We start from the raw sequence: 57,671 nt of genomic DNA, 5'->3' as shown, positions 1-57,671 counted from the left end.
TCGCCGCGGCACTCCTCGAACACGCGGTTGTGGTTCGGCGAGGCGCCGATGTTCCGCGGCAGCCGCAGGTAGCGGATGCGGGAGTCCTGCGCGGCGTAGCGGCGGCAGATGTCCTCGGTCGCGTCGGTCGAGGCGTTGTCGGAGATGACCAGCTCGAAGTCCTCGTAGGTCTGGCCGAGCAGGGCGTCGAGCGACTCGGCGAGGTACTCCTCGCCGTTGTAGACGGGCAGCCCGATGCTCAACCGGGGAACCGCGGTCATGGCGTCCTCACTTCGGGGATGTCGTTCTCTGGTTCGGAAACAAGGGCGCGGTGGTGTTCGCGCAGGGCGGCCCGCAACTGCTGCCACCACACGGCCGAGCCGCAGGCGGTGGCGGTGGCGACGCCCCAGGCGGAGCCGGCCGTGCCGGCCAGGGCGGCGCCGCCGAGGCCGCCGCCGAGGTAGCAGGCGGAGGCGAACAGCTGGCAGCGCAGGCTGCGCCGGGCCGCGGCGAGCGCCCGCAGCCCGGCCGCCGCGCCGGTGCCCAGGCCCGCGCCGGCGACGCCGAGGGTGGCCGGCACGATCAGCTGGGAGGAGGAGTGCCAGACGTCGCCGAGCACCAGCTCGCCGAGCCGGTCCGGCATCAGCAGCAGCGCGCCGCCCCACAGCAGCGCGGCGGCGGCCTGCCCGCCGCCCAGCCGCAGGCAGAACCCGCCGAGCCGGTGGGAGGCCTGCCGCAGCACCCGGGCGGCCTCCGCCACGGTGACCAGGGACAGGCCCATCAGCAGGGCCAGGAAGGGTCCGAGCAGCAGCTCGGCGCCCCGCACCGTCCCCACCGCGCCGACCCCGGCGATCGCGCCGAGCCCGTACGCCCGCAGCTGGCCGGCGGCGCTGAGGCTGACGTTCTCGACCAGGTACCGGCTGCCGAGGTCGCGCTGCTCGCGCAGCCACCCGCGGGCCCCGGTCACCCGGGGCCGGATGCCGGACTGCAGGAAGCCGTACCCGGCGGCCACCGCGGCGGCGGCGCCCCAGGCCAGCAGGAAGGCGGCGACGGTGCCCACCCGGGCCGCCACGACCATCGCCGGGACGAGCGCGACGCCCTGCACCAGGTCATTGGTGAAGGCCTTGCGCCCGGCGCCGGCGGCGAAGAACGCGAACCGCCGGGAGTCCTGCAGCAGCAGCGCCGGCAGGGCGAGGCCGAGCGAGACGAACGCGGGCCCGATCCGGCCGCCGAGGCCGAGCCCGACCAGCAGGCACCCGGCGCCGAGGGAGGAGCCGATGACCAGCGCGGTCCCCGAGGACCGGGCCGCCGCCGAGCGCCAGAGCGCCTCCGGCACGCCGCTGAACCGCACCATCAGCGGATCGGTGGCCAGCCCGCGGGCGACGTTCAGCACCAGGCCGTAGGTCAGCCAGGCCAGGCTGAACACGCCGAACGCGGTCACCCCCAGCGAGCGGGCCACGAAGACGCCCACCGCGAAGTTGGTCATGCTGGAGACCGCCTGGTCGGCCAGGCCCCAGGACAGCCGCCCGGCGACGCCCCGCCCGCCGCCCCGTCCGCCCCGTCCGGTCGGCCCGGTCCCCGCAGGCGGGTCCGCCGGTGTCGTGCTGCTCTCCTCCTCGGTGGTCATCGGCGTCAGGCCTTGATCAGTCCGGCGCCGTGCAGGGCGCCGGCCGCGACGGCGACCGCGTCGAACGGCAGCCCGGACCGCTCGGCGACGTCCAGCAGACTGTGCTCGCCGTCGGAGAGGCTGAGCACCCAGAGCATGGCCAGCTGGGCCTGCTTGGCATCGCTGCGCCCGCCGAGCGAGTCGTACAGCCCGCGCCGGCCCAACTGCGGTTCGCCGTACGGGCTGAGGTTGACGTACCGCCGGTTGCGGTCGAGCACGGCGAACGCCTCCCGGCAGACGGCGAGCGTGTCCGCCATCGCCTCCGGGGAGACGAAGTCCGGGTTGTCCGCCGAGGTGTGGTACTCGGGGTACCCGGCGTACGGGGTCCGGCAGAGCGAGCCCACGCCGAGGTCGAACCCGGGCGAGCAGTACTGCCGCTCGTCGTAGCCGTACGGCGTGAACGCGTTGACGCGGTGCGGGCGTTCGGAGGTGCGCAGGACGTACTGCAGCACCCGGTCGATCTCCGCGTCGCCCCGCCGGCTCTGCTTGTACGTCAGCTCGCCCCGGTCTCCGGCGCAGGCCAGCACCAGCCCGTGCCGGACCCGTTCGATCCGCTCCGCGTTGCGGGCCAGCCAGGTGATCGCCCCGATGGTGCCGGGCGCGAAGACGAACCGGTAGGTGTAGTACGGCGTGCGCTCCGCCAACTCCCGGGCCAGGAAGACCGCCACCGCGATGCCGGCCAGGTTGTCGTTGGCCAGCGAGGGGTGGCAGACGTGGCAGGAGACGATCACCTCGTCGGCGACCTGCCCGGGGACGACGTGCTCGGCGTAGGTCAGGTGGCCGTCGGCGAGCGTGGAGTCGATGCGGACCTCGTACTCGCCGTCCGGCATCGCGTCCAGGGTCTCCTGGGCCAGGCAGAACCCCCACTGCGGCTGGTAGTAGCTGGTGCGGTACGGCACCCAGGACGGCTGGTCGGGCAGCGTGTGCAGGTGTTCGCGCAGCTCGGCCAGCGGCATGACCGCCGACACCGGCACGCTGTAGCCGAGCACGTGCAGGCTGGAGGCCGCGAAGTCGACGACCCGGTTGCCCGCGCCGTCGGCGATGTACGCGTCCCGGATGTTCCACTCCTGCGGCACCGTCCAGTCGAGCACCTGGGTCCCGGTCGGCACCTCGTGCACCCGCAGCGGGAGGTACTCGCCGACGATGTCCAGGGTGGCGCGCACGCCGTCGCCGGTGATGCTCCGGCAGATCGGGTACAGCCGCTCCACCAGCGCGTGCATCGCCGGGCCGGCCGCGGTCACCGGCGCCACCGCAGGGTGTCGTCGACGGTGCCGGCCTCCGACGCCGCGCGCAGGACCGCCAGCCGGGTGAAGCGCTGCTCGAAGCCCTCCCGGGTGAGGCCGAACTCGCGGTAGGCGTCGGCGAGTTCGATCGCCCCCCGCTTCACCGTCCACTCGCAGTCGAAGCCGGGCAGCGCGGCCCGGAACCGGGAGAAGTCCACCCGGTAGGACCGCGGGTCGCTGCCGTTCTCCCCGGTGATCCGCACCTTCGCGCCGGACACCGCCTCGGCGACCTGCTCGGCGATCTCGGCGACGGTGACGTTGTTGGCCTCGCTGCCGATGTTGAACGCCCGGTCGTGCACCGCCTCCCGGGGCGCGGTCAGCGCGGCCGTGAACGCCCGGGCGATGTCGGCGGCGTGCACCAGCGGGCGCCAGGGCGTGCCGTCGGAGAGCACCAGCACCTCACCGGACAGCAGCGCGTGGCCCACGAGGTTGTTCAGCACGATGTCGGCCCGCAGCCGGGGCGAGTGGCCGAAGGCGGTGGCGTTGCGCATGTACACCGGGCTGAAGTCGCCGTCGGCCAGCTCGTGCAGGTCGTCCTCCACCCGCACCTTGGACTCCGCGTACGGCGTCACCGGGCGCAGCGGGGCGTCCTCGGCCACCAGGTCGTCGCCGCCGGCGGCGCCGTAGACGGAACAGGTCGAGGCGTACAGGAAGCGCCGCACCCCGGCCTCGCGGGCCAGCCGGGCCAGCCGCACGGAGGCGTGGTGGTTGATGTCGTAGGTGAGGTCCGGCGCCAGCGAGCCGAGCGGGTCGTTGGACAGCGCGGCCAGGTGGATCACCGCGTCCACCCCGGCCACGTGCTCGGCCGTGACGTCGCGCAGGTCCACCCGGTGCCCCGGCGGGTCGGCCGGCGCCGGGCCGAGCAGACAGTCCGCGAACAGGCCGGCGTCCAGCCCGACGACCTCGTGCCCGGCGGCCGCCAGGACCGGGGCCATCACGGTGCCCAGATAGCCCTGGTGTCCGGTCAGCAGTACGCGCAAGGTTCAACCCTCCAGATCGAGAACGAGTTTGGCGACGTCGAACGCCTCGGCGTAGCGCGCGTGGCATTCGATGCCGCGGATCCGGGCCAGCCCGAGGAAGGCCTCCCGGTCGTACCAGGGCCGGTGCCGCTGCGAGGGGTAGTGCTCCTGCAGCAGCCGCACCTTCTGCTCGGCGACCTCCGGGGACAGCGGCTGGTACGCCGTCGGCCGGCCGAGGTCGCCGTCCCACTTGACGATCTCGTAGCCGAGCACCAGGTGGTCGCGGAACGCCGTGGTCACCAGCCGGGCCAGGCCGCGGTGGTCCTGGTGGGCGTCCGCGGTGCGCGGGGCGAGGACCAGCTGCGGCTCGGTGCGCCCGCGCAGCTCCTCGACCGCGGCCTTGGCCTCCTCCCAGTGCGCGGGCAGCCGGCCGTCCGGCAGCTTCAGCACGGTCAGGTGCAGCTCGGCGCCCGGGCAGAAGGCGGCGAGCGCGGCCCGCTCCTCCTGCTCCCGCTCGCCCCCGCCGCCGGAGAGCACCAGCGCGTCGACCCGCAGACCCGGGCGCGCCAGGCACAGCGCCAGCAGGGTGCCGCCCGCGCCGATGGCGATGTCGTCGCAGTGCGCCCCGAGCGCGACGATGCGCTCCGGGCGCCCGGCCCCGAGCCGGATCACCCGGTCACCGCCCCGGCGCCGGCCGGACCCGTTCCCGCGCCGTCCCGCTCCCACACCGCCCACGGGCGGTCGCCCCGGGCGTAGGCGGCGTCCAGCGCGGCCCGTTCCTTCACGGTGTCGGTCGGCTTCCAGAAGCCGCGGTGCTGGTGCGCCACCAGCCGGCCGCGCTTGGCCAGCTGGGTGCAGCCGTCGGCCACCAGGTCCCCGTTCTCCGGGATGTGGTCGAAGACCTCCTGACGGAGCACGAAGTAGCCGCCGTTCTCCCACAGCGGCAGTTCGCTCACCGCGGTGATGCCCCCCACCAGGCCGTCCTCGCCCAGCTCCACGCAGTGGAACGAGGACTGCGGCGGCACCACCATCATCGACGCGCCGGCGTCGCGCCGGGCGAAGGCGTCGATCATCTCCGGCAGCGGGGCGTCGGTGAGCACGTCGGCGTAGTTGGCGAGGAACATCTCGTCGCCGTCCAGGTGGTGGCGCACCCGGCGCAGCCGCTCGCCGATCGGCGACTCGATGCCGGTCTGGGCGAAGGTGATCGTCCAGGAGGAGATGTCGGTGGACAGCAGCTCGGTGCGCCCGCCGCGCAGCACGAAGTCGTTGGACGTCGTCTCCTCGTAGTTGAGGAAGAAGTCCTTGATGTGGTGGGCCCCGTAGCCGAGGCACAGGATGAAGTCGGTGTGCCCGAAGTACGCGTAGTAGCGCATCACGTGCCAGATCAGCGGCCGCGGGCCGACCATCGCCATCGGCTTGGGGACGTCGTCGGAGGCTCCGCTGCGCATCCGCAGTCCGTAGCCGCCGCAGAACAGGACGACCTTCACGGCTTCACCTCCACGACGGTCAGTTCCGGGACGGGGAAGACCAGCCGGCCGCCCCAGGCGTGCACGTAGGACAGCTGCTCGGTCAGCTCCTCCCGCAGGTTCCACGGGAGGACGAGGACGTAGTCCGGGCGGTCGGTGGCGATCTGCTCGGGCGGCAGGATCGGGATGCGGGTGCCGGGGGTGAACCGGCCGTGCTTGTAGGGGTTGCGGTCGACCGTGTACGGCAGCAGGTCGGGCCGGATGCCGCAGTGGTTGAGCAGGGTGTTGCCCTTGCCCGGCGCGCCGTAGCCGACGACCGTCTCGCCGCGCTCGGCGGCCTCGACGAGGAAGCGCAGCAGGTCCCGGCGGACCTTGGCCACGCGGGCCGAGAACTCGGTGTACCCGGACAGCTCCCGCAGCCCGGCGGCCTTCTCCCGCTCCAGGACGTCGGTCACCCGCTCGGACGGCCCGCCCGCCGCCTCGGCCGGGCGGGCCCACAGCCGGATCGAACCGCCGTGCGTGGGCAGCAGCTCCACGTCCACCAGCGTGAGCCCGCCGCTCTCCAGCGCCCGGGCCGCGGACGCCACCGTGTAGTACTGGAAGTGCTCGTGGTAGATCGTGTCGTACTGGTTCTCCTCGATCAGCGTCAGCAGGTGCTGCACCTCGATGGAGACCCAGCCGTCGTCGGCCACCAGGGCGCGCAGCCCCCGGGTGAACCCGATCACGTCGGGGATGTGCGCGTACACGTTGTTGGCCACCACCAGGTCCGCCGGGCCGTGCTCGGCGCGCACGGCCGCGCCGGTGACCGGGTCCAGGAACTCGGTGAGCGTGGGCACGCCCGCCTCCCGCGCGGCGCCGCCGACGTTCACCGACGGCTCGATGCCGAGGCAGCGGATGCCCCGGTCCACCACGTGCCGCAGCAGGTAGCCGTCGTTGCTGGCGACCTCGACCACGAAGGAGTCGGGGCCCAGGCCCAGCCGCGACACGGCCCCGGCGACGAAGCCGCGGGCGTGCTCCACCCAGGACGTCGAGTAGGAGGAGAAGTAGGCGTACTGGGTGAACGTCTCCTCCGGCGTGATCAGCGGCGGGATCTGGGCGAGCCAGCAGTCGGTGCAGACCCGCAGGTGCAGCGGATAGGTCTGCTCCGGCCGGTCCAGCTGGTCCGCGGCGAGGAAGCTCTCGCACGGCGGGGTCGCCCCCAGGTCGACGACGCTCCCCAGCGCCGTCGATCCGCAGAGTCGGCAACGTGTCATCTACTGCCCCCATTTCCTGCCCGCGCGGGAGCCCCGGCGCGGGTCAGCGTTGGTGTTCCCCACCGGCGGCGCGCCGTCGGCGCCGCCGGACCGACCCGCGATCGCGGTGCGGTACCCCTCCACCAGGCGCTCCAGGCCCACGGCCGGGCTGAAGTCCTGGTCGTATCGGTGCCGGGCCGTGCGGCCCATCTCCCGGTTGGCGGCCGGGCCGGCCGTGATCCGGCGCAGGCAGGACGCGAGCGAGGCCGCGTCGCCCGGCCGGTGCAGCAGGCCGCTCACCCCGTCCTCGACGAGCTCGACGAAGGCGCCGTGCGCGGCGGCGACCGCCGGGACCCCGGCCGCCATTGCCTCCGCGACCACCAGGCCGAAGGTCTCCCGGGCCATCGAGGGGGCCACCACGGCGACCGAGCGCGCGAGCGCCTGCCGGCACTGCTCCGGGCTGTACAGACCGGCGTAGCGCACGTCCTCGCGGCCCGCCGTCCAGGCGGCCACCTCGGCCTCCAGCGGCCCCGCGCCCGCGAGCACCAGCGGCACGCCCACGCCGCCGTCCGCCGCGACCGCGTCCCACGCGGCCATCAGCAGCCGCACGCCCTTGGACTCGGTGAGCCGGCCGAGGAAGAGCAGGTGCTCGCCGGAACCCTCCCGGCGGACACCGGGCTCGGGCACGAAGTTGTGCTTCACCAGCAGCCGTCCGGCCGGCATGCCGGAGCGCACCAGGAGGTCGCGCTGCATCGAGGAGATGCAGAAGAACCGGTCCACGCCGGACCACCACCGCCGCCGGTTGACCGACAGGCTGACCGCGAGCGGCACCGTCGCCAGCCGCGAGTCGCGGTAGCAGCCGTGCCGGACGGCGGGCAGCGCCGCCACCGACCCGACGCACTCGGTGCACGGCCGGCCGTCGCGGTGCAGCGTGCCCGGCGGGCAGACCTGGGTGTAGTTGTGCAGCGTGGCGACGACGGGCACCCCGGCGTCGGCGCAGGCGGCGAGGACCGCCGGCGACAGCAGCGGGAAGACGTTGTGGACGTGCACCACGTCCGGGCGCTCGGCGCGCAGCCGGGCCGTGAGCTCCGTGCGCACGGCCGGGTTCCACGGCACGAGCAGCGGCACCGCGACCTTGCCGAGCAGGGACCGGGCGGCGATGTCGTCGCTGCGCCGCTCGAACAGGTCGACCCGGTGGCCGGCCGCCCGGAGCAGCGCCGACTCCTCGTCGACGACCCGGTTCTCCCCGCTCGGCTGCGCCGAGGAGTAGCGGTTGTGCACCACGAGGACGTGCATGGTCAGGTCACCTCCCGGTTCCGCTCCCGGCGGGCGGTGAGCCGCCACGGGAGCGCGGGCGTCGTCAGGGGCGTCGCCGCGGGCGCGCCCGCGGCGGGTGTGGCGAGCAGTGATGCGGCCAGGGCCAGGTGCAGCAGGTACGGCGAGGCGTCGCCGAGCCCGGCCTCGGTGTACGAGGAGAGGGCGACGTAGCTGATCAGGAAGATCGCGCAGGCCCTCGGCAGCGAGGGCGGGCGCAGCAGCGCGACCCCGAGCAGCGCCACCAGGACCGCCGCCACCAGGACGATGCCGGCCTGGCCCTGCTCGTTGTAGACGGCCAGCCAGCTGTTGTCGATCGGCAGCCCGCCGAAGGACTTGTCGCCCAGGCCCACGCCGAACACCCGCTCCGGGAGCGTCCGGGGCGCCGACAGCAGGGCGTCCCAGACCTTGGCCCGCCCGGTGAGGTTGGAGAAGTTCTCCTTGCTCTGCCCGCGCATGAACCACGACTGCAGCGCGGAGGAGAACGCCACCGCGGCCACCGTGGCGCTCACCACCGCCCAGGTGAAGAACCGGCGGGCGGCGGCGCTGGTCAGCAGGAGCGAGCCGATCGCCAGCGCCAGCCCGACGAGCAGGCCGACCGTGGCGGTCCGGGTGTGGGTCATCGCGAGCAGGACGAGCGTGGGCACGATGACCACGGCCGCGCTCGTCCCGGTGGTCTCGCGGCCCAGCAGGAGCAGCACGGTGAGGCCGATGATCACCGCGGAGTACTGTCCGATCTGCGGCGGGGTCAGCGGCCACAGCGCGCCGACCAGCCGCCCGCCGTAGTACTCGGGCATGGCGGTGCCCGGTGAGATGACCAGCCCGGCGGCCACCAGCACGAGCACCCCGAAGTACATCCGGATGTGGGTCCGCACGAACAGCAGTCCGCCGGTCCACCAGCGGCTGAGCAGCCACAGCGTGGCGATGAAGATCGTCAGCCGGGCGCAGCGGAACAGCGCCCCGGCCCCGACCTCCAGGCGCAGGCTGGAGATCAGGCTCGGCACCAGCAGCAGGCTGAGCAGGACCAGGAAGCTGCCGGCCCGCACGCGCAGCCGCAGGTTGAGCGCGAGCGCCAGCGCGAACGCGGAGACCAGCGCGCCCATGGTCGCCATCTGGATCAGCGAGCGGGGCAGCCGGACGATGGTCTTCGCCCCGGCGGAGCCGAGCGTGTTGAGGCCCAGCAGCGCCCAGACGATCCAGACGGCCTTCGGGGTGCCGCGCACCGCGTCCGTGCCCATCTCAACCACCGGCCCGTGGGGCGAAGGTGCTGCCGGCGTCCTGCCGGTAGGGATCGCCCTGCCACTGCGCGGGGTCGAGCGGGCGGTCCGGGTCGTCGGCCACGAAGGTCCACGGTCCCCGGTAGTCGTTGTCGTGCCAGCGGTTGTCCTGCCCGAGGGTGAGCGCCTCGGCCACCCGCTTGCCCTTGTACGGCGACCAGTCCGGATAGGTGCCGTAGTTGGAGAGCACCGCCATCCGGCCGCACTCCGTCGTGCACCCGACCACGGACGGGTCGAGGCTGAAGCGGTTGTCGTGGATGTCCACCCGCTGGGTCTTCCACCGGCAGTCGCCGTAGAGCGGGGCGGTGCCGATCGCCGGCGCCGCGCAGCTCGCGGTGTCCTTCACCAGGCGGGTGCAGTAGCCGGTCGAGGTGTTGGCCGGGCTGTTGCAGAACCGGTCGGCGTTCTCCCACAGGGTGATCCCGGACCAGTTGTCCTCCAGGACGTTGTGGTGGATCTCGATCCGGTCGGTGCGGGCCGGGATCCGCGGCTCCCCGCCGGACTCCGACAGGTAGACCGCCGCGTACGGGAAGTTGTCGCCGTCGGCGGTGTGCTCGCGGCCCTCGGCCCAGGTGTTGCGCCGGACGGTGTTGTCCCGGACGACCGCGTTGTAGCTGGTCTCGTACACCAGCGCGGCACCGTCGTTGGCCTCCAGCAGGTTGTTCTCGATCAGGAAGTCGTTGTTGTTGTTGTCCGCCCACAGCCCGGGTCCGCGGTTGTCGTGCACCCAGTTGCCGCGCACGTCGGCGCCGTCCACGGCCCAGAACTTGATGCCGCCGGTGCAGCCGCAGCCCGGCTCCCGGCGCTCCCAGTCGTCGGTGTTGTTGCCGGTGACCTCGTTGCCCTCCACCACCAGGCCCTTGATGGAGTCACCGGTCTTGTACGCGTTCATGCCGTACTGCCCGTTGCGGCGCAGGCAGCTGGCGCGCAGCTGCTGGTGGGCACCGGCCATCAGCCCGGCGCCGGAGTTGTCCTGGACGGTGGTGTTCTCGATCACCCAGCCGTCGGCCATGTCGTGGTTGACCACGCCCTCGTCGTGCGGCGCGACGAAGCCCTGCACGGTCAGGTGGCGGATGGTGACGCGGGGGGCGGTGCCGCTGAACGCGTAGTTGTTGGTCCGGCGGCCGTCGAGCACCGCGCCCGGCGCGCCGAGGTAGGTGTTCCCCTCCTTGGCCATCACCTGGGCGTAGCGGTCCGGTTGGAGCGTGTGGGTGCCCGGCAGCAGCCAGAACGTGGTGTTCGGGGGGCTGTTCCTGGTCTTCGCGGCCAGGTCGTCGACCACCGCGGGGTCGACCGTCACCGCGCCCGGCGGCGCCGTCGCCGGCCCCGGCGCCGGGTGGTCGCACACCCGGGCCGCGGCCGCCGGCCCGGACGCCGTGGCGGACGGCGCGCCGCTCGGCCCCACCGGGTGGGACGGCGTGCCGGTGCAGCCGGTGACCACCACCAGCAGGGCCAGCGCCAGCGCCGCCACCGCCGCCGGCGCCCCCCGGTTCCGCCTCCTGATCCGCACGCCCCGCCCCTTCCCTAGCCGCCGAACCCGAGGACGGTGGTGAACCCCTGCGCGTCGTCGGCGAAACCGGTGCCGACCAGCGTGGTGGCGGGCACCTTGCGTCCGAAGCCGGGGGAGTACCAGCCCAGCGGCGGTTCGCTCTCGCCGCGGTGCGCCCGCCAGGACAGCTGCCCGGGCAGGTCGAGCACGGCGGAGCGGTCCTCGCCGTCGCGGGTCCAGGTCAGCACCGCCCGGTTGTCCGTCAGCTCGGCGGTGACCGCCGGGCCGAGGTGGAACGCCAGGCGCACGGCCCGGCGCGGGCCGCGCACCTCGTCGGTGATCCGCAGCTCCCGGCTCCCGGCGGCCAGCTCCACCCGGCGGCGGTGCACGGTGTCCTGGTAGCCGTCGTGCTCGGCGCACCAGCGGGCCGTCGTCCCGCCGGAGGACTCCGCGGCGAGGACGCGGCTGCGGGCGTGCCGGGTCCACAGGAACGGGCCGCCGGAGACGGACTGGTCGGCGCCGTCCAGCTCCAGGGTGTTGTGGCCCAGCGTCGAGCGGAAGTACCGCCGCCACTCGGGCTGCCCGTGGTAGCAGAACGTCCCCGGGTCGGCGAGCACGTCGACGCCGTCGTGCCGGACCTCCACGGACAGCGCGTCCGCGTGGGCGTGCGCGGCGATGGACAGGAAGCCGTGCGGCCCGCCGTCGCAGCGGCACCAGATGTCCTCCCCGCCGCGCAGGACGGTCAGGCCCGCGTCGGGGAAGTGCGCCGGCCGGGCGGCCGGGCGGCGCACCGTGCCGTCCTTGCCGTACGGCCGGACGAGCGCGGCCAGCAGCGGGGTGCGCACATCGCCGCCGCTCACCGCCGGCCACCAGGGGAGCCGGCCGAAGACGGCCTCCCCGGTGGCCAGCAGCGAGCCCCAGCGGTCGGTGCCCGCGCCGTCCAGCACCAGGCCGTGCCCGTCGTCGGCGTCGCCCTGGCGCGGCGGCCGCAGCCGGTTGTCCACGACGGCCGCGAGCGCGTCGGTCATCCGCAGCAGGACGAGCCGCACGGTCCGGGGGACCGGCACGGCGGCGGCGTCCGCCTCGGCGACCGCAGCCAGGCCGAGCTCCAGGACGAGCCCGTGGTACTCGGTGGCCAGTTCGCGGTTGAGGCCGGAGGGGAAGGTGTTGGCGCGCAGGTTCCGCTCCAGCGACCGCAGCGCGGCGGAGCGCCAGCGCGCCGAGGAGGGGAACCAGCCGAACGCGCAGGCCGCGGCGAACTGCCCGGCGTTCTCGGCGATCACGTGGTTGTTCGCCGAGGACCCGCGGCTGGGGAAGGCCGCCAGCCAGCGCTGGTGGTGCCAGATCTGCTCCAGCGCCACCGGGTTCTCCTCGAACAGCGCGGCCGTGCCCGGCCAGCCGTCGAGCAGCCGGCGCACCCACACCCAGGACAGCAGCCGGATGCCCAGCTCGATGCCGCTGATCCAGTGCACGCCGCGCAGCGGGGGGTTGGCCGCCCACCAGGACCGCAGGTGCCCGGCCACGCGCTCGGCGTACCGCTCCTCCCCGGTGAGCGCGTAGGCGGCGGCGAGCACGGTCAGGTACTGGTGCCGGGACGGCTCCCAGATCTGCTTGATGTCCCCGACCGCGTCCTCGTCGCGGTACGGCACGTCGAAGGCGTAGCCGGACGGCGCCCGGCGCCCGGTCCTCGGGTCGCGCGACCAGTCGGGGTCGGCCAGGTCGTCGCGCTCCACCCCGAAGTACTCGGCGTGCCCGTCCATCAGCCGGTCCGCCTCGGCGACCAGGCGCTTGACGGCGTCCGGCGGCACCGCGGCGAGCGCCCCGGCGGGCAGCACGGCGGTGAACCGGGCGCCGGCGACGGGCGGGCACGGCGGCGGCGCCGCGCGCCACCGCCTGCGGCGCACCGCGTCGCCCACCCGGCCGCCGACCTCCCGCGGCCCCATCCGGGACAGCCGCCGCAGGTACCAGCCCGCGCTCATGGTCATCGCGGCCTCGCCAGCGACACCGGCGCGCCGCCGGCCAGCGCGGCCTGCACGGCGAGGGTGGCCGCCGTGGTGGCGACCAGCGACTCCAGCGGCACCGGCATCGGCCCGCCGGTCCGAACGGCCTTGACGAACGCGGCCAGTTCGTTGGACTGGCCCTTGTCGCGGGCCTTGGGCAGCCGCGAGCTGACCCACCGCTTGCGGCCGTACACCGAGGCGCGGACGAAGTCGTCGAGCTTCAGCACCTTGCCGTCGGCGAGGAGGTCCAGCGTCTCCTTGGGGAAGCCGGGTGCGCCGGTGGTGACGTAGCCGAGGGTGGCGGTGGAGCCGTCCGGGTAGCCCAGCACGACCTGGAGGTCCTCGTTGCCCGCCGGGGCGACCGCGTACACCGAGACCGGGTCGGCCCCCAGCAGCCAGCTCGCGGTGTCGATGAAGTGCCCGCCCTCGCCCGCGAACCGCGAGCCCTCGGTGCCCTGCTGGAGGTACCAGCTGCCGTGCTGCAACCGGCCCGCGTTGACCAGGTAGCGCAGGCTCGCCGGGCCGGTCCGGGCGCCGAACCGGCTCCTGGCCTCCCGCAGCAGCGGCGCGAACCGGCGGTTGAAGCCGACCTGCAGCCGGTCGTTGCCGGACTCCTCCACCGCGGCGAGCACACCGGCCAGTTCGTCCTCGGTCAGGGCCAGCGGCTTCTCCACGAACACGGCCTTGCCGGCGAGCAGCGCCCGGCGGGTCAGCTCGGCGTGCGAGCTGTGCCGGGTCACCACGAACACCGCGTCGACGGCCGGGTCGCCGAGCACGGCGTCGAGGTCGGTGGTGGCCTGGGCGAAGCCGAACTTCCGCTGCGCGTTCGCCGCGGACAGCGCCGTCGTGGTGACGACCGTGGACAGCGTGACGCCCTCGCGCCGGGCCAGGTGCGGCAGCAGCATCGACGTCGCGTAGTTCCCCGCGCCGACGAACGCCAGCCGCACCGGCGCGCCGGCCGGGCGCACCGGCGCGGACGCCCGGTCGCCGCGCCGCACCTCGGGCACCGCGGGGACCGCCACGGCGGGCGCCTCCGGCGTTTCGGCCGGCGCGCCCCCGGCGTAGCGGAACAGCACCGCGACGGCCTTCAGGTCGCCGTCCTTCAGGCGCCGGTAGGTCTCCACGGCGTCGTCGAACTCGGCGATGTGGGAGACCAGGGGCTCCACGTCGACCCGGCCGCGGGCGAGGAGGTCGAGGAAGCACGCCAGGTTGCGGCGCTCGGTCCAGCGCACGTAGCCGATCGGGTAGTCGCGCCCCTCCAGCTCGTACTCCGGGTCGTAGCGCCCGGGGCCGTAGGAGCGGGAGAACCGGACGTCCAGCTCCTTCTCGTAGTACGCGTTCCACGGCAGGTCGAGCCGGCACTTGCCGATGTCGACGACCCGGCCGCGGTCCCGGGCCAGCCGGGCGGCCAGCTCGACGGGCTGGTTGCTGCCGCCGCCGGCCGCCAGGAACACGTGGTCCACGCCGTGACCGCCGGCGAGCTCGGCGACCGCGCCCTCGACCGCGGCCGAGCCGGGATCGCCGCAGGCCGCGGCGCCCAGGCGCTCGGCGAGCTCGCAGCGCGCCGGGTCCGGGTCGGCCCCGACGACCCGCACCCCCGCCGCGGTGAGCAGCTGCACCACCAGCTGGCCGATCAGCCCCAGTCCGATGACCAGCGCCACCTCGCCGAGCTGCGGCTCGCCCTGGCGCACGCCCTGGAGGGCGATCGACCCGACGGTGCCGAACGCCGCGTGCTGCGGCGCGAGGCCGTCCGGCACGGGGGTGTAGAGGTTCTTCGGCACCCAGTTCAGCTCGGCGTGCAGCGCGTGCTCGTTGCCGGCGCAGGCCACCAGGTCGCCGACCTTGACGTCGTCGATCCCGGCGCCGACCTGCTCGACCACCCCGCACAGCGAGTAGCCCAGCGGGGTGTAGGAGTCCAGCTTGCCCATCACCTTGCGGTACGTGGCGGGCAGTCCGTTGACGGCCACGCTCTGCATGACCTTGGCCACCTGGTCCGGACGCGAGCGGGCCTTGCCCACCATCGACATGCCGGCCTCGGACACCTTCATCAGCTCGGTCCCGGTGGAGATCAGCGAGTAGGCGCTGCGGACCAGCACACCGCCCGGCTTGCACCCCGGCACCGGCACGTCGAGCACCGCCAGCTCGCCGCTCTTGTAGTTCTGCACAACCTGTTTCACCGGAAGTCCCCTTGTTCCTCTGCCGTTTGGTGAGCGCCGTGCCCGGGCGCTACGTCGTCGAATGGGTGCTGTGGCCGGAGCGTGCGGTCGCGCCGCGGTACCAGTGTTCGAGGGTCAGCACGTGCCACAGGTGCTTGGAGTAGTCCTGGTGCCCGGCGGCGTCCTCGGCGACCAGCCGCGCCAGCGCGTCGCGGCGCAGGAAGCCGGAGCGGACCAGCTCGCCGTCGTTCACCACCTCGCGCACCAGCGGCGCGAGGTCCCGGCTCATCCAGGCCCGCAGCGGGGCGCTGAACAGGCCCTTGGGCCGGTACACGATCTCCCGGGGCAGGACGGAGGTGGCCGCCTCCTTGAGCACCGCCTTGCCCTGGCGTCCGACGATCTTGCGGTCGCCCGGCACGGCGAACGCCGCCCTGACCACCTCGACGTCCACGTACGGCACCCGCACCTCGGTGGAGGCGGCCATGCTGGAGCGGTCGGTGTACGCGAGGTTCAGGCCCGGCAGGAACATCCGGGCGTCGCCCAGGCACATCCGGTTGACGAAGTCGTCGAGGTCGTTGTCCTCGTAGACGTCCGCGTGCTCGGTCAGCACGTCCTCGACCGTCCCGGCGAGGTCCGGATCGACCAGGGCGAGCAACTCCTCCCGGTCGTACATGGTGTAGCTGCGCCGGAAGGCGGTCTCCTCCGGGAGCTCGGCGAAGGAGAGGAAGCGCTTGGCGAACCGCACCGAGCGCAGCCCCCGGCGGGCCGTGGCGACCGGCAGCCGGTCCACCGCCATGGCCAGTCCGCGCCGCAGCGGGCGCGGGACGCGCTGGTAGCGCAGCGCCAGCCGGTTGGCCAGGTGCTTGCGGTAGCCGGCGAACAGCTCGTCGGCGCCCATCCCCGAGAGCATCACCTTGACCCCGGCCTCCCGGGCGGCCGAGCAGATCAGGAAGGTGTTGATCGCGGCGGGGTCGCCGATCGGCTCGTCCAGGTGGTAGGTCATCCGCGGCAGCAGGTCGAGCACGTCCGGGGCGATCTCGATCTCGTGCAGGTCGACGCCGAACCGCTGCGCCACCTGCCGGGCGTAGCGCAGGTCGTCCGGCATCGCCTCGAACCTGGCGTCCTCGGCGCGGAAGCCGATGGTGTAGGCGGAGATCCCGGGCCGGTCGCGGGCCGCCAGCGCGGTCAGGTAGCTGGAGTCCAGGCCGCCGGAGAGGAAGGTCGCCACCGGGACGTCGGAGAGCAGATGACGCCGGGTCGACTCCTCGACGACGGCCGCGAGGTCCGGCAGCTCGCCGGCGCGGGCCCGCTCGCGGCCCTCGGCGGCGACCTCCCGCAGGTGCCAGAACCGGCCCCGCTCCACCCGGCCGTCCGGCCGGCAGCGCAGCCAGCTGCCCGGCGGCAGCTTCTCCGCCTCGCGGAACGCGCACCGCGAGTCCGGCACCCAGTAGTACAGCAGCGAGGCCACCAGCGCCGCGTGGTCCACCTCCAGCGACCCGCCGGTGGCGGCCGCCAGCGCCTTGAGCTCGGAGGCGAAGACCAGTCCCTCGCCGCGCCGGATCAGGAACAGCGGCTTGATGCCGAGCTGGTCGCGGACGAGCACCAGCTCGCCGGTGCGCTCGTCGAAGATCCCGAACGCGAACATGCCGCGCAGCCGGGGCAGGCAGTCCGTGCCCCAGCGCCGCCACGCCTCCAGCAGCACCTCGGTGTCGGAGGTGCCGCGGAAGCGCACCCCGGCGGCCTTCAGTTCGGCCCGCAGCTCGGGCGCGTTGTACAGCTCGCCGTTGTACGTCAGGACGAGGCCGTCGGAGACCATCGGCTGGGCGCCGGTCTCCGACAGGTCGACGATGGCGAGCCGGCGGTGCCCCAGGTGCACCTCGCCGTCCCCGACGGGATGGCCGTAGCGGCCCGCGCCGTCCGGCCCCCGGTGGGCGAGGGTGTCGGTGAGCAGGTCGGTCACGACCTTCCCGTCCGGCCACCGGTACGTGCCCGCGATGCCACACATGTCCTACCGCACCTCCTGGTCACTGTCCGGGACCCGTGTGGTCCACAAGGTCGTGCGTCCGGTCCGCCGCCGGCCGGTCCCGTTCTGCCGGACCGGCCGCTCGTAGCGCCCGCGCGTCACGATGTGCGGCCGGTCCCACAGCGTGCCGTCGGTCCGGTCGCGCGGATCGGGGTCGATCAGCACCACGCCGATCACCGCGATGCGCTGGTCGGCGAGCTGGCGTGCCACGGTGTGCAGCCACGCGGCGCTGCCGCGCCCGGCCCGCACCACCAGCACGGTCCGCTCGCCCAGGTACCGCAGGTCGCTCCACGCCGTGCCGGGCGCCACCGAGCCGACGCCGATCCGGCGCTCCTGGGACGGCGCGTCCCCGGCCTGCTCGCCGCGGACCACGGTCGGGCCGTCCGGCGCCGGGCGGCGCTTGGCGAGCTGCGGGCCGGGCAGGCCGTCGACGACCACCACCGGGCCCTCCGGCGCCAGCGCGCCCGCGAGGTCCAGGGCGATCGCGGCGGTGCTGCGGGCACAGCCCAGGTCCAGCAGCGACACCGGGTCCGGGGACTCGCGCACGGCGCGCGCCAGGGTCGTGGTGAGCCTGGTCCGGGCCGTACGGGTCCGCGGGAGCTGCCACCGCCCGGCCGGCGGCCGGGGCACCCGGCGCAGCTCGGCGAGCACCGACGCCCCGAGGTGGGCCGCGATGTCCCGGCGCAGCACCGGGCGGTCCGCCACCACCACGCCGATCGCGCTCACCGTGAGCCCGAGGACGAGCCCGAGGACGAGCCCGATCGCGGCGTCGGTGGCGGCGGTTCTGGCGAGCGAGAGCGGCACCGCGTGCGGGGCGTCCACGATCTGGGTGCCGGCCACCAGCCGGGGCGTACCGGTGTGCGCCTCCGCGGCGCGCCGGGTGAAGTCGGTGATCCGCGAGCTGAGTTCGGCCCGGCTGGCGTACAGCGCCTCCAGCCGGGCGGACGCCTTCGGCCCGCTCTGCTGCGGGGTGTCCCCGATCTCCTGGTTGACCTGGGCGAGTTCCTGCTGCATCCGGTCGCGCTGGTCGAGCAGGGACTTCGCCTCGGCGTCCGCGGCCTCGTTGATCCGTCGCACGTGGTCCGCGACGAACGCGTCGGCCAGCGCCTTCGCCCGGGCCACCGCCTCCTCCTCGGTACGTGCCTTCACGGTGATCTGCAGCAGGTTGTTGGTCAGGCCGAGGCCCCCGTAGTCCGCCAGGAAGTCCACCGGCCGGTCCGCGGACCCGACGGCCTTCAGGGCCGCACCCGCGATCCCCACCGTCTGCAGCAGGGCGGCGTCGGTGCGGATCAGGGTGCCGGGATCGTTCGGGGAGTCCGCCTGGTGCGCGACCAGCACCGTGGTCACCGCGCTCGGCGGCGCCGGGCGCAGCACCGCCGCCGCCGTCCCGGCCAGCAGCCCGAGCAGCGCCAGGCAGCACCAGAAGCGCCGGCGCCTGCGCACCGCGACCACCAGCCCCTGGAGGTCGACCAGGGGAGTGGCGGCCGGCGACTCCGACGTCGTACTCGTCGTCACCCCGAGCCTCTCCCCGTCTCGTCGCCGACCGTGAGCGCCGGCCGGGCGCCGCTCGCGAGCGCCGGAGCGGCGCCCTCCATGAGCGCCGGCGCGCCGCCTTCCGTGAGCGCGGGCGCGGCGGCGTCCGACCGGCGGCCGGACGAGCGCTTCGCCCGGTCCCGCACCGCGGCGGCGACGACGACGCCGACGATCTCGTGCCCGGCGTCCGCGCACGCCCCGGCGACGCCGCGGAGCTCCGCCTCGGTCCAGTTGCCCGCGCTCAGCACGACCAGGACCCCGGACTCCTCGTCACGGTCCGCCACCAGCGGCCGGGACACCGGAACCCCGACCACCCGCAGCAGCGGATCGCCCCCCGCCTCGGCGGCGAGCCGACCGGCCGCCCGGCGGGCCGTCCCGTCGCCGTCCGGGACGACGACCAGCAGCTCCCGGGGGGACGCCGGCCGCTCCCGCAGACGGGCGCACACCCGCCGGTAGCGGACCTGCCGGCCGGCCTCGTCCCCGGAGGCGTGCGGGACCGGCAGGTCCCACCGGACGTCGGTGCCCAGCAGCCGGCGCACCAGGCCCCGCGGGCCGCCCGCCTCGGGGCGCCGCGCCGCGCGGTCACCGGGGACGTCGACGGTGCCGAGGAGCACCGAGCCCAGCGCCCCGGCGATCTCCGCCTCGGTGCGCAGCCGGCGGCTCGCCCGGGCCGCGGCGAGATGGCCGATGACCGCGAGCAGGAGGAACGCCAGCGCCCCGCCGGCGACGAGGTGCGCCGCCGTCGGCGGAGTCGCCGCCTCCGGCCGGGGGGCCGGTCCCAGCACGACCATGCCGGCCTTGCCGGCCGCCGGGTCGACCTGCTCCAGCTTGCCGACCGCCTCCTGCAGCGCGGTGCGCAGCTTCGCCAGCTCGGTGCGGGTCTGCACGCTCTCCACGGTCTGTCCCGGATTCGCCGAGTCCGCCAGCTCGGTGATGCGGCGGCTGGCCTGCGCCACCAGCTGCCGCAGGGCCTGCGGCTGCGAGGCCTCGGCATCGGTGCCGTCGCCCGTGAGCCGGGCGGCGAACGCCACGAACTGCTGCGCCACCTGGTCGGCGAGCTGCTGCGCCTGCTCCGGGGTGTCGCCGGTGCCCGAGATCTTGATGATGTTCCCGTCCGCGGCCGTGGCGCTCACCCGGTCCCGCAGCCCGTCGCCGGTCCACGGCCGCCCGAGCGTGGCGGCCGCGCGGTCGAGCACCACCGAACTGGTCGCGAGCTGTGCCTGGGTCATCAGCTCGCGCTCCTGCCACGCCCCCGGCAGCAGGACCGAGGCCGCGGTGGAGTACCGCGGCGGGAACAGCAGCGAACTGCCGTAGCCGACGAGCGCACCCACCACGGCGAGGACGGCGAGCAGCCGCCAGCGCCGGCGGAGGATCCGGCCGACCGTGACCAGGCGTATCGCTTCCTCGCTCAACGGCGCGGCCTCTTCCCGGCCCGGCCCCGGCGGCCGGCCCGCCCCGGAGCGCCGTCCCGGCAGGCGGCGTCGTAGGCGGCGAGCAGCGAGCGCTGGGAGTTCCGCCAGGCGAGCGGCCCGTTGATCCGCTCCTGGCCGAGCTTGCCCATCCAGGCCCGCCGGTCCGGGTCGTCCAGCAGCTCCGCGACGAGCTCGGCGAACCGCGACTCGTCGTTGGCCGGCGCGTAGACGGCCGCGTCACCGGCGGAGACCCGGGCCTCGCGCAGGTCGAAGGAGACGATCGGCCGGCCCATGACCATGTACTCCAGGACCTTGTTCATGGTCGACACGTCGTTGAGCGGATTGCGCGGGTCGGGGGAGAGGCACACGTCCGAGGTGGACAGGTAGCGCGCCAGGTCGGCGTCCGGAATCCGCCCGGTGAACTCCACCTGGTCCGCGAGCCCGAGCCGCCGGGCCAGCTCCACCATCGCGTCGAAGGTGTCGCCGGCGCCGACGAACACCGCGTGCCAGTCGGTCCGCCCGACCTCGTCGCGCAGCTTGGCCAGGGCCCGCAGCGCGTAGTCGACGCCGTCCTGGGGGCCCATGACGCCGAGGTAGCACAGCAGGTGGGGCTTGCCGCGCTTGAGCTCCGGCTCGGGCGGCACCGGCCGGAACCGGTCGGTGTCGGGCGCGCTGCGCACCACGAAGACGTCCTCCGGCCGCAGACCGCCCCGGTGCAGCGCGGTGTCCCGGTAGCTCTCGTTCGTGGCGAGCACGACGTCGGCGGCCCGGTAGGTCAGCCGTTCCAGCGCGCACACGCCGCGGTAGAGGAGGTCCTCGCCGCGGTCGAACCGGGACAGGTACAGCTCCGGGACCAGGTCGTGCTGGTCGAACACGAACCGGGCGCCGCGCCGCTTCAGCCACAGCGCCGGCAGGAACAGCAGGTCGGGCGGGTTGCAGGCGTGGACCACGTCGACCGGGCCGACCCTGCGGGCCAGCCGGGCCGTGTGCCACAGCGCCGATCCGTACTCCCGGAGGTAGCCGGCCGGCCCTCCGGTGGCCGCGCGCAACGGGTAGCGGTGGATCCGCACCCCGTCGATCACCGCCTCCGCCTCGGTGTCCCGCTTGCTCCCGCGCGGACAGATGACGTCCACCGTCCAGCCGGCGTCGCGCAGCGTCGTGCACTCCTGCCACACCCGCCGGTCGAACGGCACCGAGAGGTTCTCCACCAGGACCAGCGCGCGACGGCCCCGCCCGTCGCGGCCGGTGACGTCACCAGGCAAGGCCCACGTACCCCGGCTCGGCCCGGCGCGCGTCGGCGTCGGGCAGGTGGACGAGGTCGACGATCAGCGGGCCGTCCCCGTGCGGCAGCGCCGCCAGCACGGCCGGGTCCTTCGTCCCCACCACGCACACCTCGGCGTGGCCGAGCACCTCCTCGACGGAGTCGGTGAGCAGCTGCGCGAGGTGCGGCAGCCTGGTCTCGATGTACTCGCGGTTCGCGCCGAGCAGCCGGGAGAGGTTCACATTGGGGTCGTGGATCCGCAGGTCGTAGCCCTTGCCGAAGAGCCGCTCCGCCAGCTCGACGAGCGGGCTCTCGCGCAGGTCGTCGGTGCCGGGCTTGAAGGACAGGCCGAACAGGCCCACCCGCCGCTTTCCGGTGCGCTCGACCAACTCCAGGGCGCGCCGCAGGTGTTCGGCGTTGGAGGGCAGCACGTGGGAGAGGATCGGCACCGCGACGTCGGCCCGCTGCGCCGCGTGGACCAGGCTGCGGAGGTCCTTGGGCAGGCAGGAGCCGCCGAAGGCGAAGCCGGGCCGCAGGTAGGCGGGGCTGATGTTCAGCTTGTGGTCGGCCAGGAACACGTCGATCACCTGATGCGAGTCCACCCCGAGCGCCCGGCAGACCGCGCCCAGCTCGTTGGCGAAGCCGATCTTGAGGCCGTGGAAGGCGTTGTCCGCGTACTTGATCGCCTCGGCGGTGGGGACCGGCACCCGGAACACCTCGCCGGGCAGGCCCTCGTAGAGCGCCGCGACGACGTCGCCGCTCTGCGGGTCGAGCTCGCCGATGACGGTCTTGGGCGGGTCGAAGAAGTCCCGCACGCTGGTGCCCTCGCGCAGGAACTCCGGGTTGACCGCGACCCCGAAGTCCACCCCGGCGGTGCCGGCGTACTTCTCCAGGATCGGCACCAGCAGGTTCAGGCAGGTGCCCGGGAGCATGGTGCTGCGGAACACGACGGTCTGCCGCCCGCCCCGCTCGGCCACCGCGGCACCGATCTCCTCGGTGACCCGCTCCAGGTAGGTGGTGCACAGGCTGCCGTTGGGCTCCGACGGGGTGCCCACGCAGACCAGCGACACGTCGCTGCCCATGATCGCCTCGCGGACGTCCGTCGTCGCCCGCAACGTCCCGGCCCGCACGACCTCGGCGATCATCTCGCCGATCCGCTCCTCGACCACCGGGGCCTTGCCGTCGTTGACCAGGTCCACCTTCACCTGGTTGACGTCCACCCCGATGACCTCGTGGCCCAGGCTGGCCAGGCACGCGGCCGACACGCAGCCCACGTAGCCGAGCCCCAGGACACTGACCCTCATGAAACGTTCCTCCCCTCGGGCAGGCCCTTGTGGCCGGCCATCCGCGCGTCGATCGGACGACGCCCCCCACGCATCCCGCGCACCCCGCGGGTTCCACACGTTCCGCACGTCCCGCGCATCAGTAGGCCCCCTGCCCCTGGAGCACCGCGCGCAGCGTCTTCCACAGGATCACCGCGTCCAGCGCGAGCGACCAGTCCTCCACGTACCGCAGGTCCAGCCGGACGGCCTCCTCCCAGGGGAGGTCGCTGCGCCCGCTGATCTGCCACAGGCCGGTGAGCCCGGGCTTGACGAGCAGCCGCCGCCGGATGTCCGGCCCGTACGCCGCCGACTCCTCCGGCAGCGGCGGCCGTGGACCGACGAGCGACATCGAGCCGGCCAACACGTTGAACAGCTGCGGGAGTTCGTCGATCGAGTAGCGGCGCAGCACTCCGCCCACCCTGGTCACCCGGGGATCGTGGCGGAGCTTGAACAACAGCCCGGCGCCCTCGTTGTAGGCGGCCAGCTCGGCCCTGGCCCGGTCGGCCCCGGCGGTCATGGTGCGGAACTTGACCAGGGTGAACTGCCGGCCGTCCTTGCCGACCCGGGGCTGCCGGTAGAACGCCCCGCCCGCGCTGTCCGCCATCACCAGCAGCCCGACGAACACCATCAGCGGTGCGAACAGGATCAGCAGGATCACCGCGCCCAGCCGGTCGACGACCTCCTTGACGGCCCGCGGCCCCCCGGTGAAGGTCGGCATGCTGACCCGCAGCATCGGGATGCCGAGCACCGCGTCGACGTGCAGCCGCGGCCCGGCGACCTCCATCAGCACCGGGGCCACGACCATCTCCGCGTCGCCGCCCTCCAGGTTCCAGGCCAGCCGTTGCAGCCGGTCCGGCGTCCAGTACGGGTCCGGGGTGATCGCCACCACGCGGAACCCGTCGCGGCGCACGTGGTTGGCGACGTCCGACAGCCGGCCGACCACCGGCACGCCGTCCAGCCGGTCACCGCCCGGGCCGAGGGTGTACGGCGTGCACACCGCCTCGACCTTCCAGCCGAGGTGGGGGAACTTGCGGGTGCGGGCGATCAGGTCGCGTACCGTCGCCGGGCTCCCGGCGGCCAGCACCGGGCGCAGGCACCGGCCCTCGTTGCGCCTGCGGTGCAGCCAGACGCGCAGCAGGTACCGCTCGGTCATGGTGACGGCCGTGATCGCCGGGATCGCCACGAAGATCCAGAGCTTGATGTTGTGCGAGGTGAGGGCGATCCCGCCGAGCGACAGGACGACGGCCGCGGTGAACAGCGCGCGCCCGAGCCGGCGGAACTCCTCGGCGCCCTGGCCGAGCACGGCCGGGGCCCACGACCGGGTCACCGCCAGTGAACCCAGCACCAGAAGCTCGGTGCCGAAGGCGAGAATTCCCCATTTCTCGTGCCAGTTCGCGGCGTCCCGGACCCCGAAGAAACCGCCTATCGCGGCGACCACGAATGCGGTGGCCACGGTATCGCTGGTGATCACCGCCCGGCGGTACTGCTGTTCCCAGTCGATCCTCGGTCGGCCGATTCCCGCCTTGACCGGAGGACGCCGCTGTGTCGATTGCGCCGATTGCGCCGACGGTAACGGGCGGACCGTTTCCCCTTCCCCCTGCTTCGCATTCCGTTCCAGGTCACCAGTGGGTTCGACGTGCTCGCTCCACACGATTCCTCCCCCCGGGAGGCTTGCGCCTCCCGTGCTGCTCCTCCCTAGGGGAGCCCCCGCCCTCCCGTCGTGCCGCGCTGTTCCTGCCGGCGGGAGTCCCCACTCCCGCGCACGCCAAATACCGCTCTCGCAGCGCTTGTTGAACATCCCGCCGAGCGTCGGCGGGTTCGCCCCGGCCGGAGCCCCGAGTGCACGGGAAACTGCCGGCGGGTCGCCCCCTTGCGGCCGGAGCCCCGCGTTCGGGCTCCGGTGAATGATCTCCCCCATACTGCCGCCGGGGACGCGCCTGTCAGCCGTCCCCGGTGCCGGACCAGTGGATCATGACGGTGTCGCTGGTGTCCGGCGGTGAGCAGTGCAGTCAATCTAGAGCATCCGGGAGCTCCAAAGAGGGGGATATGTGAAACGTGCACTCGAAATTTGACGTTGGATCCACCGGACGGCCACCGGTGGCGGTGGCCCGGCGGCGAATGCCCGCGCGGTGACCTGCGGCGACAAAGGTGCGGGAGATCGTCTTGAAAAGGCCGGGCGCGGCGTCCGGACGGCCGGGCACGGCGAGGGACTGGACAAACCTCGCGAGCGCCTCGGCCGTCCGGCGCGGGGCCGGCTCAGCCCGCGGCGCAGGTGCGGGCCAGGCGGGCGCCGGCGGCGGTGAGCCAGTGGGCGGCCCGGGCACGGGCGTCGGCCGGATCGCCGGACAGCTCCGTGAGGGTGAGCGCGCCGGGGCCGGTGGCCTCGCCGGCGACGACCCGGGCGGGGACGCCGGCCCGCCCGGCGCGGGCGAGGACCTCGCCGACGGCCTTGCCGAGCAGGCTGGTGGCGTCGAAGCGGCCCTCGCCGGTGATCACCAGGTCGGCTCCGGCGAGGGCCCGGTCGAGCCCGGTCAGTTCGGCCACCGCCGCCGCGCCGGGGACCACCCGGGCGTCCCAGGCGGTCATCAGGCCGTACGCGGTGCCGCCGGCCGCGCCCGCGCCGGGCAGCGCCGGGTCGCCCCCGAGCAGGTCGGCGAAGCGGCGCAGCCCCGCCTCCAGGACGGCCACGAGGGCCGGGTCGGCGCCCTTCTGCGGCCCGTAGACCGCGGCCGCTCCGGTGGGGCCGAGCAGCGGGTTGGTGACGTCGGCCAGCAGCCGGACACCGCCCGGCGGCGCGGGGCGCAGGGCGCTCCGGTCGAGCCGGTGGGCCCGGGTGAGGGCGCCGCCGCCGTCCGGGAGGAGGGCGCCGGTGTCGTCCAGCAGCCGCAGGCCGAGGGCGGCCAGCAGCCCGGCGCCGCCGTCGGTGGACGCCGAGCCGCCGAGCGCGACGGTCACCCGCCGCGCCCCGGCGTCCAGCGCGGCGGCGATGGTCTCGCCGGTGCCGCGGGTGCCGGCGGTGAGCGGGGCGAGGGCCCCGCCGAGCAGCGGCAGGCCGCCGGTGTCGGCGAGTTCGACCAGTGCGGTGCCGTCCGGCAGCAGCGCGTAGCGTCCGGCGACCGGCCGTCCGTCGGGGCCGGTGCAGCCGGGCACCGGGTGCACGGCTGCACCGGGGAGGGCCGCCGCGAGCGCGTCGAGGGTGCCCTCCCCGCCGTCGGCCATCGGACGGATCAGCAGGTCGTCGTCCGGCCGCACCGAGCGCCAGCCGGCGGCCAGGGCCAGGGCGGCGTCCCGAGCGGCGACGGTGCCCTTGAAGGAGTCCGGCGCGAGGATGACCCTCACGGCCGGGCCAGATGGGCGAGGTGCCGCTCGATCAGGGTGCGCAGCGTCAGCTCGCCCGGGGTGTCCCAGATCTCCTGGTTGAAGATCTCGACCTCGATCCAGCCCCGGTACCCGGCGGCGGTGACCAGGTCGGTGAGGGCGCGGAAGTCGATGTGGCCGTCGCCGACGTGACCGCGGCCGAGCAGGGCGTCGGCGGGCAGCGGCAGGGTCCAGTCGCACACCTGGTAGGAGGCGATCCGCTCCTCCCGCCCGGCCCGGGCGATCTGCTCGGGCAGCGCCGGGTCCCACCAGACGTGGTAGCTGTCCACGACGACGCCCACCTGCCGGGCCGGGTGCGGGGCGGCGAGGTCGAGCGCCTGGCCCAGGGTGGAGACCACCGCCCGGTCGGCGCAGAACATCGGGTGCAGCGGCTCGATCGCCAGCCGTACACCGAAGTCGCCTGCGTGCGGCGCGAGTTCGCCCAGCAGGTCGGCGACGGCGGCCCGGGCGCCGACCAGGTCGCGGCTGCCGGCCGGCAGGCCGCCGACGACCAGCACCAGGGTGTCGGTGCCGAGTTCGGCGGCCTCCTCGATCGCCCGGAGGTTGTCGGCGAGCGCGGCCCGGCGCTCCTCGGGCCCGGCGGCGGTGAGGAAGCCGCCCCGGCACAGGCTGCTGACGGCGAGTCCGGCGTCCCGGCAGAGCTTCGCGGAACGGGCGAGTCCGGTCTCGGCGACCTTGTCGCGCCAGAGCCCGATGGCCGGGATGCCGGCGTCCACGCAGCCCCGCACCGCCTCCGGGAGGCTCCAGCCCCGGGTGGTGATCTGGTTGAGCGACAGCCTCTCCAGGCCGTTCACCGCGGTGGCGCCGCTCATGCCGTCACCCCCGCGACCGCGAGCAGCCGGCGCATCCGGGCGGCCGCGAGGTCCGGGTCGGGGAGGACCCCGGCGGCGTCCGCCAGCCGGAACAGCTCCACCAGGTGGGGCACCGAGCGCCCGCTCTGCGCACCGCCCACCATGGTGAAGTGGTCCTGGTGACCCGCCAGCCAGGCGAGGAAGACCACCCCGGTCTTGTAGTGGAAGGTCGGCGCGGCGAACAGGTGCCGGGCCAGCGGCACGGTCGGCGCGAACAGCTCCTCGTAGCGGTCGAGGTCGCCCTCGTCCAGCGCCCGCAGCGCCGCCGCGGCGGTGGCCGCGATCGGGTCGAAGACGCCCAGCAGGGCGTGGCTGTGGCCGAGTTCGTCGCCGCGGATCAGCTCGGGGTAGTGGAAGTCGTCGCCGGTGTACATCCGCACCCCGGCCGGCAGGGTGCGGCGCAGGGCGATCTCCCGGCCGGCGTCCAGCAGGGAGACCTTGATGCCCTCGACCCGGTCGGCGTGCGCGCCGATCAGCTCCAGCACGGTGGCGGCGGCCGCGTCGAGGTCGGCGGAGCCCCAGTAGCCGGCGAGCGCGGGGTCGAACATCTCGCCGAGCCAGTGCAGCAGTACCGGCTGCTCGGAGGCGGCGATCAGCTCGCCGTAGACCTCCAGGTAGTCCTCCGGGCCGCGGGCGGCGGCGGCCAGGGCGCGGCTGGCCATCAGGATCGGCCGGGCGCCGGCCTCCTGGACCACGGCCAGCTGCTCCTGGTAGGCGGCCCGGACGGCGTCCAGCGGGTGGGGGCCGGGGGCGAGCTGGTCGGTGCCGACGCCGCAGGCCAGCAGGCCGCCGCAGGCGCGGGCCGCGGCGCCGGAGCGGGTGATCAGCTCGCGGGTGGCCGGCCAGTCCAGACCCATGCCGCGCTGGGCGGTGTCCATCGCGTCGGCGACGCCGAGGCCCAGCGACCACAGGTGGTGGCGGAAGGCGAGGGTGGCGTCCCAGTCGACGGCGGCCGGGGCGCCGGGGGCGTTGTCGCCCAGCGGGTCGGCGACCACGTGGGCGGCGGCGAAGGCCGTCCGCGAGCGGGCGGCGGCGGTCGAGGCGGGCAGGGCGGCGGGCTCGCGCAGCCGGATCCGGCCGTGGCCGGGCAGGTCGATCTCGGTCATGGTGTCAGCGCAATCGTCTCGTCGGCGGGCGGCTGCGGGGCGGGCGGTTCCCCGGCGGCCGGGTGCATGGTGGCCGGCCAGGGTGTGGCCGGCGGGCCGTCACAGGGACAGCTCGGGGACGTCCAGCCGGCGTCCCTCGCGGGCGGAGCGCAGACCGAGCTCGGCGAGCTGCACGCCCTTGGCACCCTCCAGGAGGTCCCAGTGGTACGGGGATCCGGTGGTCACGTGGCGCAGGAACAGCTCCCACTGCGCCTTGAAACCGTTGTCGAAATCCTCGTTGTCCGGCACCCGCTGCCACTGCGCGCGGAACGGCTCGGTCGCCGGCAGGTCCGGGTTCCAGACCGGCTTGGGGGTGGCCGCACGGTGCTGGAAGCGGCACTCGCGCAGCCCGGCGACGGCGCTGCCCTCGGTGCCGTCCACCTGGAACTCCACCAGCTCGTCGCGGTCCACCCGCACCGCCCAGGAGGAGTTGATCTGGGCGGTGATGCCGCCCTCCAGCTCGAACACGCCGTACGCGGCGTCGTCGGCGGTGGCCGGGTAGACCTGCCCGCGCTCGTCGGTGCGCTCGGGGATGTGGGTGGCGGTGTGCGCGTACACCGAGCGCACCGGGGCGATGATGCCGTCCAGCACGTAGCGCCAGTGCGGGAACATGTCGAGGACCATGCCGCCGCCGTCCTCGGCGCGGTAGTTCCAGGACGGCCGCTGGGCCTGCTGCCAGTCGCCCTCGAAGACCCAGTAGCCGAACTCGCCGCGCACCGAGAGGATCCGGCCGAAGAACCCGCCGTCCACCAGCCGCTTGAGCTTGCGCAGGCCGGGGAGGAAGAGCTTGTCCTGCACGGCGCCGTTGCACACCCCGGCGTCGCGGGCCAGGCGGGCGAGGTCGAGCGCGGCCTCCAGCGACTCGGCGGTGGGCTTCTCGGTGTAGATGTGCTTGCCGGCGGCGATCGCGGTGCGCAGCGCGGCCTCCCGGGCGGGGGTGACCTGGGCGTCGAAGTAGACCTCGGCGAGCGGGTGGGCGAGGGCCTCGTCGAGCGAGGTGGTCCAGTGGGTGAGGCCGTGCCGGTCGGCGAGGTCCTTGAGCTTGTCGGCGCTGCGGCCGACCAGGATGGGCTCGGGCCACAGCGTCTCGCCGTTGCCGAGCGGCAGGCCGCCCTGGTCGCGGATGGCCAGGATGGAGCGGACCAGGTGCTGGCGGTAGCCCATCCGGCCGGTGACGCCGTTCATGACGATGCCGATCACCCTGCGGGACATGGGGGTTCTCCGATTCGTTGCTGGTGCGGGGGAGCGCGTGGTGCGGGGGTGGTGCGAGGCGCTGCGCGGGCGCGCGGCCCAGGGGCGCGCGCCGGGGCTCACGCGGTGCGGTCGACGTCCTCGGCGAGGACGGGGTGGGCGAACGGCTGCCCGGCGGTGTAGCGGGCGAGTTCGTCCGCGGCGGCGGCGGCCATCCGGTGCAGTTCGCCGCCGAGGGAGCCGGCGACATGGGGGGTGAGCACGACGTTCGGCAGGTCGTAGAGCGGGGAGTCGGCGGGCAGCACCTCGGGCTCGGTGACGTCGATGACGGCGTCCAGCCGCCCGGAGGCCGTCTCGCGCACCAGCGCCTGCTGGTCGACCAGGGAGCCGCGGGAGGTGTTGACCAGGGTGGCGCCGTCGCGCATCAGCGCGAGCCGGCGGCCGTCGATCATGTGCCGGGTCTCCGGGAGCTCGGGGGCGTGCACGCTCACCACGTCGGAGGCGGCGCACAGTTCGTCCAGCCCGACGGCGCGCGCACCGAGCCGGGCGGCCTCGGCGGGGTCGACGTAGGGGTCGTGCAGCAGCAGGTCGAGGTCGTGCGGGCGCAGCAGCTCCAGCACCCGCCGGCCGATCCGGGAGGCGCCGACGATGCCCACGGTGCGCCGGTAGTTGCCCGCCGTGGCGTAGGCCAGCTGCCAGTCGTACGGCGCGCGGCGGCGCCGGTACTCCTCGCGGATCGGCAGCAGCCGCTTGTTGGCGAGCAGCACGACGGCGACGGTGTACTCGGCGACCGGCAGGGCGTTGGCCCAGGCCGCCGAGGTGACCTGCAGACCGCGGCGCCAGCAGGCGTCGGTGACATGGTGCTTGACCGAGCCGGCCGCGTGGATGACGGCGGTCAGCCGCGGCGCGGCGGCCAGCACCTCCTCGTCGATCGGCGGGCAGCCCCAGCTGGAGACGATCACCTCGGCGTCGGCGAGCGCCGCGCGGGCCCCGGGGGTGCTGAAGTCGTCCAGGACGAGCGCCGGGTCGAGGTCGGCCAGCGCGGTGAGCCGGGCCATGGTGTGCGGGTCGATCAGGCGGCCGGCGAGCTCGCGGTGCATGGCGAGGACGGCGCGGGGACGGCAGGCTGGCCGGCTGTCGGGCACGGTGGTCTCCCGGTCGGGCGAAGGGGCGGGTTCGGTGGCGGCGGGGCCGGGAGCGGGGGTCACTTGACGCTCCCCGCGGTCAGACCGGCCTTCCAGTGCCGCTGGAGCAGCACGAACGCGAGCACGAGCGGCACGACGGCGAGCAGCGAGCCGGTGATGACCAGCGGGTAGTACTCGGGGAAGGCCTTGGTCTGGGCGTTCCAGCTGAACAGGCCGAGGCTGACCGGGAAGAGCCGGTTGTCGGAGAGCATCACCAGCGGCAGGAAGAAGTTGTTCCAGATCGCGGTGAACTGGAACAGCAGCACGGTGACGAAGCCCGGCATCACCATCCGCAGCCCGATCGACCAGAAGGTCCGCAGCTCCCCGGCGCCGTCCATCCGGGCGGCCTCCAGGACCTCGTTCGGCACGTAGCCGGCGCAGAACACCCGGGCCAGGTACACGCCGAACGGGTTCACCAGGGAGGGGATGAACACGGCCCAGAAGGTGTTGACGATGCCGAGCTCGGAGGCCAGCAGGTACATCGGCAGGGCGAGCGCCGTGGTGGGCACCAGCACGCCCAGCAGCACCAGGCCGAACAGCTTCTCCTTGCCGGGGAAGCGGTAGACGTGGAAGGCGTAGCCGGCCGCGACGCACACCAGCGCGCACAGCAGCGAACCGATCCCGGCGTACAGCAGCGAGTTGAGGTACCAGCGGAAGTAGATGCCGTCGCCGGTGGAGGCCAGGTCGCTCAGGTTCTGCCCGAGCTGGAAGTTGTCGGCGCCCAGGGAGTTGCCGCCGAGCAGGTCGGCGGTGTTCTTGGCGGAGGCGGTGAGCAGCCAGCCGAGCGGCCACAGGGTGTAGAAGGTGGCCAGCAGCAGGGTGCCGTTCACGGCGACCTTGGAGAGCGTCCAGGGGCGGCGCGGCCGGCCGGAGCGCTCCGGCCGGGTGGGCGGGGCGCTGCTGGGGCGGGTGGCGGTGGTGGTCATGCGTCGGCCTCCCGCCGGCGTTCGGAGCGGCCCCGGGTGAGCCGGGTGACGGCGAAGGAGAGTCCCGCCGCGGCGAGCGCCAGCAGCACCGAGGCGGAGGCGGCGAGGCCGTAGTCGTGGCGCTCGAAGGCGGCCGTGTAGGCGTACATGTTCGGGGTCCAGGAGGAGGTGACGCCCGGCGAGGTGCCGTAGAGGATCATCGGCTCGGTGAACAGCTGGAGCGAGCCGATCACGGTGAACAGGCCGACCATGGCGATCGACGGCCGGATCAGCGGCACCTTGATGCTCAGCGCGGTGCGCAGCGGCCCGGCGCCGTCGACGACGGCCGCCTCCAGCACCGAGCGGTCGATCGCCTGCAGGGCGGCGAAGAAGATGACCAGGTTGTAGCCGGTCCACTGCCACAGCGCCATGTTGACGACGGCGGGCAGCGGGTGGCCGAGCGGGTCGGGCTGCGTCCCGAGGCTCTCCAGCGCGTCCAGCACCGGGCTGATGCCCGGGGTGTAGAGGTACATCCACAGCAGGGCGGCGATGATGCCGGGCACGGCGTGCGGGATGAACAGCGTCAGCTGGAAGAAGCGCCGGGCGCGGGCCAGCGTGGAGTCCAGCAGCAGCGCCAGGACCAGCGCCAGGCCGGTCATCAGCGGGATGTAGATCAGGCAGTACTGCGCGGCGGTCACGAACCCGCCGCGGAACGCCTCGTCGCCGAGGGCCCGGGTGTAGTTGCCGAGCCCGGTGAAGACCGTCTCGGCGTCGCCGAAGCCGAGGCCGTCGCGGCGTTCGGTGAACAGGCTGAGCTTGATCGCGTAGCCGATCGGGATCAGCGTGCACGCGGTGAAGAGCACGAGGAACGGGGCGAGCAGCACGGCCGGTGCCCCGTACCGCCCGCGCCGCCGCCGGCCGGCGGCGGCGCGGGCGGTACGGCCGGGATGGGTGCCGGTGGTCACTGGGCGACCTTCAGTCCGCGGTTCTTGAGCTCGGCGAGGGTGGCCTGCTGCGCGGTGTCGAGCGCCTGGTCGATGGTGCCGCTCCGGTCGGCGACCTTGCCGAAGGAGTCCTTCAGCGAGCCGTTGGTGAGGCCCATCGCCGGGCCCCAGGTCCAGCCCGGCTTGATCGACTTGGCGGCGTCCGCGTACAGGGCGTAGAGGTCCTGGCCGCCGTAGAAGTCGGTGTTGAAGGCCTGCTTGGCGACCGGCACCAGCTCGGTGGCGGCCGGGTAGGCGGAGGAGGTGCCGGAGGAGATCCGGGCCTTGAAGCCGTCGGCGGTGGTGGTCGCCCAGGTGGCGAACTCGACGGCGGCCTTGGCCTTCTTGCTGTCCTTGGACACGGCGAAGGTGGTGCCGCCGAGCATGCCGCTGGCGGGGGTGCCGTCCCAGCTGGGCATCGGCGCGGCCGCCCAGGCGCCGTCGCCCGCGGGGGCGGTGCCGACGTTGGCCTTCAGGACGCCGCCGCCCCAGGTGGCGCCGAGGTAGCCGGCCGTCTCGCCCTTCTGCAGGGACGCGGTCCACTGCTGGCTGAAGGACGGCATGACGCGCACGAGGTCCTCGTCGGCCAGCTTCTGCCAGTACTCGGAGACCTTGCGGGTCTCCGGGCCGGTCAGCTCGCTCTTCCAGGCCTCGTCGGCGGCGGTGAACCAGTGGGCGCCGTTCTGCCAGGCCATCGCCTCGAAGGTGGTCGGGTCGTCGGGGAAGAAGGTGGCGATCCGGGTGTCCGGCTGGGCGGCCTTCAGCTGCTGCGCCGCGGTGCGGAACTCGTCCCAGGTGCGGGGCACGGTGATGCCGGCCTTGGCGAAGAGGTCCTTGCGGTAGTAGAAGACCTGGGGCGAGGCGTCCAGCGGCAGGGCCCAGGTGCGCCCGCCGAGCGAGGTGAGCTCGACGGCCTGCGGCAGGTACTTGGCCTTGAGGTCGGCGCCGACGAGCTTGCTGATGTCCTGGACGGCGCCCTGGCTGACGAAGTCCGGCAGCTGCGGGTACTCGACGTTGAAGACGTCGGGGGCGTTGCCGGCCTTGACCGCGTTGGAGAGCTTGGCGTAACCGCCGGCGGCGCCCGCCGGGATCTCCTCGAAGGTGACCTGGATGTCCGGGTGGCTCGCGTTGAACGCGGCGACCACGTCCTTGGTGCCCTTCGCCCAGCCCCAGAAGGTCAGGCTGACCGGCTTGCCGTCGTCCGCGGCGGCGGCCCCGGCCCCGTCCCCGCTGCTGCCGCAGGCCGCGAGCAGGGTGACACAGAGCGCGGCCGAGGTGGCCGCGGCGGCGACGCGGAGGGCTCTGCGCCGGGAGAGGGGGGTCGAGCGCATGGGTGGGCTCCTTACGGCGAGGGTGCGCGGGCCCCTGGACGGTCGGCTCCGACCGGGACCCGCAGAGGGGTGGGGGCGATTGGCTGTCATCCTGAGCAGGTCGGCGATCGGAGTCAAGAGATTTGGATCAAATGATCTGACCTGATCGGCCGTGACGGCTCCCCGGAGGGCCTTCGCGACCTTCAGGAATGCCGAAAAATCGGGGCATTGGGCCGATGCTGGGGCAACATCACAATCCGATCAAGCCGTCCATTTGATCGCCTCAGCTTGACGAATGATCAGGTGCTGCCTAGATTCCGGCTGACCACCCCATCACGGAGGACCTCATGCGCCTGCCCCCGGAGGACCGCGACCTCAGCCCGCACACCGGCTGGACCAGGGAGCACTGGGAGGCGGTCGCCGACGCCCTGCTGACCGCGGTGCGCCCCCACGCGAGCCCCGGCGGCGCGCTGATCGACCTGCCCGGCCCCCGCCCCAGCCGCTCCGGGCGCCGCTCCGACGGCCTGGAGGGCTTCGCCCGCACCTTCCTGCCCGCCGCCCTGCGGGTGGCCGGCGCGGGCGGCGCCGACCCGCACGGCCTGCTGGCGCACTACGCCGCCGGACTCGACGCGGGCACCCGCACCCCCACCGCCGAGCGCGACCTCGCCGACGGCGACCGCGAGTCCTGGCCGCTGATCACCGACCGCGGCCAGGCCATGGTCGAGGCCGCCTCCATCGCCTTCGCCCTGCGCCTGACCCGCCCCTGGCTCTGGGACCGGCTGCCCGGACCCGTGCGCGACCGGGTCGGCCGCTGGCTCACCGACGCCCTGCACCGGGTGCCCAACGACAACAACTGGTGGCTCTTCCCGCTGTCCGTCGGCGGTTTCCTCGCCGAGGCCGGCATCGCCGAACCCGAGGCCCGCGCGGCGGTCCGCCGCGGGCTGGAGCACATCGACCGCTGGTACCTCGGCGACGGCTGGTACACCGACGGCCGCCCCCGCGCCTTCGACCACTACAACGGCTGGGCCCTGCACCTCTACCCCGTCCTGCACGCCCACCTCGCCGACGACCGGGCCCTGCGGGCCGAGTACGGCGAACGCCTCGCCGCCCACCTGGCCGGCTACGCCCACACCTTCGGCGCCGACGGCGCGCCCGTCCACCAGGGCCGCTCGCTCACCTACCGCTTCGCCGCCACCGCCCCGCTCTGGGCCGGGGCCCTCACCGGCCACACCCCGCTCGCCCCCGGCACCACCCGCCGGCTCGCCTCCGGCGCGCTGCGCCACTTCCTGGACCGCGGCGCCGTCGACGACCGGGGCCTGCTCACCCTCGGCTGGCACGGACCCGACCTGCGGCTCGTCCAGGTCTACTCCGGCCCCGCCTCCCCGTACTGGGCCGGCAGCGCCTTCCTCGGCCTGCTGCTCCCGCCCGGCCACCCGGTGTGGACCGCGCCCGAGGGCCCGGCCCCCGCCGAGGAGCGCGACACCGTGCTCGCCCTGCCCGGGCCGGGCTGGCTGGTGCAGTCCACCGCCGCCGACGGCCTGGTCCGGCTGCACAACCACGGCAGCGACGACCAGCCCGCGGACGCCGTGGGCCCCGACGACCCGCAGTACGCGCGGCTCGCCCACTCCACCGCCACCGGGCCGTCCTTCGAGGGCCCCGCCGACAACCACCTCGCCCTGCTGACCGGCGACGGACCCACCGAACGCGGCCGCGTCCACCCGCTCGGCACCGGCCCCGGCTGGGCCGCCTCCCGCTGGCACCCGCGGGTCGGCGGCCGCGAGGTGCCCGGCGTCACCGTCACCTCGCTCACCCTCGCGCACGGCGCCGAGGAGCTCCGTGCCCACCTGGTCACGGGCGGGCCGGCCGGCACCCCGGTCACCCAGACCGGCTGGGCCGTCGCGGGCACCCGCACCGAGCGGCACCTCGCGGCAGGCGTCCGGGCCGACGGGCGGCTCGTCTCCGAACTGCACGCCCTGCACGGCTTCACCGCCGCCGACAGCGCACCGGTCCCCGGCGGCACCGCCTTCGGTCCCGAGGCGGCGCTGCCCCGGCTCACCGGCGACCTGCCCGCCACCGGCCCCGCCCTGTTCGCCTGCGCCGCCCGGCTCACCGCCGCCGGGCACCCGTCCGCCCTCGCGGACGCCCTCACCCTGGAGGCCCGGACCGACGACGGGGATCCGACGGCCGTCCTGCTGACCGTCCGGCCCATCGGCGCCCCGGCTCTGCGGATCCGGCTGGCGCCGGGCGAGGTCACCGTCCTCGCCGCCGAAGAGGACTGAACCGCCGTGCCCCTCGGCCCCACCCGGACCACCACGCGCCCGTGCCGCCGCCCACCCGCCCGTCCTCGTCGACGCCCTCACCCGCGCAGGCCCGGGCCGACGAGCGGGATCGGGGCGGTCGTCGTGCTGACGGACCATCCTGCGGAGGAGGGCGGGGCCGCCGTGCCCCTCGGCCCCGCCGGGACCGCCACGCGTCCGTGCTGCCGGCCACCCGCCCGTCCTCGTCGACGCCCTCACCCGCGCGGGCCCGGGCTGACGAGCGGGATCGGGGCGGTCGTCGTGCTGACGGGCCACCCTGCGGAGGAGGGCGGGGCCGCCGTGCCCCTCGGCCCCGCCGGGACCGCCACGCGTCCGTGCTGCCGGCCGCCCGCCCGTTCTCGTCGACGCCCTTACCTGCGCGGGCCCGGGCTGACGAGCGGGATCGGGGCGGTCGTCGTGCTGACGGACCACCCTGCGGAGGAGGGCGGGGCCGCCGTCCTGACCGTCCGTTCCGCCGGTGCCCCGCTCGATCCGTGGCCCGCCCGGGCTGCCGCCCGCCCGTGCGCCTTCGACGCTGCCGTGCGCCCGCAGGAGCGGCCGGGGGCGGGCGTGGCCGCCGTCCGCCCCGCTGAACAGGACTGAACCGCCGTGCCTCTCGCCCTCGCCACCCTCGGTCTGCCCGACCTGCCGCTCGACCGTGCCGCCGCCCTCGCCGCCGAGCACGGCTGGCACGGCCTCGAACTGCGCTGCGCCGACGACCAGCCGGTCCGCCTCGGCCTGGACGCGGACGAGCGCCGGCACACCGCCCGGCTGCTGTCCCGCGCGGGCCTGCTCCCGCTGACCCTCGCCTCCTACGTCGGCGTCGCCGCCCCCGGCCCGGACACACCGGTGCTCGCCGCGCTGACCGCCCATCTGCGGCTGGCCGCCGACCTCGGCTGCCGCCACCTGCGGGTCTTCCCCCACGGCGGCCCCGGCCCGGCGGCCGAGGCCGACCGGCGCGCGGTCCGTAGGCTGCGCGCGGCGGCCCCGCAGGCGGCGGCCCTCGGCGTGCGGATCCTGGTGGAGACCCACGACTCCCACCGGGCCGGCGCCGCGCTGGCGCCCCTGCTGCGCCGGGTGGACCACCCGGCGGTCGGCGCGCTCTGGGACCTGCTGCACACCTGGCTGGCCGGCGAGACCCCCGAGCAGACCCACCGGGCGCTCGGCCCCCACCTGGGATACGTGCAGGTCAAGGACGTCGCCTCGGCGGACGACCTCACCCCGCTGCCGCTCGGCGCGGGCATCCTGCCGATCACCGACTGCCTGCGCCTGCTGCCGCACGGGGCCTGGGTGGCCTGGGAGTACGAGGCCCCCTGGCACCCGGATGCCGCGCCCCTCGCCCCGCAGCTGGGGCCGGGCGCGCGGCACCTGTCCGCGCTGTTGCCGGGCTGAGGTGGGCGGAGCCGGGTTCGGGCCGTGTTCCGCCCGGTTGTGGGAGGGCCACGCCGAGTGGGCCCTCGCGTTTTCCGGCTCGTCGTGCCTGCGGCTGCTGCGGCCCGGGGCCCGGGTGGTGTGTGGGTGCGAGGCTTCGTGGCATCCGGTTGCCGCGTCTCTCGGTTCGCGGCGGTTGCCGGGTTGAGGCGGGCGGAGCGCCGGGTCGCTGCCGTTCCGGTTGCGGGGCACCGCCGCGTGGTGAGCGGGTGGTCGGCCGCTTTGGCGCCGGGGGGGGGGACAGCCGCGCCGAGCGGGCCCCCGCGTTCCCCGGCCCGTGGCCGACTCGTGCCTCTCGGTCCGCGGCTGGGGCCGGGGGTGCGGCACCTGTCCGTGCTGCTGCCGGGCTGAGGTGGGCGGTGCCGGGGCCGGCCACCGTTCCGGCCGGTCGCGGGAGGGCCACGACGAGCGGACCCTCCGGTTCTCCGGTTCTCCGGATCGTCGGGCTGCGGCTTCTGCGGCCCGCCGTTCCGGTCGCGGGGCACCGTCGCTCGGTGAGCGGGTGGTCGGCCGCCTTGGCGCCGGGGGGGACAGCCGCGCCGAGCGGGCCCCCGCGTTCCCCGGCCCGTGGCCGACTCGTGCCTCTCGGTCCGCGGCTGGGGCCGGGGGCGCGGCATCTGTCCGCCCTGCTGCCGGGCTGAGGCGGGCGGAGCCGGGTCCGGGCCGTGTTCCGCCCGGTCGCGGGAGGGCCACGCCGAGCGGGCCCTCGCGTTTTCCGGCCCGTCGCGCCTGCGGCTGCTGCGGCTTCTGCGGCCCGCCGTTCCGGTCGCGGGGCACCGCCGCGCGGTGAGCGGGTGGTCGGCGGCTTTGGCGCCGGGGGACAGCCGCGACGAGCGGGCCCCCGCGTTCCCCGGCCCGTGGCCGACTCGTGCCTCTCGGCCCGCGGCTGGGACCGGGGGCGCGGCATCTGTCCGCCCTGCTGCCGGGCCGAGGCGGGAGGAGCCGGGTTCGGCCACCGTTCCGGCCGGTTGCCCCGGCACCGCAGGGGGAGGGCCGCGATGGGCGGGTCTCCGCGTTCTCCGGCGCGTCGCCGACTGCCTCCGCCTGCTGCCGGGTTGAGGCGGGCGGGGCGCCGCGCGGCCGTTGTTCCCGGTCGCGGGGCGCCGCTTCGACGGGCGGGCCCCGCGTTTCCCGGCTGCGTCAGGACGACACGGCGGGCCGCAGATCCGCCGGCTCCGCCGCCGTCACCCCGGCGGGCTCGGGCCCCACCCGGCGCCGCACCAGCACGGCCGCCAGCGCCGCCAGGGCGAACGCCGCGCCGGCCCACGGCAGCTGCCGCGTCCCGGCGGTCGCCACCACCAGGCCGCCGACCGCGCTGCCGACGGTGATGCCCAGGTTGGAGAAGGAGATGAACAGGCTGTTGCCGAACTCCGGCGCGTCCCGGGTGTCGCGGGCCAGCCAGGTCTGGCTCACCACGAGCCCTCCCGAGTGCACCGCCCCCCAGAGCAGCACCACGAGGACCATCGGCGCGGGCCACGGCCCGACCGCCCGGACCAGCGCGAAGACCAGGACGTAGAGGACGGGGAAGGCGGTCACCGTCCGGACCGGGGTGCGCTCCAGCAGCCGGCCGAAGAGCAGGTTGCCGAGGACCATCACGATCCCGAAGGCCATCAGCAGCCCGCCGATCGTCGACCCGCCCAGCCGGGTGACCCGCTCCAGGTACTCGGCGAAGTAGCCGTAGACCGAGAACATCGCCGCGAAGACGAACACCACGGCCGTCAGCGCCAGCCAGGTCCGGGAGCGCCGCAGGACGCCCAGTTGGCGGCCGTAGGAGAGCCGCCGCTCGGCCGGCATGGCCGGGAACAGGGCCAGGACCCCGAGCAGGGCGAGCAGGTTGGCGCCCGCGCCGAACCAGAACGCGGCGGCCAGGGAGAGGTGTTCGGCGAGGTAGGAGGTGATCGGCACCCCGAAGGCGAAGCCGAGCGTCACCCCCGCGAACACGGTGGTGACGGCCCGGGTGGCGCGCTCGGGCGGGACGAGCCGGGTGGCGGCGGTGAGCGCGACCGCGAAGAACACCGGGTGGAAGACCGCCGGCACGATCCGGAAGACGAGCATCACCGAGAAGCGGTCGGTGAGCGCGTACACGGCGTTGGACGCGGCGAACACCGCGAGCGCCGACGCGAGGACGGTCCTGCGCCGCACGCCGGAGGCCAGCAGCGTCGCGAACGGGCCCGCGACGGCGACCACGAGCGCGAAGACGCCGACGAGCCACCCGGCCGTGGACGGCGCCACCCCGAGCTCCTCGGAGATCCTGGGCAGGACGCCGACGACGCCCATCTCCGTGGTGATGATCCCGAACACCCCCAGCGAGAGGGTCAGGACGACAGGACCGGTCTTTCCCATGACTGCCTTCCACCGCCCGGCCGTCCACGGGAACGGCTCCGCCGCCCCGCAACTCCGAGCTACAAATCTAGATAGTTAGATGAATTTCGCCGCGGAAAAGGGCGCATCCCTCCCCGGCGGCGGACCGGAACGAAGCTCAGAGCTGGTCGCGCACGTACGCCGCGAAGGCGGCGATGGTCGCCTCGTCGCGTCGGTAGAAGGTCCACTTGCCGATCCGCTCCGACACCAGCAGCCCGGCGTCCCGCAGGATCTGCAGGTAGCCGGACACCACCGACTGCGCCAGCCCGGAACGCTCCCGGATGTCCGTCACGCACACGCCGATGTGGAAGCCGACGCCGCGCTCCAGGTAGTACTCCTCGTCGAAGTACCGCTCGGGATGCTTCAGCCAGTGCAGGAACTCGGCCCGCGCGGGGTTGGCGAGCGCCTTGTGAACGGCCAGCGGATCCACCGTGCACTCCTCTCGCGAGCCGGACCTCCGGGAACGCATCCAATATTCTCGATACGAAGAAATTCGTCAACCTGACCCGACGCGGCCCGACCCGACCCGACGCGGCCCTACCCGACCCGACGCGGCCCTACCCGGCCCGCGGCGTCGTCAGCTCGGCGCCGCAGGAGGCGCGCACGTGCAGGACCGGGAGCAGGGACGTGCGGTGCACCGGGAGCTCGTCGCCGACCGCCAGCCGGCGCAGCAGCATGTCGACCGCCGCCCCGCCGACCGCGCGTTTGGGCGGGGCCACGGCGGTCAGCGGGGGCGCGGCGAGTGCGGCGAAGACGTCGTCGTAGGCGACCAGCGCCACGTCCGCGGGCACCGTCAGGCCGTGCGCGCGCAGCAGCGGCGGCAGTCGCAGCGCGTCCTGGTCGTTGTGGACGAGCACCGCCCGCGTCCCGGAGTGCACGGCCTCGGCGATCCGCGCCACCAGCACCTCGGGGTCGGCCGGTACGCTGCCGGGCCCGAGGGTGTCCAGCGCCGGCAGGGCGGGCAGTCCGAGCAGCCGGGTGCCCTCGCGGTAGCCGGCCCGCACCTCGGCGGCCGTCCAGGAGTCGCCCCGGGCGGCCAGCAGCACGCTCCCGTGGCCGAGCCCGGCCAGGTGGCGCAGCGCGCTCAGCACCCCGTGGCGGTGGTCGGAGGTCACGGTGTCCAGCCCGGACCCGGGGCCGTCCGGGGTGGGGGAGCGGCGTTCCACCAGCACGGCGGGCACCGGCAGGGTGTCCAGCCAGGCGTCGTCCTCGGTGGCGCGGCCGGGGAGCAGGCCCGGGGCCAGCAGCAGGCCCTCGGCGCCGGACTCCAGCAGGCGTTCGGCCTGCAGCCGGTCGCCGCCCGCGCCGTACGGGGCGATGCCGAGGACCAGCCGGGCCCCGGCGGCGGTGGCGGCGGCCCGGGCCCCGGCGATCACCTCGTCGAAGTAGGAGCCGACCGAGGGCACCAGCAGGCCGAGGGCGCGGCCCTCGCCGGGGCCGGGGGCGGCCGGTGCCCCGGTGGCGTCCGGGCGCTCCAGGGAGACGAAGCCGTGGGAGCGGGAGAGCCGGCCGGCGTCGGCGAGCGCGGCGATGTCGCGGCGGACCGTCACGGCCGGGATGCCCAGTCGTCCGGCCAGCTCCGTGAGGCGGACCCGCCCGCCGAGCTCGCCGACGGCCGACACGATCAGTCTGCGGCGCTCTTCCCCCGAAATGGCCATCGTGGCCTCCCCATGTCGTGCCCGCCGAAGCGTCGTCCGGAAGCGGTCAGCCGATGATTTTCCGATCGAAGAGTATCGTTCGATCGAAAATTGATCAATAATACCCAGGACTGTCGATCGATTGACCGTGCGATCACCGAACTCCTAGGGTGACACCGGTGGCTGCCGCCGATCCGCCCGCAGTCACCCGCGCAGCCGTGCGCCCGGACCCACCGAGGTCCCCACGCCCCCTCGCTCCCGCTCCCCTCCCGCGGAGGACCCGATGGCCGACCAGGCCCCCCACCCCGCCCTCACCACCGACGGCGACACCTTCCTGCGCGGCGGACGTCCGCACCGGATCGTCTCCGCCGCCGTCCACTACTTCCGCATCCGCCCCGAACAGTGGACCGACCGCCTCACCCGGCTGCGCGCCATGGGCGTCAACACCGTCGAGACCTACGTCGCCTGGAACTTCCACCAGCCCACGCCCGACCGGGCCGACTTCACCGGCGACCGCGACCTCGCCGCCTTCGTGCGCGCGGCCGGCGACCTCGGACTCGACGTCATCGTCCGCCCGGGCCCGTACATCTGTGCCGAGTGGGAGTTCGGCGGCCTGCCCGGCTGGCTGCTCGCCGACCCCGCGATGCGGCTGCGCCGCCTGGACCCGCCCTTCCTCGCCGCCGTGGACGCCTGGTTCGACCACCTGGTGCCGGTGCTGCTCCCGCTGCTCTCCTCCCACGGCGGCCCGGTGGTCGCCGTCGCCGTGGAGAACGAGTACGGCAGCTACGGCAACGACACCGCCTACCTCGAACACCTCAGGGACGCCCTGGTCTCCCGGGGCGTCGACGTCCTGCTCTTCACCGCCGACGGCGCCGAGGACGGCTTCCAGCTCGGCGGCCGGGTGCCCGGGCTCCTCACCACCGGGACCTTCGGGTCCCGCCCGGAGGAGTCCCTCGCCTGCCTGCGCCGCCACCAGCCGGTCGGCCCGCTGGTCACCATGGAGTACTGGTGCGGCTGGTTCGACCACTGGGGCACCCCGCACCACGTGCGCGACGCCGCGGACGCCGCCGCCGTGCTCGACGCCCAGCTCGCCGCCGGTGCCTCGGTCAACCTCTACATGGGCCACGGCGGCACCAACTTCGGCTGGTGGAACGGCGCCAACCACGACGGCACCACCTACCAGCCGGACGTCACCAGCTACGACTACGACGCCCCGGTCGGCGAGGCCGGTGAGCTCACCGAGAAGTTCCACCTCTTCCGCGAGGTGATCGAACGCCACCTCGGTCCCAACCCGCACCCGCTGCCGCCGCTGCCCGCCCGCCTCGCCCCCCGCACCGCCCCCGTCACCGCGAGCCGGCCGCTGCTCGGCGCCGGCGGCGCCCTCGCCGAACTCTCCACCGTGCACCACCTCCCCGAGCCCCGCCCGATGGAGGAACTCGGCCAGAACCTCGGCCTCATCCACTACCGCACCCGGCTGCGCGGCCCGCTCGCTCACGGCGACCTGCGGGTGGACGGCCTGGCCGACCGCGCGCAGGTCTTCCTCGACGGCGAGCCCCTCGGCGTCCTCGACCGCGACCACCCCGCGCAGGCCCTGCCGCTGCGGGTCCCCGAGGGCGGCGCCGTGCTGGAGCTGCTCGTCGAGAACCAGGGCCGGATCAACTACGGCCCGCTGCTGCACGACCCCAAGGGCATCACCGGCGGCGTCCGCGTCGACCGGCAGTACCAGTTCGGCTGGGAGGTGCGCCCGCTGCCCCTCGACGACCCGACGGCCCTCGCCCTCGGCGAGCCCTCCACCGCCGACGGGCCCGCCTTCCACCGGGCCGAACTGACCGTCGACGCCCCCGCCGACGGCTTCCTCGCCCTGCCCGGATTCACCAAGGGCATGGTCTGGCTCAACGGCTTCGCGCTCGGCCGCTACTGGGAGATCGGCCCGCAGCGCACCCTCTACGCCCCGGCGCCGCTCTGGCGGGCCGGCGCCAACGAGCTGCTGATCCTCGAACTCCACCGCCCGGGCGACCGCGTCGAACTGGTGGCGGGCCCCGACCTCGGCCCCGTCGTCCCCGAGGAGCGGTACGGCTCCTGACCTCCCGGACCGGCCCGCCCCGCGGGCACGCGCCGCGCCGCGGCCCGTGCCCGTGGGGCCGTCCTGGCCTCCGGGGGCCGGGTGGTAGGTTCCTGTCCACCTCGACAGAGCCTCGAAAGGCCGCCCACCGACAGGGAGTGCCATGCCGATCCCGGCGGACGATCGCCGTGCCCGCATCCTCGACACGGTGCGCGCCCTGGGCACCGTCCGGGTGGTGGACCTCGCCGAGCGGCTGGGCCTGCCCGCCGTCACCGTCCGCCGGGACGTCGCGGCCCTCGCCGACGCCGGCCGGCTCCGCCGTACGCACGGTTCCGTCTCGGCCGGCGGCCCCGGGCCGGGCGGTCCCGCGTCCGGTGCTCCCGGATCCGCCCCCGCCCCCGCCCCCGCGCCGGACCGCCCCGCGGAGGCCGTCACCCTGGGGCTGCTCGTCCCCGCCGTGGTGCAGTACTTCGACGAGGTGATCACCGGCGCGCGCACCGCCGCCGCCGGGGCCGGCGTCCACCTGGTCCTCGGCATCTCCTCCTACGAGGCCAGCGCCGACCGCGTCCAGGTCGACCAACTGCTCGCCTCCGGTGTCCAGGGCCTGCTGCTCGCCCCGAACTGGAGCGCCGCCGACCGCCCGGAGGAACACGCCTGGGTGGCCGAACTCCCCGTCCCCGCCGTCCTGCTGGAGCGCCGCCCGGCCCCCGGAAGCCCCGCCGCCGCCCTCGACGCGGTCGGCTCCGACCACCGGCACGGCGTCCTGCTCGCCCTGCGTCACCTCACCGGCCTCGGCCACCGCAGGGTGGCGCTGGCGGCCCGCACCGACACCTGGACGGCCCACCAGGTCCGCCAGGGCTACGCCGAGGCCTGCCGGACGCTCGACCTGCCCGCCGAGCCCGTCATCGACGTCCTCACCCCGGCCGCCGGGGTCGACGACGTCGCGGCCCGGCTGGCCGGGGCCGTCTCCGGCGGCCTCGGCGCCGCGCTCGTCCACAACGATCAGGACGCCCTGCAACTGCTGCCCCTGCTGCGGGCCAGGGGCGTGCGGGTCCCCGGGGACCTCGCGCTGGTCAGCTACGACGACGTGTTCGCCGCCCTCGGGGCCCCGCCGCTGACCGCCGTGGCCCCGCCCAAGCGCGCCGTCGGCGCCGCCGCGGTGGACCTCCTGGTGCGGCGGCTGGGCGCCGGCGGCGGTGCCCTGCCGGTGCACCACCTGGAGCTGCTGCCGGACCTGACGGTGCGCGAGTCCTCCGGCGGCTGACCGTCCGGGCCCCGGCCCCGCCACCGGTGTCGGCGGCGGGGCCGGGGCCCGGACCGGAGGCGGGGCCGGCGTCAGTGCACCGGCATCGACATGTAGACCGCCCGCCGCCCGTAGGACGCGGGGACCGCCACCTCCCGGTGCGCGCGGTAGCCGATGAGCCGCAGCAGGATGTCCGCCCCGCGCACCGCGACCATCGAGATCCGCTCGAAGCCCAGCTCCTCCGCCCGGGCCCGGAAGTACCGCATGAACCCCAGCGCGACCTCCCGGCCGCGCAGGTCCTCGGCGATCACCAGGTCGTGCACGTGCAGGTTGCCCGACTCGAACGCGGCGTCCTCCGGCCGCCCGAGGTCCGGGCAGCGCAGCGGCGGGTACGGCAGGCTCAGCAGGTAGCCGCGGACCGTGCCGTCCTGCTCCAGCACGAAGCAGGTTTCCGGCGAGCCGAGGGCCCGGGACTGCAGGGCCTCCCGGCCCTCCGACAGGCCGTCGGCCGCGTAGGCGTCGTGCTCCAGCGCGACCACGGCGTCCCAGTCGTCGTCGGTGAGCCGCCGGATCACGAAGTCGTCGCTCACCCGGCCGCCCCGACCACGCCGTCCGCCCCGACCACGCCGTCCGCCGCGGCCGCGTCCGGGCGCAGGCCCTCCGCGCGGGCGGCGGCCACCATCCCCGCCCAGGCCTCCACCAGCACCGCCCAGCGCCGGGCGTCCTCCTGGGCCTCGTCCAGCAGTTGCTCCCGCCGCCCGGCCACCACGTCGGCGAGGTCGGCGTACTTGCCGCCCAGCTTGCGGTAGGAGCGGTCCAGCACGTCCAGGCAGTGCTCGTTCCCGGCCCGGTCCCAGTCGACGCTGCCCCGCACCAGCGCGAGGATCGGCTCGACCTTCAGCCCGTGCCGCTCGTCCAGCAGGTCGCGGCCGAGGTCGATCATCCCGCCGTAGACCGGGTACAGGTACAGCATCGAGAGCAGGAGCTTGACGAACCCCATCTGGTAGGGGATGAAGCCGGCGCCGGTGCGGCGCTCGGGCGTGTAGTAGTTGACGATGTGGCGGTTGTGGACGACGCCCGGCATCCGGGAGTGGACCAGCGCGTGCAGCAGGGCGTAGTCGCAGCCCAGGGTCTCGGTCGAGGGCAGCAGCGGCAGCACCTCGTACGCCCGGTGGTCCAGCGCGACGTTGCACATGAAGACGTCCCAGATGTCCGGCACGCCGAGGACCGAGTGGTCCGCGGTGAACGGCTCGGTGCCGGTGCCCTTGAAGGACACGTCCACCATCGCGTCGCGGTCCTCGTCCGGCCACACCGGCGGGGTCCACAGCCGCACCACCTCGCGGTAGACCTCGGGGTCCAGCTCGCGGATCTCGCCGATGTCCACGTTGAGTTCGCCCATGAACGAGCCGCTGACCAGCATCACCGGCTTGTCCGCGTCGGCCGGGTCCAGCTCGGAGCGGGTCACCCCGGCCGCCGCCTCCCCGGCCGGGCGGCCGATCGACAGCAGCTCGTGGTGGATCGGGAAGACCTTCTCGCCGTCCAGGACCTGGAAGTCGGCATCGTCGTTGCGCAGGTGCACCGAGGTGCAGCCGAGCGCCGCCGCGCCCAGGAACACCCGGTTGACGCAGGACCCGTACGCGACGGCCCGCGGCACCATCATCTCCAGCAGCAGCCCGGGGTCGGCGGCACCGGAGCGCTCCGCCACCCGCCGGAAGAACTCCCGCTGCTGCGCCTCGCCGAGGTGGTGCACGAACACCCCGGCGGTGGGTGCCAGCGAGGCCACGGCATCCGCGTTCTTCGCGAACCCGGCGGCATCGGTGGCATCGGTGGTGTCGAGGACGAGCAGGTGGACCTCGACCCCGAACTTCTCGACGGCGTACGCCGCCTCCTCGGCGAGATCCACGATGGTGCCCGGGCAGGACCGCATGGTGGGCAGGGCGAGGCAGACTCGTTGCATGTGCGGGATTCTCCGTCTGGTCGTCAAATTCGTTACAGCGGTGGCGCCTTCGGAGCCGGTGTGGGGCGGATCTCCGCACCGAAGGCACGACGGCTCGCTCGGCGGCGCCGCACGGCCCGCCCAAAGCCACGGTGGAGTGGTCGAGTTGAGGAGGCCGATGAGTCCCGGGCAGGATCAGCGCCGGGTCACGGGGCTCCGCCGGACTCACCTGGACGACCTCGTTTCACCACCGTGGACTAGACCAACTCCGGTGTCAACGGAGATCGTTCGGCGACCTCCCGGCGCCCCCCGACACTGCCCGAATGGGCACCCGCCCCTGCCCCCCGTACCGATCAGCCGCCCCTGCCCTCCGTGCCGGGCACCCGCGGCGATCGCGCACCGGGCCCCGGCGGCGGGGGTGCATCGTGACAGGCTCGTGCCCCCGGCGGTGTTTGGCTAGGCTGGCGAAGGCCGCGCCGGGAGGTCCTCGGGGCCGGGGCGTGACAGCGGCGCCGGGCCGGTGCACGGCAGGTCGTGCGGGTGCGCGGCCGGCCGGCCGCGCGGGCGCCGGGGCGGCGACCGGATCGGCGACCGGATCGGCGAACCGCCGGGCGTCGGCGCGGGCCGGGATCGGCAGCCGGTGAGCACCGAGTCCGAGAGGCGGCATCCCTTGAGCAGTGGCCAGGTCCCGGTGCTGGGCATCCTCGGCGGCATGGGGCCGAGGGCGACCGCCGACTTCTACCGCCGGCTCGTCGAACGCACCCCGGCGGCCACCGACCAGGAGCACCTGCCGGTGCTGATGTGGGCCGATCCGCGGGTTCCGGACCGGACGGCGGCGCTGCTGGGGGAGGGGCCGTCGCCGGTGCCGGCGATGGTGGCGGGGGCGCGGTGGCTGCGCCGGGCGGGCGCCGGCTGCATCGCGGTGCCGTGCAACACCGCGCACGCCTACCTGGACCAGTTGTCGCGGGCCGTCGGGGTGGAGGTGCTGGACATGGTCGAGGCCGCGATGGCCGCCGCGGTCCGGATGGCGCCGGGGGTGCGGCGGGTGGGGGTTCTCGCGACCCGCGGGACGCGGGCGGCCGGGTTGTACGAGCGGGCCGGTGAGCGGCTCGGCGTGGACGTGGTCCAGGTACCGGCGCCGGTGCAGCGGGAGTGCGTGGACGTGGCGATCCGGGCGGTGAAGGCGGGGACCGGGCTGGCCGAGGCGGAGCAGCGGATCGCCCGGGCCGCCGCCGCGCTCGGGGAGCAGGGTGTGCAGGCGGTGGTGGCCGCGTGCACGGAGATCCCGCTGGTCGGCGGAGCGGCTGCGCGGCTGCTTCCCCTGCTGGACTCGACCGACGCCCTCGTCGACGTGGTCCTGGAGCGGCTGTGGCGCTCCCCGTGCACGGCGTCGCCGGCAGGTGCGAACGCCCGGGGCCGGACGCGGTGGCAGGTCCGGCGCGAGGAGGTGCGGTGCGGCGGCTCCGGGCTGCGCGGATGACGGCGGCCCGCTCCTGCGAGCGGACCGCCGCCGGTTCCGCGGGCGGGTGCCGGTGGGTCAGCCGGTGCTCGGGATGCCCCGCTCCTCCTGCTCCTCCGCCAGGTTGTCCGCGAACTCCGCCCACCAGCGGCTGCAGTACTTCGCCATGTAGGCGATCCGGGCCCGGCTGTGCGGCGGCAGGGACTCGATGAGGCTGTCCCGCTGCGCCTGGCTGATGGCGTGCAGGCTGAGCCAGCGCAGCAGGAAGCGGCCGGTGCTGGTCAGGCGCAGCGAGGGATCGTTCTTCAGGCTGTTGAGGTCCGAGGTGTAGGTCCCCGCGACGGGGTCGGGAGGGAGGGGGGCGAGCGCCTTCATGGCGCGGCCGGGCAGCGCGGGGGGCGCGACCGGGGCGGTGGCGGGGCCGGGCAGGAACCGGGCCGGGACGGGGTCCTCGCCGCGGCTCACGCGTTTGCGCACGTCCCGCACGGTGCCCACGGATATCCCGGCGCGTCGGGCGATCTCCCGCAGGCTCAGACCTGGTTCGGCGTCGATGAGTTCGCCGGCCCGCCGCCGGCCCGCCACGCTGCTCAGCGGCCGCACCCGGCCGTCGCGGCCGATCCTGGCCGCGGCCTCGGTGGACCGGTCGGACCGCGAGCGGGCCCTGATCCGGCCGACCGTGGGTGCGCTCAGGCCGGTCATCCGGGCGATGGCCCGGTCCGACCAGCTCGCGTTGGACTCGACGATGCGGGTGGCGGCGGCCTCCCGGTCGCCGAGGGTGAGCGGCAGTCCGTGGGCCACGTTCAGCTGGACGGCGCGGACGAAGGCCTCGGCATCGGTGCCGTCGAAATACTGGACCTGGACCTCGGTGTCGCCCCGCAGTTCGGCGACCCGGAGCCGGTGCATTCCGTCGATGACGCGCATCGACCCGCGGTGGACCAGGATCGGCGGCAGGACGGTGTCGGATTCGGCGAGCAGTCGTACGTGGTCGGGGTCCTCGCCGTGCAGGCGGGGGGAGTCGGCGGGCTTGAGCCATCCGACCGGGACGGTGTCCACGGTCATCTTCCAGGAACGACGAGCGATCTGTTCGGCACTGTCTCTGGGGGAGGTCGAGCGCTCTTCGCTGGGCAATTTCACCCTCACAGGACGAATGGAAACTGCAAGGACGACTCGGTGGTGCCGCCCATCTGAAATTGAAATACTGGCCGATGGCGAATTCACGCGATATACGGTGGTGCGGCGGAGATTTGCGGCGGTTGATCAGTGTGCGATTAGCCGCTCCGACAGGTGAGCGTATTTCTTCGACTATGGCATGTCAAGGGTGTTACTGGTGGTGCCCGTGGGCCGGGGGGGAAGTCCGGCCGGGGCGGAGCGCCGCGACGGCGGGCAATGGGTGGCCGATATGCGTGCGGCGACTTCCGGGCAAATCGTGCCGAGGTGGCCGGCCGGGCGTTCCTGAGCAGGTCTTTTCAAACGCATGCCACACCGGTGCAACAATTCCGGACTAAAATCCCGGCCGGCCGGTGGCGTGGACCGGCCGGACCCGCGGGGCCGCGGCGGCGGAGTCCTCCTCGTGGAAGGCGCAGGCGTACTTCGTGCTCGGGCCCGTCCTGATCACACCGATCCCCGGGTCGTCGCTGGCCCGGATGTAGCACCCCCCGTAGCCGTCCGAGCCGGTGGCCGAGGGGTCGGTGAGGAACACGCCCCAGTTGAGGTAGACCTCGCGGGTGCCGCCGTCCGGCGCGGGGAACGCCTCGGCGGTGGGCACGACGCGCCGCTGGAGCACGTACGGCCCGCCGACGGCCCGCCGGACCCGGTCCAGCCACGTCGCCGCCGGGACGGTCCAGCCCGGTACGGTGCCGATGCCCCGGTGGGACAGCACCGGTTTGAGGACGAGGTCCGGCTGCTCGGCCCGCGCGTACCGCTCCAGCTCGGCCGTCGAGCCGTCCGGCAGGCGCAGCACCGGCCGCACGAAGTGGGTCCAGGGCAGGAAGCGGTCGAGGCAGTCCCGTTCGGCGGGGGTGCAGAGGGCGCGGTGGCGGTCGTCCGAGAGCAGCGCCAAGGTGCCCTTGTTGCCGTAGAGCTCGGTGTCCATCCGGCTGAGCAGCCGCACGGTGCCGGCGTCGACGGCGCGCAGCAGCGGTTCGAGCAGGGCCGCCTTCTGCGGGGTGCGGATCTCGTCCAGCAGGAAGAACCGCACGACGGCGTCGACCGGGCGGCCCCGCGCCTCCAGCCGGCCCGGGCGGTCGGCCAGCTCCCCGACGTGGCAGGGCACGCACTCGATGCCCACGTCCTCCAGCAGTGACGCGGTGACGTGCAGCCAGAGCTCGTAGTCCGCGAACGTCTCCGGCCACTCGGCCAGCGCCACCACCGGAGTGCGGTGCGGGCCGCCGCAGGCGGCGCGCACGGTCGCGGCGAAGTGCTGCAGCGTGTCGACGTAGCCGAGCCCGTGCTCGGCGGTGAAGCGGGCCAGCGCCGGATGGCCGAGCATGGCGCGGTTGAGCGTGGCGATCTCCGCGCCGCCCAGGGCGCTGGAGATGTTCATCTCCAGCAGCTTGAAGCCCTCGGCGTCGCGGTAGACGTCGCTGCGGGCCAGGCGGAGCGGGGGCGGGCCGTCCGCGGCGCGGGAGGCCAGCCGCGCCTGGACCTCCGTCAGGCCGACGGCCTCGGCGAGGGCGCCCGGGTCGCCCCCGAACAGCCGGTCCGGCAGCTCGGTGAGCAGGCGGTGGACGGTCTCGCCGTCCCGCAGCAGCGCGGCCCGCTCGGCGGCGGAGACGAACACCGGCGTCGGCAGGAACTCCCCGGGATAGGTGATCCGGAGCAGCCGGCTCGCCGCCGCGTCCCGGTTGAGCTCCTCGATCCGGACCCCTTCCCGTGCCAGCTGCTCGCGGTAGGCGCGGCCGAGTCCGGAGCGCGCGGGCGAGGCGTGCCGGTGCGCGGTCATCCGGCGCCCGGGCCCTCCGTCAGGCGCGGCCGCGGCGCGGCCGGCGGAGCCGTCCCGAGGGCCTGGACCAGCAGGCCGACCGTCGGCGCCTCGATCACGGTCCGCACGGTGACGTCCAGGCCGAACACGTTCCGGATCCGGTTGACCAGGCGCAGCGCGTCGATGGACCTGCCGCCGTGCACGAAGAAGCTCTGCTCGTCGTCGACGACGTCCAGTTCGAGGATCTCGCGCCAGATCGCGCGGAGGAGTTCGGGCGTGGGGGTGGGGTGGGCCGGACTCATGGGATCTGGTCTCCGTCAGCAGAACTCTAGGAAGAACATGTCGCGGTACCCGTGCGCCGCCGGTGAGGCCGCCGTCACCGGGGAGGTGGAGTGCAGGCAGGTGCGGTCGTCGAGGAAGATGTAGTCGCCGGGGTCGGTGAGGGTGCGGGTGAAGACCGGCGTTCCGGCGTTGTCGTGGAGCGTGCTGGAGCCGCCGGCGACGTTCTCCCGGGCGACCAGCATCATGACGATGTGGCCGACGCCGTCCCGGTGCATCCCCTCCGGGGTCGGATTGCCGGCCTGCGCCCCGGTCGCGGTGATGCGGTGCTGGTGGATGTTCACCCGGCCCACGGGCGCCGGCGACCCGGCCGTCCGCGCGGTGCCGGCGATCTGCCGCGTGAAGCGGGCCAGCAGCCGGTGCAGCACGGACGTGCCGAGCAGGGCCGGGTCGACCGGTTCGAAGCGCCGGACGACGCCGCCGTTGAGGTGGTTGATCTCCCTGCTCTGCAGGAACCCGTCCTGGCCGAGCGGACGGACCGCACCACTGCCGAATTCATAGGAAACAGCGGAGTACTTCCGGCGCCGATACGTTCCGCCGTCCCCCATGTGCGTGTCCAGCGGGAGATCGTCCCAGAATCGGCTGAACCTTTCCCAGTCGTCGTCGCGGCTCCACTGCGGATCGTCGCGGACATTGCCGGACGAATAAATTGGAATGCTCACTGTTCCCAGGCTCACGACGGGGCGGGACGCTGTCAAGCGTGTACCGCGGTGCCGGCCGGCGGCGCCCCGGGAGAAGTGTGCAACTGTCAGATGTTCTCAGTCGCACGACCCCCGCCGGATCCCGGCCGGCCTTGACGGATGCTCCGGCCTGGCCGTTACTGGCTTCTGGCCGATGCGCCCCCGCGGCCATTGCGTCCGGTCCGTCCCGGCATTTCCGGCCAGGCCCGATTCGGGTTCCGATCCCGGTCGGGAACTCTCGACGTGACACCCGAAGGAGCGACATGGCCATGGGCGACGGCCCGGATCCCACGACGACCGGGAACACGGTCCCGCTGACCGAGGAACTCGCCGCCGGGCTGACCGGGCTGAGCCGCGCGCACGGCGTGCCGCCGGAGCTGACGCTGGCCGCCGCGTTCGCGGTCCTGGCGGTCCGCCACGGGGGCGGGCGGGAGCGGACGGTGAGCGCGGCCGCGGGACAGCCGGCCCGGACCCGGGAGCTCCGCTGCGAGCTGACCGACGACCCGCCGTTCACCGACCTGCTGGCGCGGCTGCGCCGGCAGGCGCCGGTCGGGGCCCCGCAGCCGCCGGCCGGGACGCGGACCGAGCTGCGCTCCTGCACCGGGGCGCCGGACGACCCGGCCCGGGACCTCGTCCTGACGGTCGTACGGACGCCGGACGGCCTGCGCACCGGCATCGACCGACGGCCCCCGGACGACCGGCCCGCCCCCGCCGGGCGCTCGGCGCGGGCGGAGGACTGGACGGCGCGGTGGCACACCCTGCTCGCCGCCGTCGTCGCCGGACCGGACACCCGGGTGGGGCGGTTCGCCGTCCTGCCGCCGGCCGAACGGGCCCTGCTGCTCGGCGACCGCTCCCGGACCGCGACCTCGGAGGTCCCCGCCGACGCGCTGGTGCACCGGTGGGTGGAGTCCTGGGCGGAGCGGACCCCGCACGCCGCCGCCGTGACCAGGGGCGGGACCACGCTCGGCTACGCGGAGCTGAACGCCGCCGCCAACCGGCTTGCCCACTGGCTGGGCGAGCGGCGGGTCGGGCCGGAGACCGCGGTGGCGCTCCACGGCGGATCCAGCATCGCCATGCTCACCGCCATGCTGGCGGTGCTCAAGGCCGGCGCGTACTACGTGCCGCTGGACGCCGCCGCACCGCCCGCGCGCACCGCCGAGATCCTGGCCGACTGCGCACCCCGGCTGGTGCTCACCGAGGGCGGGCCGGCGGACGGCCTCGCGGAACTGCCCGGCGGCTGGGAGGTGCACGACCTGGCGGCCCTCGACCTCGCGGACCGGCCCGCCGACAACCCCGGCACCGCCGTGCACGGGGAGAACCTGGCCTACCTGATGCACACCTCGGGCTCCACCGGCCGCCCGAAGGGCGTGGCCATGCCGCACCGCGCGCTGGTCAGGATCACCGACTGGTACGCGACCGAGACCGGGATCGCGCCCGGCGCGCACGTGCTGCAGTTCAGCGCGCTCGGCTTCGACGCCTCGTTCTGCGAGATCTTCGGCGGCTGGCACGCCGGCGCCCGGGTGGTCCTGCTGCCCGACGAACGGGTGCGGCGTGACCCGGAGGCCCTGCTCGACCTGCTGGAGTCCGAGCGGATCGACCACCTGGAGGCCCCCTACTCCGGCCTGCTGAACATCGCGCACTGGGCGGTGCGCCAGGACCGGCCCCGGGAGTACCGGCTGCGCACCGTCGTCACCGGCGGCGAACAGCTGGTGATGGCACCGGACCTGGTGGGCTGGCTCTCCCGGCTGCCCGGCTGCGCGCTGCGCAACGGCTACGGCCCGTCGGAGACCAGCGTGGCCACCACCCACTGGCAGCGCGGGAACCCGGCCGACTGGCCGCAGCTGCCACCCATCGGACGCCCGATCACCGACGCCCTCGTCTACCTCCTCGACGAGGCGCTGCAGCCGGCCCCGACCGGCGTGGCCGGCGAGCTCTACGTCGGCGGCGACATCGTCGCCCGCGGCTACGCCGGCCGCCCCGGCCCGACCGCCGAGCGGTTTGTCGCCGATCCGTTCAGGGCGGTGCCCGGCAGCCGGATGTACCGCACCGGCGACCTGGCCCGCCACCGCCCGGACGGGGTGCTGGAGTTCCTGGGCCGGGCCGACCACCAGGTGAAGATCCGCGGGCACCGGGTCGAGCTCGGCGAGGTCGAGGCGAAGCTGCTGGAGCACCCGTGGCTCGCCGAGGCCGCGGTCACCCCGCAGGAGGACGCCACCGGCCGGATCCTGGTCGGCTACGTCGTGGCCCGGGACCCCGCCCGGCCGCCGACGGAGCGCGCCCTGCGCGAGCACGCCGCCCGGCTGCTGCCCGAGCCCATGGTGCCCGCGCGGTTCGTGCTGCTGCCCGCGCTGCCGCTCACCCCGACCGGCAAGCTCGACCGGGCCGCGCTCGGCGCGCCCGAGCCGGCTCCGCCCGCGGACGGGCCGGCGGCCCCCTCGCCGGCCGAACCGCCGTCACCGACGGCCGCCAGGCTGCTCGGCATCTGGCAGGAGATCCTCGCGGTGCCCGGGATCGGGCTCGCCGACGACTTCTTCGAGCTCGGCGGCCACTCGCTGCTGGCCACCCGGGTGATCGCCAAGGTCCGCACCGAGCTGGGGAAGCGGGTCCTGATCGGCGACATCTTCGAGTGCCCGACGGTCGAGCTGCTGGCGGCCAGGATCGACGGCACGGCCGGCCGGACGACGCCGGGGAGGCCGGCATGAGCAAGCCCGTCGTGGTCGTCGTCGAGCCCTACTCCTCCGGCAACATGTACGCACCCGCGCTGCGCCGGGCCGGCTTCTCGACCTGCGCCGTCACGCTGCGCTCCGCCGCCCCGCTGGCCGCCTCGTTCCGGGCCGCGGACTTCGACCACCACCTGGAGTACGGCGCCGACGACTCCGTCCCGATCACCCGGCAGCTGCTCGACCCGGTGCTGGAGCGGCTGCGCGACCTCGCGCCGGTCGCGGTCCTGCCCGGTGAGCAGCACGGCGTGCGGCTCGCCGACCGCCTGGCCGCCGAGCTCACCCCGGACCGTGCGAACCTGCCCGGGCTCGCGGCCGCCCGCTGGCACAAGGGGGAGATGTACGCCGCGGTGGCCGCCGCCGGACTGCCGGTCGTCGAGGGCCTGTGCACCCGGGACCCGGACCAGGTGGCGCAGTGGCTGCGCGCCAAGGGCCTGGTCGGGCGCGACCTCGTGGTCAAGCCCGCCAACGCCTCCGGCACCGACGGCGTGACCCGGCACCCGGGCGGCGCCGGCTGGCGGGAGGCCGTCACCGACCTCGCCGGCTCGGTCAGCCGGCACGGGATCCGGCTCACCGACGTGATCGTGCAGGAGCACGTCACCGGCGTCGAGTACGCGGTGGACACCTTCAGCCACGACGGCGTGCACACCGTGACCGACATCGTCCGCTACCGCAAGCGGACCACCGGCGGCCGGATGGCGGTCTACGAGAGCATGGAGTTCGTGCCGTTCGACGCACCCGGCCACGCCGAACTGGTGCGCTACACCCGGCAGGTGCTCGACGCCCTCGGCGTGCGCTTCGGCGTCGCCCACACCGAGGTCATGCTCACCGACCGGGGGCCGCTGCTGATGGAGGTCAACGCCCGGCCGCCGGGCGGGGCGCAGCCGTGGGCCTGCCAGCTGGCGACCGGCGACAACCTCATCGACCGCACCGTGCGCCACCTGGCCGGGGAGGCGCGGGTGCGCCCCGACTACGACCTGGAGATGACCGTGCTGGTGGTCTTCTTCGCGGTCGCCTCGGCCGGGCGGATCAGCGGGATCGACGGCCTGAACGCCATCACCGGGCTGCCGTCCTGCTACCACCTCAGGATCAACGTCGCGGACGGGGACGAGGTGCCCGAGACCCTGGACCTGATGGACGCGCACAAACTCGGCGTGGCGGTGCTCGGCCACCCCGATCCGGCCCAGGTCCGGGCCGACCACCTGGAGGTGCGGCGGATCGCGTCGCGGGTCGGGCGGCCGGGGGGATTCACGGTCGCCCCGGTCCCGGTGGAGCGGTGACCGCCGACGGGCCGTTCTCCGCCCACGAGCGGCTGCCCGACTACCTGGAGGCGCTGCGGGACCCGGACCGGATCCCGCTGCTCGGGACGGCGGCCGACCGGCTGGGCGAGCTCCGTGACCTGTCCCCGGGCCGGCCCGCCGGGGCGCCCCCGGCACCGGCCGGCGGGGTGCTGGTCCTGGTGCCGCCCGGCTCCGCCGCCGCGCCGGTGGGCGCGGCACTCGCGGCGCGGGTCGGCGGCGCCTTCGTGGCGGGCCCGCCCGGCGCGGTGTCCGCGGTCGCCGGCGCGCCCGAGCACGTCGTCCTGGCCGCTCTCGCCGACGAGTTGTCGCTGGAACTCGTGCTGGAGACCCTCGACGTGACGGCCGCGCTGCGCCGGGCCGGTCGCGGGACGGCGGCCCTCGGCGTGCTGCTCGGCCGGGACCTGGACGAACTGAGCTGGCTGGTCGCCAAGGGGCTCGGCTGCGCCCTGCGGGAGCCGCCCGCCCGCTCGCAGCTGTGCATCGCCCCGTGGGGCGGCCGGGAGCCTGCCGAACCCTCCGGCACCCGCTGGGTGGTGGGCGAGGACGTCCGGGCCGGGGTGGTGGCCCCGCTGCTCGCCGAGCGACACCGTCTGGTGTCGTTCGCCACCGCCGGCCGGGAGCACGCCCTCGTCCTGCGGGACACCGTGGTCTGCGGAGCCGGTACCGGCCCGGCCGGGCCGGTACCGCCCGCCGGCGCCCCCGGCTGCGCGTTCTCGGGGCAGTGCTTCCGCGCGGGGGTCTCCGCGAACGACGTCATCCCGGCCCGGGGGATCCGCGCCGACGCCGTCCTCGCCAACAGCTGCATGGCCTGGCGGCCCGGACACGGTCTGGTGGCCGCCGACTACCAGCTGACCAACGCGTTCCTCGGCGGGATCGCCGCGGCCTTCATCGGGGCCGTGCACCAGATGGTCCCCGACGTCCGGCTCAACCGGCTGGCCCACCGGGCCGCCGCGGCCGGGGCCACCGTGGGTCAGCTGGGCGTCCTGCTGAACCGGCAGGCCGCCGGACGGGAGGTGCCGCACCACCTGCTGCTCGGCCTCCCGTGGGTGGCACCGTTCCCGGAGGCCGGGCCGGTCGGGCTGGACCGGCTCCTCCCGCTGCTCGCCGAGCCGGAGCAGGACGGCGGGGACGGCGGGGACGGCGTCCGGGCCCGGCTGCGGCAGGCCGGCCGGGCGGTCCGCGGGCTGCGCGACCTGCCGCTGACCGGGTTCCTGCCGGCCGCCGGGGTGGACGAGCTCGACGCCCGGCTCGGCGCGGTGGTGGCCGGGTTCCGGCGGGGCACGGCCTCCGGAGCGGAGGGCGCCGCCGACGGCGCCCCGGTCGAGGAGCTGCTGGCGCTGGTGGCGGACGCGGAGTTCGACGTGGCGCTGGACCTGTTCGACTTCGCGCAGGTCAGCGAGTCGCCGCCGAACGAGGTCTGGGAGGACATCCTGGAGACCACGGCCGAACCCGGCGGCGGGCCGTGCCCGTACTGCGGCGGGCCGACGGCCGTGGTGACCGGCCGTCACCCGGCCCACCCCCGGATCGAGCGCGAGGTGCTGGCCTGCCACCGCTGCGGTCCGGTGCTCGACCTGCCGGCCGGCTCACCGATCCGGATGATCACGATCGACTGCCCGGCGGTCTGGCCGCGCCCGGGCACGGTGGACGTCGAGCTGGTGATCACCACCGCGCCGGGTGCGGAGATCCGCACGGCGGCGGCGCTGGTGCAGGCCGCCAGGGCCGGTGCTCACGGCCTGACCGGCCCCGAGCCGCAGCGGCTCCGGCTCCGGCCGGGGGGTCCGACCCGGCTCCGGGCCGGGATCGAGGTCGCGGAGCACGCGTTCGCCCACCACGAGCACATGCTCCGGGGGTTCGTCGTGGCCGACGGCCAGGTGCACTGCGCGGCGCGGCCGGTGGCGGTCCGTCCGCGGGAGTGAGGCGCGCCCGACGCGATGGGGCCGTACCCGCCGGTCGGCGGGTACGGCCC

43 protein-coding genes (1 of these 43 running past the window's edge) are annotated in these 57,671 nt (G+C 74.9%); 8 read left to right on the top strand and 35 right to left on the bottom strand.

Features of this window, described 5'->3' with window-relative positions:
* From ACFVVL_RS20210 to ACFVVL_RS20085, 26 genes are all read right to left on the bottom strand, one after another.
* Nucleotides 1–260, bottom strand: the beginning of a protein-coding gene (locus ACFVVL_RS20210) for a glycosyltransferase family 2 protein (protein ID WP_387677041.1). Its footprint begins 688 nt before the window's first position; only the first 260 of its 948 coding nucleotides appear in the window; it begins with the start codon at nt 258–260; its stop codon lies beyond the left edge, outside the window.
* Nucleotides 257–1,606 (bottom strand): hypothetical protein, encoded by a 1,350-nt coding sequence (locus ACFVVL_RS20205; protein WP_387677038.1) that lies wholly within the window; start codon nt 1,604–1,606, stop codon nt 257–259. The genes ACFVVL_RS20210 and ACFVVL_RS20205 overlap by 4 nt, the downstream gene beginning before the upstream one ends.
* Nucleotides 1,607–1,611: 5 nt before the next feature.
* Nucleotides 1,612–2,895: a DUF4910 domain-containing protein gene (locus ACFVVL_RS20200; protein ID WP_380288993.1), complete on the bottom strand. Its 1,284-nt coding sequence runs from the start codon at nt 2,893–2,895 to the stop codon at nt 1,612–1,614.
* Nucleotides 2,883–3,908, bottom strand: a complete 1,026-nt coding sequence (locus ACFVVL_RS20195) for an NAD-dependent epimerase/dehydratase family protein (RefSeq protein ID WP_387677035.1) — start codon at nt 3,906–3,908, stop codon at nt 2,883–2,885. The genes ACFVVL_RS20200 and ACFVVL_RS20195 overlap by 13 nt, the downstream gene beginning before the upstream one ends.
* A gap of 3 nt (nt 3,909–3,911) precedes the next feature.
* Complete coding sequence (locus ACFVVL_RS20190; RefSeq protein ID WP_380288997.1) at nt 3,912–4,559, bottom strand: PIG-L deacetylase family protein; 648 nt, start codon at nt 4,557–4,559, stop codon at nt 3,912–3,914.
* On the bottom strand, nt 4,556–5,374 hold the full coding sequence (locus ACFVVL_RS20185) for a glucose-1-phosphate cytidylyltransferase (protein WP_380288999.1): 819 nt from the start codon (nt 5,372–5,374) through the stop codon (nt 4,556–4,558). Before ACFVVL_RS20185 ends, ACFVVL_RS20190 begins: the two co-directional genes overlap by 4 nt.
* A complete protein-coding gene (locus tag ACFVVL_RS20180) occupies nt 5,371–6,606 on the bottom strand; it encodes a class I SAM-dependent methyltransferase (RefSeq protein ID WP_387677031.1) in 1,236 nt (411 codons plus the stop codon). Before ACFVVL_RS20180 ends, ACFVVL_RS20185 begins: the two co-directional genes overlap by 4 nt.
* On the bottom strand, nt 6,607–7,881 hold the full coding sequence (locus ACFVVL_RS20175; protein ID WP_387677028.1) for a glycosyltransferase family 4 protein: 1,275 nt from the start codon (nt 7,879–7,881) through the stop codon (nt 6,607–6,609).
* Between the two features lie 2 nt (nt 7,882–7,883).
* Nucleotides 7,884–9,137 (bottom strand): O-antigen ligase domain-containing protein, encoded by a 1,254-nt coding sequence (locus tag ACFVVL_RS20170; RefSeq protein WP_380289004.1) that lies wholly within the window; start codon nt 9,135–9,137, stop codon nt 7,884–7,886.
* Between the two features lies 1 nt (nt 9,138).
* Entirely contained in the window at nt 9,139–10,686 is a 1,548-nt protein-coding gene (locus ACFVVL_RS20165) for a right-handed parallel beta-helix repeat-containing protein (protein ID WP_387677025.1), read from the bottom strand.
* Nucleotides 10,687–10,700: 14 nt separating this feature from the next.
* Nucleotides 10,701–12,650, bottom strand: a complete 1,950-nt coding sequence (locus ACFVVL_RS20160; protein ID WP_387677022.1) for an alginate lyase family protein — start codon at nt 12,648–12,650, stop codon at nt 10,701–10,703.
* Nucleotides 12,647–14,842, bottom strand: coding sequence for a bi-domain-containing oxidoreductase (locus ACFVVL_RS20155; RefSeq protein WP_387677019.1), 2,196 nt, complete (start codon nt 14,840–14,842; stop codon nt 12,647–12,649). The genes ACFVVL_RS20160 and ACFVVL_RS20155 overlap by 4 nt, the downstream gene beginning before the upstream one ends.
* Before the next feature lie 49 nt (nt 14,843–14,891).
* Nucleotides 14,892–16,826: an asparagine synthase (glutamine-hydrolyzing) gene (asnB, locus tag ACFVVL_RS20150; protein ID WP_380289012.1), complete on the bottom strand. Its 1,935-nt coding sequence runs from the start codon at nt 16,824–16,826 to the stop codon at nt 14,892–14,894.
* Nucleotides 16,827–16,829: 3 nt separating this feature from the next.
* Nucleotides 16,830–18,359, bottom strand: coding sequence for a polysaccharide biosynthesis protein (locus tag ACFVVL_RS20145; RefSeq protein ID WP_380289014.1), 1,530 nt, complete (start codon nt 18,357–18,359; stop codon nt 16,830–16,832).
* Nucleotides 18,356–19,789: a polysaccharide biosynthesis protein gene (locus ACFVVL_RS20140; protein ID WP_387677016.1), complete on the bottom strand. Its 1,434-nt coding sequence runs from the start codon at nt 19,787–19,789 to the stop codon at nt 18,356–18,358. Before ACFVVL_RS20140 ends, ACFVVL_RS20145 begins: the two co-directional genes overlap by 4 nt.
* Nucleotides 19,786–21,051, bottom strand: coding sequence for a glycosyltransferase family 4 protein (locus tag ACFVVL_RS20135; RefSeq protein ID WP_387677013.1), 1,266 nt, complete (start codon nt 21,049–21,051; stop codon nt 19,786–19,788). The genes ACFVVL_RS20140 and ACFVVL_RS20135 overlap by 4 nt, the downstream gene beginning before the upstream one ends.
* Nucleotides 21,041–22,354 carry a nucleotide sugar dehydrogenase gene (locus ACFVVL_RS20130; RefSeq protein WP_380289020.1) on the bottom strand — a complete coding sequence of 438 codons (1,314 nt, stop codon included), beginning with the start codon at nt 22,352–22,354 and terminating at the stop codon, nt 21,041–21,043. The genes ACFVVL_RS20135 and ACFVVL_RS20130 overlap by 11 nt, the downstream gene beginning before the upstream one ends.
* 118 nt (nt 22,355–22,472) lie before the next feature.
* Complete coding sequence (locus tag ACFVVL_RS20125; protein WP_380289048.1) at nt 22,473–23,990, bottom strand: sugar transferase; 1,518 nt, start codon at nt 23,988–23,990, stop codon at nt 22,473–22,475.
* A 638-nt stretch (nt 23,991–24,628) separates the two neighbouring features.
* Complete coding sequence (locus ACFVVL_RS20120; protein ID WP_387677009.1) at nt 24,629–25,711, bottom strand: glycerate kinase; 1,083 nt, start codon at nt 25,709–25,711, stop codon at nt 24,629–24,631.
* On the bottom strand, nt 25,708–26,562 hold the full coding sequence (locus tag ACFVVL_RS20115; RefSeq protein ID WP_380289024.1) for a sugar phosphate isomerase/epimerase family protein: 855 nt from the start codon (nt 26,560–26,562) through the stop codon (nt 25,708–25,710). The genes ACFVVL_RS20120 and ACFVVL_RS20115 overlap by 4 nt, the downstream gene beginning before the upstream one ends.
* Complete coding sequence (locus tag ACFVVL_RS20110) at nt 26,559–27,707, bottom strand: dihydrodipicolinate synthase family protein (RefSeq protein ID WP_387677006.1); 1,149 nt, start codon at nt 27,705–27,707, stop codon at nt 26,559–26,561. Before ACFVVL_RS20110 ends, ACFVVL_RS20115 begins: the two co-directional genes overlap by 4 nt.
* A 99-nt stretch (nt 27,708–27,806) precedes the next feature.
* Nucleotides 27,807–28,958: a Gfo/Idh/MocA family protein gene (locus tag ACFVVL_RS20105; protein WP_387677003.1), complete on the bottom strand. Its 1,152-nt coding sequence runs from the start codon at nt 28,956–28,958 to the stop codon at nt 27,807–27,809.
* Between the two features lie 98 nt (nt 28,959–29,056).
* Nucleotides 29,057–30,037 (bottom strand): hydroxyacid dehydrogenase, encoded by a 981-nt coding sequence (locus ACFVVL_RS20100; protein ID WP_387677195.1) that lies wholly within the window; start codon nt 30,035–30,037, stop codon nt 29,057–29,059.
* 104 nt (nt 30,038–30,141) lie between these two features.
* The gene (locus ACFVVL_RS20095) at nt 30,142–31,047 is read right to left on the bottom strand and encodes a carbohydrate ABC transporter permease (protein ID WP_380289030.1); all 906 of its coding nucleotides are present in this window, start codon (nt 31,045–31,047) and stop codon (nt 30,142–30,144) included.
* Nucleotides 31,044–31,991 (bottom strand): carbohydrate ABC transporter permease, encoded by a 948-nt coding sequence (locus ACFVVL_RS20090; RefSeq protein ID WP_387677000.1) that lies wholly within the window; start codon nt 31,989–31,991, stop codon nt 31,044–31,046. Before ACFVVL_RS20090 ends, ACFVVL_RS20095 begins: the two co-directional genes overlap by 4 nt.
* Complete coding sequence (locus tag ACFVVL_RS20085) at nt 31,988–33,340, bottom strand: ABC transporter substrate-binding protein (protein ID WP_380289034.1); 1,353 nt, start codon at nt 33,338–33,340, stop codon at nt 31,988–31,990. The genes ACFVVL_RS20090 and ACFVVL_RS20085 overlap by 4 nt, the downstream gene beginning before the upstream one ends.
* A 326-nt stretch (nt 33,341–33,666) precedes the next feature.
* Between ACFVVL_RS20085 and ACFVVL_RS20080 the strand changes: the two genes are divergently transcribed.
* Both ACFVVL_RS20080 and ACFVVL_RS20075 read left to right on the top strand, forming a co-directional pair.
* Nucleotides 33,667–35,598, top strand: a complete 1,932-nt coding sequence (locus ACFVVL_RS20080; protein ID WP_387676996.1) for a DUF2264 domain-containing protein — start codon at nt 33,667–33,669, stop codon at nt 35,596–35,598.
* 627 nt (nt 35,599–36,225) lie between these two features.
* Nucleotides 36,226–37,008: a sugar phosphate isomerase/epimerase family protein gene (locus ACFVVL_RS20075; protein ID WP_387676993.1), complete on the top strand. Its 783-nt coding sequence runs from the start codon at nt 36,226–36,228 to the stop codon at nt 37,006–37,008.
* Nucleotides 37,009–38,187: 1,179 nt separating this feature from the next.
* Here the strand turns inward: ACFVVL_RS20075 and ACFVVL_RS20070 are convergent.
* The 3 genes from ACFVVL_RS20070 to ACFVVL_RS20060 all read right to left on the bottom strand — a co-directional run bounded on the left by ACFVVL_RS20070 (nt 38,188) and on the right by ACFVVL_RS20060 (nt 41,066).
* A complete protein-coding gene (locus ACFVVL_RS20070) occupies nt 38,188–39,390 on the bottom strand; it encodes an MFS transporter (protein WP_387676990.1) in 1,203 nt (400 codons plus the stop codon).
* A gap of 136 nt (nt 39,391–39,526) precedes the next feature.
* Nucleotides 39,527–39,838, bottom strand: a complete 312-nt coding sequence (locus ACFVVL_RS20065; protein ID WP_380289042.1) for an ArsR/SmtB family transcription factor — start codon at nt 39,836–39,838, stop codon at nt 39,527–39,529.
* Nucleotides 39,839–39,965: 127 nt separating this feature from the next.
* Nucleotides 39,966–41,066 (bottom strand): substrate-binding domain-containing protein, encoded by a 1,101-nt coding sequence (locus tag ACFVVL_RS20060; protein ID WP_387676987.1) that lies wholly within the window; start codon nt 41,064–41,066, stop codon nt 39,966–39,968.
* A 262-nt stretch (nt 41,067–41,328) separates the two neighbouring features.
* Between ACFVVL_RS20060 and ACFVVL_RS20055 the strand changes: the two genes are divergently transcribed.
* Nucleotides 41,329–43,128, top strand: a complete 1,800-nt coding sequence (locus ACFVVL_RS20055; protein ID WP_380289046.1) for a beta-galactosidase family protein — start codon at nt 41,329–41,331, stop codon at nt 43,126–43,128.
* A 142-nt stretch (nt 43,129–43,270) separates the two neighbouring features.
* A complete protein-coding gene (locus ACFVVL_RS20050) occupies nt 43,271–44,371 on the top strand; it encodes a substrate-binding domain-containing protein (RefSeq protein WP_387676983.1) in 1,101 nt (366 codons plus the stop codon).
* A gap of 71 nt (nt 44,372–44,442) precedes the next feature.
* On the opposite strand, the gene ACFVVL_RS20045 is transcribed toward ACFVVL_RS20050, so the two are convergent.
* Nucleotides 44,443–44,940, bottom strand: coding sequence for a GNAT family N-acetyltransferase (locus ACFVVL_RS20045; RefSeq protein WP_387676980.1), 498 nt, complete (start codon nt 44,938–44,940; stop codon nt 44,443–44,445).
* A complete protein-coding gene (locus tag ACFVVL_RS20040) occupies nt 44,937–46,307 on the bottom strand; it encodes a DUF6271 family protein (protein WP_387676977.1) in 1,371 nt (456 codons plus the stop codon). The genes ACFVVL_RS20045 and ACFVVL_RS20040 overlap by 4 nt, the downstream gene beginning before the upstream one ends.
* A gap of 649 nt (nt 46,308–46,956) precedes the next feature.
* On the opposite strand from ACFVVL_RS20040, the gene ACFVVL_RS20035 reads away from it, so the two are divergent.
* Nucleotides 46,957–47,766: an aspartate/glutamate racemase family protein gene (locus tag ACFVVL_RS20035; protein WP_380296946.1), complete on the top strand. Its 810-nt coding sequence runs from the start codon at nt 46,957–46,959 to the stop codon at nt 47,764–47,766.
* Between the two features lie 57 nt (nt 47,767–47,823).
* Here the strand turns inward: ACFVVL_RS20035 and ACFVVL_RS20030 are convergent, their stop codons facing one another.
* The 4 genes from ACFVVL_RS20030 to ACFVVL_RS20015 all read right to left on the bottom strand — a co-directional run bounded on the left by ACFVVL_RS20030 (nt 47,824) and on the right by ACFVVL_RS20015 (nt 51,681).
* Nucleotides 47,824–48,804 carry a ParB/RepB/Spo0J family partition protein gene (locus tag ACFVVL_RS20030; RefSeq protein ID WP_387676974.1) on the bottom strand — a complete coding sequence of 327 codons (981 nt, stop codon included), beginning with the start codon at nt 48,802–48,804 and terminating at the stop codon, nt 47,824–47,826.
* 442 nt (nt 48,805–49,246) lie between these two features.
* On the bottom strand, nt 49,247–50,686 hold the full coding sequence (locus ACFVVL_RS20025) for a hypothetical protein (RefSeq protein ID WP_387676971.1): 1,440 nt from the start codon (nt 50,684–50,686) through the stop codon (nt 49,247–49,249).
* Complete coding sequence (locus tag ACFVVL_RS20020) at nt 50,683–50,967, bottom strand: acyl carrier protein (protein ID WP_387676969.1); 285 nt, start codon at nt 50,965–50,967, stop codon at nt 50,683–50,685. The genes ACFVVL_RS20025 and ACFVVL_RS20020 overlap by 4 nt, the downstream gene beginning before the upstream one ends.
* A 15-nt stretch (nt 50,968–50,982) precedes the next feature.
* Nucleotides 50,983–51,681 carry a 2OG-Fe dioxygenase family protein gene (locus ACFVVL_RS20015; protein ID WP_387676966.1) on the bottom strand — a complete coding sequence of 233 codons (699 nt, stop codon included), beginning with the start codon at nt 51,679–51,681 and terminating at the stop codon, nt 50,983–50,985.
* A gap of 266 nt (nt 51,682–51,947) precedes the next feature.
* Here ACFVVL_RS20015 and ACFVVL_RS20010 point away from each other — a divergent pair, with 266 nt between their 5' ends.
* Genes ACFVVL_RS20010 through ACFVVL_RS20000 form a run of 3 tightly spaced genes read left to right on the top strand, consistent with a single transcriptional unit; the run spans nt 51,948 to nt 57,621 of the window.
* Nucleotides 51,948–54,386: an amino acid adenylation domain-containing protein gene (locus tag ACFVVL_RS20010; RefSeq protein WP_387676963.1), complete on the top strand. Its 2,439-nt coding sequence runs from the start codon at nt 51,948–51,950 to the stop codon at nt 54,384–54,386.
* Entirely contained in the window at nt 54,383–55,684 is a 1,302-nt protein-coding gene (locus ACFVVL_RS20005) for an ATP-grasp domain-containing protein (protein ID WP_380296938.1), read from the top strand. Before ACFVVL_RS20010 ends, ACFVVL_RS20005 begins: the two co-directional genes overlap by 4 nt.
* Nucleotides 55,681–57,621 carry a hypothetical protein gene (locus tag ACFVVL_RS20000; RefSeq protein WP_387676960.1) on the top strand — a complete coding sequence of 647 codons (1,941 nt, stop codon included), beginning with the start codon at nt 55,681–55,683 and terminating at the stop codon, nt 57,619–57,621. Before ACFVVL_RS20005 ends, ACFVVL_RS20000 begins: the two co-directional genes overlap by 4 nt.
* The last annotated feature ends 50 nt before the right edge of the window (nt 57,622–57,671 follow it).

The organism is Kitasatospora sp. NPDC058115 (assembly GCF_042884635.1).
Classification (GTDB): domain Bacteria; phylum Actinomycetota; class Actinomycetes; order Streptomycetales; family Streptomycetaceae; genus Kitasatospora.
The sequence above is the reverse complement of the archived record's forward strand: the minus strand, read 5'-3'. Positions and strand labels throughout refer to the sequence as shown.

Excerpts from the sequence above, each read along its gene's own strand:
- ACFVVL_RS20085 (WP_380289034.1), bottom strand. The coding sequence starts at position 33,340 with ATGCGCTCGACCCCCCTCTCCCGGCGCAGAGCCCTCCGCGTCGCCGCC.
- ACFVVL_RS20175 (WP_387677028.1), bottom strand. The coding sequence starts at position 7,881 with ATGCACGTCCTCGTGGTGCACAACCGCTACTCCTCGGCGCAGCCGAGC.
- ACFVVL_RS20040 (WP_387676977.1), bottom strand. The coding sequence starts at position 46,307 with ATGCAACGAGTCTGCCTCGCCCTGCCCACCATGCGGTCCTGCCCGGGC.
- ACFVVL_RS20030 (WP_387676974.1), bottom strand. The coding sequence starts at position 48,804 with ATGACCGTGGACACCGTCCCGGTCGGATGGCTCAAGCCCGCCGACTCC.
- ACFVVL_RS20100 (WP_387677195.1), bottom strand. The coding sequence starts at position 30,037 with ATGCACCGCGAGCTCGCCGGCCGCCTGATCGACCCGCACACCATGGCC.
- ACFVVL_RS20095 (WP_380289030.1), bottom strand. The coding sequence starts at position 31,047 with ATGACCACCACCGCCACCCGCCCCAGCAGCGCCCCGCCCACCCGGCCG.
- ACFVVL_RS20070 (WP_387676990.1), bottom strand. The coding sequence starts at position 39,390 with ATGGGAAAGACCGGTCCTGTCGTCCTGACCCTCTCGCTGGGGGTGTTC.
- ACFVVL_RS20020 (WP_387676969.1), bottom strand. The coding sequence starts at position 50,967 with ATGAGTCCGGCCCACCCCACCCCCACGCCCGAACTCCTCCGCGCGATC.
- ACFVVL_RS20105 (WP_387677003.1), bottom strand. The coding sequence starts at position 28,958 with ATGTCCCGCAGGGTGATCGGCATCGTCATGAACGGCGTCACCGGCCGG.
- ACFVVL_RS20060 (WP_387676987.1), bottom strand. The coding sequence starts at position 41,066 with ATGGCCATTTCGGGGGAAGAGCGCCGCAGACTGATCGTGTCGGCCGTC.
- ACFVVL_RS20180 (WP_387677031.1), bottom strand. The coding sequence starts at position 6,606 with ATGACACGTTGCCGACTCTGCGGATCGACGGCGCTGGGGAGCGTCGTC.
- asnB (WP_380289012.1), bottom strand. The coding sequence starts at position 16,826 with ATGTGTGGCATCGCGGGCACGTACCGGTGGCCGGACGGGAAGGTCGTG.
- ACFVVL_RS20050 (WP_387676983.1), top strand. The coding sequence starts at position 43,271 with ATGCCGATCCCGGCGGACGATCGCCGTGCCCGCATCCTCGACACGGTG.
- ACFVVL_RS20110 (WP_387677006.1), bottom strand. The coding sequence starts at position 27,707 with ATGACCGAGATCGACCTGCCCGGCCACGGCCGGATCCGGCTGCGCGAG.
- ACFVVL_RS20005 (WP_380296938.1), top strand. The coding sequence starts at position 54,383 with ATGAGCAAGCCCGTCGTGGTCGTCGTCGAGCCCTACTCCTCCGGCAAC.
- ACFVVL_RS20170 (WP_380289004.1), bottom strand. The coding sequence starts at position 9,137 with ATGGGCACGGACGCGGTGCGCGGCACCCCGAAGGCCGTCTGGATCGTC.
- ACFVVL_RS20205 (WP_387677038.1), bottom strand. The coding sequence starts at position 1,606 with ATGACCACCGAGGAGGAGAGCAGCACGACACCGGCGGACCCGCCTGCG.
- ACFVVL_RS20130 (WP_380289020.1), bottom strand. The coding sequence starts at position 22,354 with ATGAGGGTCAGTGTCCTGGGGCTCGGCTACGTGGGCTGCGTGTCGGCC.
- ACFVVL_RS20055 (WP_380289046.1), top strand. The coding sequence starts at position 41,329 with ATGGCCGACCAGGCCCCCCACCCCGCCCTCACCACCGACGGCGACACC.
- ACFVVL_RS20115 (WP_380289024.1), bottom strand. The coding sequence starts at position 26,562 with ATGAGCGGCGCCACCGCGGTGAACGGCCTGGAGAGGCTGTCGCTCAAC.
- ACFVVL_RS20080 (WP_387676996.1), top strand. The coding sequence starts at position 33,667 with ATGCGCCTGCCCCCGGAGGACCGCGACCTCAGCCCGCACACCGGCTGG.
- ACFVVL_RS20010 (WP_387676963.1), top strand. The coding sequence starts at position 51,948 with ATGGCCATGGGCGACGGCCCGGATCCCACGACGACCGGGAACACGGTC.
- ACFVVL_RS20160 (WP_387677022.1), bottom strand. The coding sequence starts at position 12,650 with ATGACCATGAGCGCGGGCTGGTACCTGCGGCGGCTGTCCCGGATGGGG.
- ACFVVL_RS20025 (WP_387676971.1), bottom strand. The coding sequence starts at position 50,686 with ATGACCGCGCACCGGCACGCCTCGCCCGCGCGCTCCGGACTCGGCCGC.